The organism is Shewanella sp. LZH-2 (assembly GCF_016859145.1).
Taxonomy (GTDB): Bacteria; Pseudomonadota; Gammaproteobacteria; order Enterobacterales; family Shewanellaceae; genus Shewanella; species Shewanella xiamenensis.
Map to the genome: position 1 here is coordinate 3,263,844 of NZ_CP069350.1, position 57,671 is coordinate 3,321,514.

Sequence of the window (57,671 nt, forward strand, 5' to 3'; positions counted from 1 at the left end):
AATGCCTGCGTAGAAGGGGAACTGAATCACAATGCCCGCGCCGCCTTTAATCGCTTCGTTAAGACTCAGCAATAAACTGCGTGGCGTTTGATGCAGCACTATGGCGAGGAATAAAAATAAAAAGTTGACTAGGTTTAGGTTTAAGCTGCCGCCCTGCACAGCAAAGTAATAGCCTAAATATACCAGCCCTGCCCCACCCACACTCCAGCCCAGTAAACGGCTGTTTTCTAATGTATCTGCGGGACGAGTAATAGCGTTTGGCGCATGTCCTGTGTTGCTCTCTTCACTACTCACATCTTCAAGCGCCTTAGGGTCGATATAAATGCTGTCTTTTTCTTCTGGCAACATAAAACGGTTTACCAGTGGCATCACCACAAATAAAACCAACACTAACAGCAAGTTAAAACTGGCAAAAATGGTCTCACTGGTAGGGATAATGCCAATTTGTGATTCTGAGAAATGCCCCGCAGTGGCAATGGTTAACGGAATAGACCCCGCCAAGCCGCCGTGCCAAACCACAAAACCCGAGTACGCACTGGCAACCAATAAACGGTAATCCACTCGTACCTTACGGGCCAACGCCTTGGCAAATAACGCGCCGACTACCAAACCAAAGCCCCAGTTAATCCAACTGGCAGCCAGAGAAACCAGCGTCACTAAGATAATCGCCTGCGGCGCAGACTTAGCGAGTCCGGCGATGGCATCGAGCAATTTTTTTATCGGTGGTGAGCTGGCGAGCATAAATCCCGCCACCAGCACTAACAGCATCTGCATCGAAAAACTCAGCAGTGCCCAAAAGCCATCGCCCCAGTAACTGATAACGTCCATGGGTGTTTTTTGCTCGGCGACCACGGCCGAAATCATCACGACTAACGTGAGAAGTAAGACAAAAATATAGGGATCGGGTAAATAACGGTCGACAAGCTTGACCAACGGTTTTGCGGCTTTGGTTAACATAGGACTATCCTTGTTTATTCTTCTTATCTGTTTTTATTGAGTTTTTATAGAGTCTAATGCCACAGGTTAAGCGATATCTAAAGCTGGATAAAGCCTTCGGATGCTTTTAAAGCGTGAGAAAATGTAACGCGAATCATCCACGGCTACGCGCACGAACATCGCTAGCCTCTCACGCTAAAAAACTGATAACATAGCCAAAATTGACTAAGGTGTTCCTTAAAATGAAAATGTTACTTGCCGTTGTTGTGATTGCTGGGGTGATTTTTTACTTCTTTACCTCGATGAATAACCAAAAAGCGGCCCAAGAAAATATCCGTTTAGGTAATGAATTTTTAGCACAAAATAAGACCAAAGAAGGTGTACTCAGCACAGCCTCAGGTTTGCAATATCAGGTGTTAAATCAAGGCTCAGGCACTGTTCATCCCAAGGCGAGCGATACAGTGACCGTGCATTACCATGGCACTTTGATCGACGGTACCGTATTTGATAGCTCGGTCGAGCGCGGTGAGCCCATTGCCTTCCCGTTGGATCGGGTGATTAAAGGTTGGACCGAAGGCGTGCAACTGATGGTCGAAGGCGATAAATATCGCTTCTTTATTCCAAGTGAGCTTGCCTACGGCAATCGTAGCACAGGCAAAATTGGCGGTGGTTCGGTACTGATTTTTGATGTTGAACTGTTGAAGATAAATTAATTTCTGCATTAAAAACAAAGCCCTGCATTGCAGGGCTTTGTTTATTGCTATATCCGCTGTTTACGAATCAGCTTTATCCGAAAAATCCCTTGCCAAGATCACTGATAAACCACGGCAAACCAAGGTTTCCATATCATCGACGCGATTAATCTTCATTTCGGCTAATGGCGCACTCAAGGCCATGCGTCTTAAACTGTCCAGACATCCTTTATAGTAAGGCGCACTGTTCATCATGCCGCCCGCTAACCAGATCCGATTAGGATTAAAGAGATTTACCGCCCATGCGAGTCCCATACCAAGATAAGTACCTGCACGGTATACATCATCGGCAGTAGAAATCTTCCGACTACGGATAGAATCACCACTGGCAAGCTGCTCTAAAGTGAACTCCCCCGATTCTGTCATCACTCGGCAATGCCCTAACTCACCAGCGACGCCAGTTGCACCGGTGTACGCTTTGCCGTTAAAGGCAATCGACATACCGATACCGGTGCCACACATGACTAACAACTCACAGGCATATTTTTCGTCACAGGTTGCCTGCATGCCCGCATCGATATCATTACAGATAAACTTAAGCTGACCTTGGGTTTTCAAGGTATCAAAACTCAACCCATTTAAACCGGGCAAGGATTTACAAGATACCAAACGATTCTGTTGTACAAGCCCTGGTACAGCGATCGCTAAATGGTAATGCTGTAAATCATAATCCCGTTCCAACGCCGCGATTTGATTATTTAAGTCTTCAATTTTAAAGCCTTCACCCGTGGGGATTTTATATTGTTCTGTATGCCCCTTGAGTTGAAGTTCGAACAGGGCTTTGCTACCGCCCACGTCTATTGTTAATGTTTGCATCGCCAACTCCACTGATACATGTGCTCCCCTCTGACCCCGAGCGGAGATGGCGAATGTTAGCATAATGGGTCAATATTAGCGATTGAATAAAACTTAAGTAGCTAATTTGTAAGAATTAGTCATGATTCCAGAGTGATTCAGATAACAATTCAATTTGATTATTAGCGAGAGATCACAGCCATTTTCATCACAAAATGTTGCCTAAAAAACAAAATTGTATACAAAATCCTTTATTCCATACCTTGCAACTTCGTTGCTGAGCTTGCGATAATCGCAGTCAATTTGCATCCTTTTCGCCAGCATTACCCATGATAATTTGGCAGCCTACCTTTGTAGCCCATGCCATCAATTTGGAGCCCCTATGTCGTTACCTTCGTCGTCACAACCATTGCAATCAAATAAGATTGCCAACCGTCTTGCCGCCATTCGTAGCGAGCTAGCAAACGCCAACTTAGACGCCTTTATTATTCCGCGCGCCGATGAGTATTTAGGCGAATATGTGCCAGAGCACAACGAGCGTCTTTATTGGGCGACGGATTTTACCGGTTCAGCCGGCATGGCCATTGTCCTAAAAGACAAAGCCGCCATTTTTACCGATGGTCGTTATACGGTACAAGTGCGTTTACAGGTCGATGCAAACCTCTTTAGCTATGAAAGCCTGACAGACACTCCGCAAATCGAATGGTTATGCGACACGTTACCCGCAGGTTCACGTGTCGGATTTGATGCCCGTTTACACACCTTAGCCTGGTTTGAAAACGCCAAAGCGACGTTAGCGAAAGCCCAAATCGAACTGGTTGCCGTCGAACAGAATCCGATTGATAAGCACTGGCAAAATCGACCTGCACCGTCGAGCGCAGCTATCACCTTATTTAGTAATGAAAGTGCGGGTAAGACCAGCCTGCAAAAACGGACCGAGATTGGCGCACTAGTCAAAAAAGCCGGCGCCGATGTCGCGCTGATCGCTGCTTTGGATTCTTTCTGCTGGCTGCTCAATATCCGTGGCAACGACGTGCCGCGTCTGCCTGTAGTGCTCGGCTGCGCGCTACTTCACGCCAATGGTGATATGCAGCTGTTTACCGATTTGAGCAAACTCCCTGAAGGCATTGAGGAACACGTTGGAGCGGGTGTGAGCTTTAACAGTGAAGCCGCCCTTGCCGATACCTTGGCAAGTTTGCAGGGCGTGAAACTGCTGGCCGATCCCAACTCTGCTAACGCTTGGGCGCAAAATCTCGCCCGCGATGCTGGCGCCAAATTGATTGCCGGTATCGACCCAGTCTCTCTGCCTAAAGCCCAAAAAAATGCCGCCGAATTAGCAGGTATGCGCGCCAGCCATATCCGTGATGGTGTAGCCGTAAGTCGTTTTCTTGCATGGCTCGATGCCGAAGTCGTGGCTAATCGTCTGCACGATGAAGCCACTCTTGCCGACAAGTTAGAGAGTTTCCGTCTCGAAGATCCCAAGTATCGCGAGCCAAGCTTCGACACTATCTCCGCCGCTGGCGCCAATGCGGCCATGTGTCACTATAACCATAACAATGGCACGCCTGCGATGATGACGATGAACAGCATCTACTTAGTGGATTCTGGCGCTCAATATCTGGACGGCACCACGGATGTCACCCGCACCATCGCCATTGGCGAAGTAAGTGATGAACAGAAAAAGATGGTGACACTGGTACTTAAAGGCCATATCGCCTTAGATCAAGCCCGCTACCCTAAAGGCACGACAGGCCAACAACTCGATGCTTTTGCCCGCCAACATCTGTGGCAACATGGGTTTGATTACGACCACGGCACAGGCCATGGCGTCGGCCATTTCCTGAGTGTGCATGAAGGCCCACAGCGCATCGGTAAAAATCTTAATGCTATCGCCTTAATGCCTGGCATGGTGTTATCAAATGAGCCAGGTTATTACCGCGCCGACAGTTTTGGTATTCGCCTCGAAAATCTAGTGGTAGTGCAGCATTGCGAAGCCTTAAAGGGCGCCGAGCGTGAAATGTATGAATTCGATGCCCTAACGCTGATCCCAATTGATGCTCGCCTTATCGATAAGAGCCTGTTAACCCAAGGCGAAATCGACTGGTTTAATGCTTACCATCAGAAAGTGTTTAATACCCTGTCGCCTTTGATGTCTGGCACTGAACTAGAGTGGCTCACACAGGCGACAAAAGCTATTTAATGACTCATCGTTAAAACCCCTCGTAACTAGATAAACCCAAGACACACTGTCTTGGGTTTATTGTTTTAGAGTATTGAAGCTACACCATTTTAGGTTTGTGCGTCAGTAAACCGCAGATCATCATGTAATACCAACAACATTAGATATCTCATCAATTCGGACTATCACTGGTATTTCAATCCAAGGTGCATTGACGCGACTTCCTTTTAAGTCAATGCACCATGTGGGCACAATGCCTGTGAGGCTCACAAAGGACGACGAATATTCACTATATAAAGCGCTTTATGCACTGACGTTGGCTTGTATAAACCCTCTCCCTATTGCTTCAAAACAACCTTATTAACCTGACAAAAACCGCTAATACTAAAGTAGATATCACACTAAATATGCCGATGAACAGGATAAACACTCGTTTAAATAGCAATAAAAAACTAATATTTTTAAAAAGTTAGAAAAATAAAAATGCATTACTTTTCTTATGGATAATGCTAAAAACCACTCTCCAATATCCACACAAAAATGATACCATTATCACATAATTAGCCAGCTCCCATGAGAGTCGGCACAAGCTTTAGCATTACATTTACCCTAATCATAATATCGGCCCAGAATGGACACACGAAATGAGCCAGAGTAACCCTAGTCACAATAAAATCAGTAACAACCATCATCACGCACAAGAGATCCGCCTCACTCCTCAAGACGAATTGATATCCACCACAGATACCCGCGGGATTATTACTTATGTTAATCAACGATTTGCCGAAGTATCAGGATACAGTGCCGAAGAATTAATTGGGCATCAGCATAACAAAGTACGTCATCCCGATATGCCTAGTGCCGCTTTTAAAGAGATGTGGCAAAAACTAAAATCCGGCCAATCTTGGCGTGGCATAGTTAAAAATCGCTGTAAAAATGGCGATTTTTATTGGGTTGATGCCTTTGTTTCTCCCGTGTTTGAGAATGGCACAATTGTTGGTTATCAGTCGGTTCGTCTGCAACCGCAGGCAGCCTATGTCACTAGAGCAACAGCTATTTACCGCAGGTTATTGGACAATAAATCCATTACTAAGCCACTTAGTTTAATGCAAAAACGTGTTGTCTCTGCTGTAGTTGCATCGACAGGATTATTAATTGCGGGTTACCTTTGGGGTTGGGGAGTGATTATCGCTGGCGCGATTTTAATGGGCCTTAACTTAGCTATCTTCTACGATGAAGCCTTTCGTATTCCGGCCAAGTTGATTGATATGCAAACAAAATACGATTCTATAAGTCGCTACATCTACTCGGGAGCTGACACCTCATCGATTCTCGATTTTCAATTGATTTTATCACAAGCCAAGATGAATGGCGTACTCGGCCGCACTCAAGATCAAGCCAATCAATTGCATGCGATAGCCGATCAACTTGTGGTTACCACTGAACAAACCTATGCCAGCCTAGATCAAGAGAAAAATCAGCTCGAGCAACTAGCAAGTGCAATGGAAGAAATGAGTTCGACGATTACCGAAGTTGCTCAAAACACTCAACGAACCTCAACCAGCATTAATACCGCCTATGATCTCTGCCTAAAAAGCAGCGCGAATATGAAGGCTAATACCCAAAAGGTCGAACAGCTGGCTAAATCCGTCGCCGATGCCGCTAATAATGCCAATCTGCTTAATCAAGAAGCTGAACGAGTTGCCAGTGCCATGGGTGAGATTGATTCTATTGCTGAGCAAACTAACCTGCTCGCCCTCAATGCCGCCATTGAAGCCGCGAGAGCGGGTGAACAAGGGCGCGGCTTTGCGGTGGTGGCCGATGAAGTGCGCGCCCTATCGAGCCGCACTCAGTTATCGACCAACAGTATTTCGCAGAGTGTCGATAAGATGTTCAGCATGTTAAATGCGTGGGCAAAAGAAATGGAGCAAAGCCGCCAACATGCAGAGCAATGCGCTAACGACATTCAAATCTCCGCCGAAAACGTCAACACCATTTACCAAGAAGTCAGCGAGATCCACACCTTTGCACAGCAAAATGCGGTGGCCGCCGATCAGCAGCGCCAAGTGGTGCATGAAATCACCAACAATATTCATTTCATCACCCAAAGCAGCAGTGAAAACCTCGCGGCAACGCATCAGATTGGTGATGCCGCCAATCATTTAAAACACAGCGCTGAAAAAGCACTTGGCCTACGCCGCGCCTTTGGCTAGCTGTAATGCCGCGCGATTGTCGACACACAATAGCGCGGCATCCTTTATCCAAGCCAATCCACGCATTAAGTTAATCCTCTGATTATCAGCAAAACAGCAGCAATATCGTTATAAACGGCCAAAGGGTTAAAAAGTACAGGTTTTAACCGAAAATTTTGCTATACTCCGCGCCCGCCATTTTTCTAACCGCTAAGCGTTAGAAAGGCACAAACAAGTGCGTTAACGTTCGCCCATGGCAGAATACTTTGCTGTAAAAGTGTCTGTAATAGGGTGAGGCGCTTGAATGATTGAATGAGTGAATGACAGGAATCCAAAATGAGATTTGAATCTTTTAGTTTTTGCCCCGAGATTTTACGCGCTATCTCAGATTGCGGTTATCAAAAAATGACACCGATTCAGCAGCAAGCGATCCCAGCCATCCGCCGCGGCCAAGATGTGCTCGCCAGCGCGCAAACCGGCACAGGTAAAACCGCCGCCTTCGCACTGCCGATCCTACAAAAAATGGTTGAAAACCCAAGTGAAACCTTAAAATCTAACACGCGGGTATTAATCCTCACTCCGACTCGCGAACTTGCCGCCCAAGTAGCAGAAAACGTTGAAGCCTACAGCAAGTATTTAAATTTCAGCGTATTAACGATCTACGGTGGCGTAAAAGTTGAGACTCAAGCCCAAAAGTTAAAACGCGGTGCCGATATTATTGTCGCGACCCCTGGCCGTTTACTTGAGCACCTTACCGCCTGTAACTTAAGTCTGTCCAGCGTTGACTTTTTAGTGCTCGATGAAGCCGATCGCATGCTGGATATGGGCTTTAGTGCCGACATTCAAAAAATCCTTCAAGCGGTCAACAAGAAGCGTCAAAACCTACTGTTTTCAGCCACCTTCTCCAGCGCAGTGAAAAAACTGGCTAACGAGATGATGGTCAAACCCCAAGTGATCAGCGCCGATAAACAAAACACCACCGCCGATACCGTTAGCCAAGTGGTGTATCCGGTAGAGCAGCGTCGTAAACGCGAGCTATTATCGGAGTTGATTGGTAAGAAAAACTGGCAACAAGTGTTAGTGTTTACCGCGACCCGCGATGCAGCGGATACTCTGGTTAAAGAATTAAATTTAGATGGTATTCCCTCTGAAGTTGTCCACGGTGAAAAAGCCCAAGGTAGCCGTCGCCGTGCGCTGCGCGAATTTGTATCCGGTAAAGTACGTGTGCTAGTGGCGACCGAAGTGGCCGCCCGCGGTTTAGATATTCCCAGCCTTGAGTATGTGGTCAACTTCGACTTACCTTTCCTTGCCGAAGACTATGTTCACCGTATCGGCCGTACTGGCCGTGCAGGTAAATCTGGGGTTGCTATTTCATTTGTGAGCCGTGAAGAAGAGCGCACCCTAGCGGATATTGAAAAGCTAATCGGCCAAAAAATTCGCCGCATTACCGTGCCAGGATATGAGGTCGGTAGCCGTGAGTTGTTGTTAAAACAGCTGCAAACCCGTCGCAGTTTTGCCAAAAAACAACAGCGACTCGACAACGTCAGCGAGCAGATCATCGCCGAAAAAAGCATGCAGGGCCGCCGCGTGAAAATGAAAGTTGGTCAAGCCCCAAGCAAAGGCAAAAAACTCAAATAATGTTGTGTTGATAACTATCTTAACGCGCTAATTTAATACACTAATAATAATGTCAAAGCGTCCTTAAACGGACGCTTTTTTATTACCATTTAAAACCTATCTGACTCAGAGTGATTTTCGGGCATCGTGTTCTTATTGCAATATCCGAGTGATAGCACTGATTAACAAACCCAATAAATAACGACAAATACTGCAATAAATTTCGCATCTCGCCGTTCTTATTTCTACGTTTACTACCCATGCTCAGTCCACCCAAGCACACAGGCTAATAACGGTTTACCGTTAACAGCAGAATATTTAATTGAAACAAAAACTAATGACAAGGAGATATGCTCTAATGCAGTCCACACTACAGCGCTTTTTACTGACCATCAGCCTACTGCTCGGCAGTTTTAGCACGCTCGCTCAACCTATCGCCAAAGATGAATATTCGGTTAGCCCACTACTCAATGGCGAGCAAATCCCCGCAATCACTTTGCAAGACATGAATGGCCAAAATGTTGATTTAGCCAAATTAACGGCACAAAAACCAACGATTTTCTTCTTTTACCGTGGCGGCTGGTGCCCGTTTTGCAACAACCAAATGGGACAATTAAAAGCGATCGAGCCAAAACTCATTGAAATGGGTTTTCAATTAGTGGGTATATCACCCGATACGCCAGCACTGTTAAAAGCCTCTGCGGCGAAAAATGAGCTGAAATACTTATTACTTTCAGATGAAAAAATGCTTGCATCGCAAGCCTTTGGGCTTGCCTTTTATACCAGCAAGCAAGTTACTGAGACTTACCTGAGCCGCTTAAAACTGGATAATCCACTTTGGACAACGCCCGAAGGCGATAAAAGATTAGTCCTGCCAGTACCGGCAATTTATATTGCTGATACTCAAGGATTAATCCATTTCCAATATGTGAATCCCAACTACAAGGTGAGACCTGCGCCTAAGTTGATTCTGACGGCGGCTAGCCTCGTCGGTGCGCCATAATAATCCATATCCCACCCAAGCAGCCGCTAAGAATCGTTATCGATTTAGCGACTGCTTTGCTAAACTAGCTCCGCCGCAATAAATATCGCCCCAATTTAATCAGATCAATCCCTTTAGCCCGCGGCGGAGCCACAATGAATTCTCAAACCTATAATCAAGCCATACTCGAACTCGCACTGGCGGGGCTTACCGATTTAACCACTTCAGCTCAAGCCAAAAAAGCCCAACGCACACCCGCACAGGAAAGCCATTTTTTATGCAACTGGATGGTTGAGGCCCTGAAGGAAAAACGCTTTTCAAAATTGGTTGCCGAGGATCTGACCACGTGGATCCGTATGGCTCGCAGCCAAGGTGCTGGCGCCGAACTTAAGCGGTTATTGGAAAGAATTGTTCATCAATATCAGAGCGTTGAAAACTCGCACGTGGAGTTAGGTACGGCGTTAAACGCTATGATTGCCGAGTTGACTGAGCGCGAGTGGTTAGTGTTTACCGATACAGAAATTAATACGAAACTGAAGCTAGACGGCGATGGCCAATCGAGCTTAGTCATTGATGTAAAAGAATTTACCCAGCATATTCAAGATAATCAGCTCATCAAACCCATCAACTTATATGTCCGTGCCGATGAGCAACAGTTGACTCAAATCGCCCTCTCCCATGGTTTGTTGATAAGCCAGGGCAATAAGAAAACGAGTCTTATCAAACACCATAAGACCTATCGAATTTATCCTCACAATCAGCAACCTGCATTGTGCCAACTGTTGGCTTAACGGCTGAAAACTGCTTGAATAGGTAAACTGCGCCACAGATAACCATTTTTTCACAACGAAAGAATACAATGTAGCGTAGTAACCACTAAGCTCGATCAACCAAGGAGTGAAGGACTCGATGGGTAAAGGAAGTATTCTCTATCGTTGCCTCGTTAAAGGCGTTTTATTACTGATTTTGTTTGCCCCTCAGTCCTATGCAGAACAACTCAAGTACAACATTACTGGCTCATATTCTTGGTATCCGTATTTTATTGCCAATCAACCCGATGCTCCGGGAATAATTTCTGAATTAATTCCGCAGATTTTATCCTTAGCGAATATTGAGGGAGAAAATCTGTCCTTGCCGCCCAAACGGACGAACAACGCCCTTGAAACGGGTCAATTAGATTTTGATGTGGTTAGCCCCAGTTGGTTTGAAAACCAAGATTTTGGTCCCTTATTCGTGAAATCCGATCCCATCATGCCTATCACTGAGTACGTAGTGACCAGACCCGAAAATGTTGAATCCTTTAAAGAAATCACTGGAATTAAAGGCAAGCAAATCGGTACCGTCAGGGGATATTTGTACCATGACGACAAGGAGTTTATCCGTGTCGATTTTACCTCTGAACAAGAGTTGATTAAGGCATTAGATAAACACCGCATCACGGCCATTATCTCGGGTAACTATCCCGCCTTATATTGGTCAAACAAGCTTAAGATCCCCGTTGGATTAGCCGCGGTGCATTCTGATGGCGTACTGGTGCTAAGGCTACGGAAAGAGCATGCTGCTCTACTACCTGCGCTCAATCACGCAATAGCGCAGCTAAAAGCCAATGGAAAAGTAGAGCAGATTATCAACAAATATACCCAAGCCTTCGCAAGCTAAATCGATAAAAGCTCATGTTTCCAAGTACTCACAAGAAAATGGCTCTGCAATAACGCGGCAAGTATGCAGCAACTTTAGTCTTTTCAAATCGCAAAGATGCAATGGATATTCAAGAGGATTTCGCGTTTAGTGCAACCTTAGGTTTTAACACCAAACGCTGCCCCTGATTAAGATGGGTTGTGCAGGCGACCCGCAATAAAGAAGCAAAGTTAGCCACTTCTCCGTGGCGAGTTAACACCTCTCGGTAAATACGGGTTAAAAATACCGCGACACTCAGCTCGGCATCTTCGGCAATCTCTTCAATAATCTGCCAAAAAATCGCTTCTAGCCGAACGCTCGTCACCACACCATCGATGCGAATGGAGCGGGTTTTGAGTTCAAACAGTTCGGGTTCGGCACCGGAATAGATTTCACACACAATATTACTCCCCAAGCAGCTATTGCGCTTTGCTCCAGCCATTGCGCCTTGCTTAAGTCCCCAGCGAATACTCAACTTAAGCCTCTACCCGAACTGTTATGCCATAAATTACACAGGATGAGTATCGTTAATTCAATAACTTGTTAAACTGCGCCAACCATGCAGGATGCGCTGGCCATGCGGGCGCGGTAACTAATTTGCCATCGGTAATTGCCGCAGTGACTTCAATATCACAATATTCAGCGCCAGCTTGTTTCACCTCGGGCGCGCAAGCGGGATAGGCTGACACTTTTTTACCGCGAACCACATTGGCCGCCGTGAGTAACTGCGCGCCATGGCAAATAGCCGCAATCGGTTTATCTTGGGCGGCAAATTCTGCCACGAGGGCAATCACCGCAGGGTTTAGGCGTAAATACTCTGGCGCCCTACCACCTGGAAGCAACAGCGCATCAAAATCACTCGCGTTCGAACCAGCAAAATTGCCATTTAAGGCAAATAAGTGTCCTGGTTTTTCGGTATAGGTTTGGTCGCCTTCAAAGTCATGAATTGCCGTTTTAATGGTTTGCCCCGCCACTTTATCGGGACAAACAACCGTGACACTGTGACCCACCATTTGCAGGGCTTGGAACGGTACCATTAACTCGTAATCTTCAACAAAATCACCGGCGATAATCAAAATATTGGCCATGAGAAACTCCTTTTATTCGATAAGGGAAAACGCAACAGCGGATTTCACTCTACTCCGACCATTAAATTTAGGGTAATAGTGGAATACTACAAATCGATACAGCCGTTTCAGGCATAAAAAAGCGCCCGTAGGCGCTTTAGTCTTTGGTGATTGACCACTCTTAATTATTTATCTTTGGTTCAATCATGGCCTGTTGCTGACTATAACCATTCAGCCCTGTGTTGGCCGATTTCACCACATTTAAGGCCTCGGTCGTCAGTGCATTATTGCCATTGAGCAGATCGTTCAAAGTGCCAGAATCCGCTTGGACTAAGCCTAATTCACGTAGCATGGCATCAACAACTGGCGCATTGGCGCGATAGTTTAAGGCTGCGCTAGTCACTTGTTCAGCGATACCACCTTGGTTGATCGCGGAACCATCACCACCCGTAGCAAATTGATGACCAACACCATAACCTTGAAGAATTTTAATACCTTCGATGTTTTCCAATGGTTTAACCGCTTGAGCAACAATTTCTGGCAAGGCTTTTAAGATCGCAAGGGATTTTTGCAGCGCAATCTGCTCATCACGTAGCACGTTTTCGGCTTCGTACAGAGCTTGTTTACCAGCCGCTTCAACGGCATAGACTTTTTCATCCGCCTCGGCTTGCAGTTTTTTCGCATCGGCACTGGCACGCGCTTCAATCAAAATCGCACTCGATCTGTCTTCCGCGGCACGTTTCTCGGCTTCAGCTTGCACTGTCACACCAACAGCATCACGCTCAGCTTCCTTACGGGCATCAATCACTTCAATTTCTTTGCGACGATTGGCTTCTGCCACTTGGCGCGCTGTAATTACGGCTTCTTCTTTCTCCACTTTCAATTTTTCCGCTTCTGCTGCGCGGGCACGGGCGGCCGACTCTTCTTCCGATTTAGCGGCTACCGCGATGTGTTTTTCCTGCTCGGCGACTTCGATATCACGTTGCTGTTGAATACGCGCCTGTTCGATAGATTTACGTTTTTCAATCTCGCGGGTTTCAATATCTTTGGTCTTTTCAATTTCCGCGGTTTCGATAGCACGTTCTTTGGCAATTTCGGCTTCACGTTCTTCACGGGCCTTGTTTTCTTTTTGCTTAATAATTTCAGCTTTTTGCTCGGCGCGCTTAAATTCGAGTGACTGTTGCTGGATAAGACGTGCTTCTTCTTCCGACTTTTCAATCTCCAGCGATTCTTTTTCAGCCTCTAAGTTACGCTGCTCAATCTTAATGCGGTTTTCCTGCTGAATATCGTTCGTTTCTTTACGCTTTTCTTCAATGATTTTAGCTAGACGCGCGCGACCTTCTGCGTCGAATGCGTTGTTTTCATTGAAAAACTGCAAGTCGGTTTGGTCAAATCCCGTCAAGGAAACGGATTCAAGTTCTAAACCGTTTTTCTCTAAATCGTTAGCAACGTTGTTCTGCACCCGTTGTACAAAATCGGCTCGCTGCTCATGCATCTCAGTCATGGTCATTTCAGCCGCAACGGCACGCAACACGTCGACAAACTTAGATTCCATCAGCTTTTTCAGCTCTTCCACCCGCGTGGTACGGGTACCTAAGGTTTGTGCCGCCATCGAAATGCCATCAGCATTGGGTGCCACCCGCAAATAAAAGTCTGCTTTAACATCAACCCGCATACGATCTTTGGTGATCAGTGCATCTTTTTGAGTTTTTTCCACTTCGATACGCAGGGTATTCATGTTCACTGCAATGGTTTCATGCAGCACGGGCAAGACGATTGCGCCGCCGTCTTTAATGATTTTTTCACCACCAAAACCAGTACGCACAAAGGCCATTTCCTTCGTTGCCCGTTTGTATAACTTGGCGAAAATCAGACCAATCACAATCAGGCCAATCAATACCATTGCGGCAACCAACAACACAAAATTGCTCGAACTGGTGACTTCGTTTAACACATCCATTTGCTTTCCTTATTCGTTAATAGCTTTGGAAAATTAATTATCAAAGCGAGTCGCAGACCAGACTCTTCCCTCTCTTTTAAGCAGCACCACTTGAGTACCACTAGCAAACTCGATACCTGAAGTTTCAGGCTCGACTAATACATAATGTTTTTGTTGATGTTTATCGCGAACAACCGCTTCCGATGGCATGCCTTTAATGGCGCAGCCTAAGGTGATAGTGCCGACATAACCGCTTAAGTCATCAAGGGAGATGGCGGTAGATTCATTTTTGGGGAGCAAATCGGCCAGTACTCGGCCAAGATAGCGACAAGACAATGCACTGCCAACTACAGCGATAGGTAAGGTAAATAGCTGCGGCAGCAAGGTAGCCGAGACCATTAAGCTAATGTAATTAACGAGATAGCCTGCAATGGCAAAACTGGTTAGTGCCAGCACAAACCAGATAAGCAGCGGCAAACGATTGAGACAAAGCCAGCCAGCAATCCCTGTGAGTCCGCTACCACCAATATCAGCATCATACTCAACATCAGCAGGCACCCACTGGTCTAAGGCGCTCATCATACTTAATCCTATGACGAGTGATAAGGCTTCAAAAACACCAAGGACAAGCACACAGGCGAAGGCAATAGTGTAAGGTAGGTTAGGCTGTTCAACTAAAAACGCCCACATAGTCATCTCCTTGAACGATACAGCAGTCCATTTACTTCACTGTAATTATCAACTTACGAGTGACAGCATAGCAAGGCAAGCTTAGTTTCCAAACAAAAATTTATCCTAAAGCAGATTTGAATAACTCCCCATTACGCCATAATGGCGTGAGCCGTTATGGTCAATAATGTTCACGTCCTCCCTTTAGGGGTCTAGTGTGCTTTTGACTGCATGATATTATCATGCTGTTATTGTTATTTTTCGTGCTAATAGATAACGACCGCACCTTAAGATTAAGTCTATGGATACCGCTATGAACACCAAACAACCTACGCCAAGTTACGATAAACTTACGGCGCATTTCCAGAAAATTTCACATTTTGAACATTTTAGTGCGCTAGGTGATTGGGATCAGGCAGCAATGATGCCCTTGGGCGGCGGCAGTGAGCGTGGCGATGCCATGGCCGAACTCGCATTGCATATCCATACCCTTAAAACGTCCCCTCACCTTGCTGAAAATCTCGCTCTTGCCGCGCAAGAAGCGCTTACCTCAGAACAACAAGCCAACCTAAGGGAAATGCAATATCAGTATCAACAGGCGACTCTAGTGCCTGGTGAGCTGGTTCAAGCCAAAACCAAGATGGCCTATCAGTGTGAAAATGCCTGGCGTGAGCAACGCAAAAACAATGATTGGCAAGGCTTTAAACCTAATCTTAAGGCGATAATCGCCCTTGCGAGGGAAGAAGCTTTAATCCGCGCCCAAGCGCAAAATATTTCCCCCTATGATGCCCTGCTCGATAAATTTGAGCCTGGCATGACTACCGCAAAGCTTGAGCAAACCTTTGGTAATTTAAAAACTTGGCTCCCCACGCTCATCCAAAATGTACTCGAAAAACAAGCCGGTGAGCCAACACTTAAGCTTAATGGCCCCTTCGATATCAAGGCGCAGCAAGCCCTTGGCCTCGATGTGATGGCCTATTTAGGGTTTGATTTTAACCATGGCAGGCTCGATATCAGTAGCCACCCATTCTGCGGCGGTGTACCGAGTGATGTGCGCATCACGACGCGTTATAACCAAGCCGATTTTAGTAGTGCTATCATGGGCATAGTGCATGAAACTGGCCACGCCCGTTATGAACAGGGTTTACCGAAACAATGGCGCGGTCAGCCCGCAGGACTGGCTCGTGCCATGGGCGTCCATGAGAGCCAAAGCTTATTTTGTGAAATGCAGCTCGGTGCCAATCCCGCGTTTTTACGGCAATTGCAGCCACTGATTAAACAGCACTTAGGCTGCGATTTCAGCGCCCGAGACTTGGCAAGACACTACACCCGCGTCAATCCAGGGCTTATCCGCGTCGATGCCGATGAAGTCACCTATCCTTGCCATATTTTATTGCGCTTTGAGGCCGAAAAAGCCTTTATCGACGGTAGCTTGAGTGTGGATGATCTACCCGACTTTTGGTCAAGCCAGATGCAACAACTGCTCGGGATCAATACCGATGGTAACTATCGCGATGGGTGTATGCAGGATATCCATTGGGCAGTCGGTGAACTTGGCTATTTCCCTAGCTATACCCTAGGCGCCATGTATGCTGCTCAGTGCCGTTTTGCAATGGAGCGAAGTTTAGGCCCTATTGAAAACCTTATCGATAACGGTCAGTTATCCCAAGTATTTGACTGGCTTGGCAAGCATATTTGGTCCAAAGGCTCATTACTGACAACGGATGAACTCATCATTCAAGCCACGGGTGAGCCGTTAAACAGTCAATATCTGGCTAAGCATTTAACTCAACGCTATTTGGGCTAAATGCAGTAGCGCTAGGTCATAAAGTGTTGGCAATAACACTCTAGCGCTTAGACTTGGCGCAATCGCATCACTATCGGAGTTTCAAAGCTTTTGCTGCGATTTGGGTATATAATCCCGGACTTATTTATTCAAACTGCTTTTGGACGGAAAAAGGTCGACCATGTTACTGCGTGCAATCACCCCACAGGATTGGGATGCTATTTTACAGATCCAGGAAGAATGTTATTCTCAACTGGATCCTGAACCCCTGCATGTATTGCAAAGCAAGTGGCACGTCTCACCTCAATCCTGCTTTGTATTTGAGGTAAATGACTCAGTGGTGGGCTATTGTCTTGCTCATCCTTGGACCACCAATATGCCTCCCGCACTTTATGAGCCAATCACCCATTTACCTAAGGCCGATACTTTGTATCTGCACGATATTGCGATATCGGCAAAGGCTCAAGGTTTAGGCGCTGGGTCTAAAGCCTTAATGCGTCTAAAGCAGCTTGCCGATCGCTTTAACTTGAGCTCCCTCTCCTTAGTGGCGGTGCAAGGCGCTGATAGCTATTGGCGCAAAATGGGCTTTAAACCTAAAGCCATAGAGAAATGCCTTGGTAGCTACACTGATGATGCCATGTACATGATTTATAAACTTAATCATCGAGAAGAATGATGAATCCAACCCTAACGACTATTGGTTTACTCTGTCTTAGCAATATTTTTATGACCTTTGCTTGGTACGGACATTTAAAGTCCTTAGGCTCAAAGCCTTGGATTATCGCCGCCTTGGTCAGTTGGGGCATCGCCCTGTTTGAATACCTACTGCAAGTGCCGGCTAACCGTATCGGCTACACAGTGATGAATGTCGGACAATTAAAAATCCTACAGGAAGTCATTACCTTAAGCTTGTTTGTGCCCTTCGCCTACTTCTACATGAAGGAACCACTGAAACTCGATTATCTCTGGGCGGGTCTGTGCATCCTCGGTGCGGTGTATTTTATTTTTAGAAGCGAATTTAATTAATTTCAGAACCATTTCGAGACCATTTCAGGAGATATCCATGGCGCGTCAAGTGACTTACACCTTCAAAGGTGAGACGAAAACCATTGCCTTTAGTTATGCTAAACACCACGATTTATACGAGGCCGTAGCGGAGGCCGAAGGTATAGACTTAACCAAGTTTCTGGCGATGGAGCAACAAATTGCCATGACCTCACGCAAAGGCGCCAAGGCTGAAAAAGATTATCGCAAAGTCGAATTTGCTCGCTTTGGGTTTAGCAATATCCACTTTGTACGTGATGAAGAACCAGAAGCTTAAACCTTATCGTCATTTATCCATTTAGAATTAGGATCGCCGATGTTAAATGCTGAACATGCCAACTTTCCCCGCGCCGGATTCTTTCGCCGCCTAGGGGCAATGATCTATGACCTACTGCTAGCGGTAGCCGTATATATGTTTTCGGGCGCTATTGGCTTTGGTATTTTTTTTGGACTCACAGCCTCTGGCCTCGTTAGCATGAATGGCTTCGAGCATGTGTCCGACGCCCTCAATGGCACACCGATTTACCATGGGATTTATCAACTTTGGTTAGCGCTCTGCGTAGGTACTTTTTATGCGCTATTTTGGAGTAAAGGTGGCCAAACCCTCGGAATGCGCGCTTGGCGCCTTAAGATCCAACATCCCAATGGCCAAAACTTAAGCCTTATCACCGCCTATGCACGCATCGTCTGGTCATTACTCGGCATTGGTAATCTGTGGGTACTGATCAACGACGATAAACTCGCACTGCAGGATATGATGACCCGTTCTGAAGTAGTCGTGTTATCCAAAGAAGCTAACCAAATGCGTAATTGGCATGGCGCTTAAATTTAGCTTTTAGTCGCTTATAAAATTGTCCCAATAAAAAACGACGCCATTGCGTCGTTTTTTATTACCCGCGTTTATCACCGCCGGATAAAGTAAAAGGCAATACCCGTAAATAGTAGACTTGGCGCCATCGCCCCGACATACGCAGGTAGTTCATAAACAATACTCATGGGGCCAAATATCTCATTACTGATATAGAAACTAAATCCAGCAACCACCCCGAGTAACACCCGCGCCCCCATAGTCACTGTCCGCAACGGTCCAAATACAAAAGATAACGCCACCAGCATCATCACCCCTACGGTAACAGGCTGCATTACCTTGCGCCAAAGGGCTAATTCGTAACGACTTGGGTCTTGGCTATTGCTATTAAGATACTCTAAGTATCCCATTAAGCCGCGTATCGATAAGGCCTCAGGCTTAACCGATACCACACTGAGCTTGTCAGGCGTTAAACTTGAGCGCCAAATATCTTCATCTAAATGCTCAAGTTTCACTTCGTCATAGCTTAAATCGGTACGCTTAACATCCGAGAGATGCCAGCTGTCTTTACTGAACAATGCACTTTTAGCATGCACTACATTGGTGAGTTTTAACTCACTGTTAAACTTATATAAAGTGATATTGTTGAGCTTATCGATATCCGCAACTTCACCAATATTCACGAACAAATCACCATCTTTTGCCCAAATACCTCGGTGAGATTTAATCAAACTGCCACCGGAGAGTTTGATGGCCTGAAGTTCATTAGCCTTTTGCTCCGCAATTGGGGCGCCCCACTCACCCAATGCCATGACCATCAGCATCAGCGGCACGGCGGTTTTCATCGCCGATAGCGTGATCTGCAAACGCGACATGCCCGATGCTTGCATGACGACAAGCTCCGAATTAGAGGCTAACATCCCCATACCGATCAAGGCACCTAACAGCACAGCCATCGGGAAAAACATTTCAATATCGCGGGGCACAAGGAATAGCACATAAATCCCCGCATCCATCATAGTGTAAGTGCCGCGGCCCACTAAGCGCAGTTGGTCCACCCACTTAATAATGCCCGACAAACCTGTCAGCACCAGTAAACATAACGCCGAGGTGCTTAATAAAACTCGGGCGATATAAAGGTCTAAAATCTTCATGCAGCCACCTTTTTACGCGCCATTGCCGCTGATAAACGGGCAAATAGGGGCCTGTCTTTACCGAGCAGTAAAATCCCCATAATCAGTGCCGACAAATGGATCCACCACATGCCTAAATACTGTGGAATAACGCCATCTTGGAGCGCTTTACGACCCGCAACCATCAGACCAAAATAACCTAGGTACAAGAGAACAGCGGGGAGCATTTTGGCGAACTTGCCTTGTCGCACATTGACCCGAGCCAAAGGCACTGCAATTAAGGTCATAATAGGAATCGCCAACGGAATTGCTAGACGCCAATGAAACTCAGCTACGGCTTCAGAACCTTCCACTTTCATCAAGTCTGCCAGCGGTAAAGCTGAAAGTTTACGGCGACGTTCATCAACCTGTTGTTCTTTGATTTGCATCTTATAGCCACCAAATTCAATCATTTGGTAGTCTTTTTGTTGTGGGCTGCCCTGATAACGCACCCCATCATTGAGTTGTAACTGCTGTGAGCCATTTTGATCTTCATTAACGCGTCCCCCCTTGGCAACAACGACGTTAGTCAAGCCAATTTCGTCATTTGGATCGGGGAGTTGGGCCACGAATACTTTTTCAAGCTCATTATCCTTGCCAATGCGTTCGACAAACAGTACCGCACGGCCATTGGGGCTGGCCTGAAAACGCCCTTGCACGAGCGCGGCAAGGCCTGCTTCAGATTGTGCTTTCTCCAGCACTTGGTTTTGTTGCTCCTCCGCCCAAGGCGCAACATAAAGGGATAAATATCCAGTAAACAACATGTTAATAACGGCGAGGATCAAAGTTACTCGAGTAACATACCATTCACTCACACCAACACCGTGCAGAATGACCATTTCATTCTCGGCATACATGCGACCATGGGCCATTAATATCCCAAGGAATAAGCTTAAAGGTAAAACCAGAACAACCAGATAGGGTAAATTAAGGCCTATCAAGGTGGCGATGAGAGAAGCGGGAAATTCACCGTCTGAGGCGTCGGCTAATATGCGCACGAAATGCTGGCTAATAAAAATAGTTAACAGTACAAAAAGTACCGCAATTTGCGCCTTTAAAACTTCTCGAATAAGGTATCTAAATACAATCACAGGTAGGATCCGGTCTCTAAACTTATCTTTTTGCTGGTAACAGACTAACTTTCATGTAAACTGTTTACTTTTGGTAGTTTTCTGACCAACTTCAGGGGTTCCTGGCTTACATTAAATGTCACGGCTTTTTCACAAAAACGTGACTCAAGTGCCGAGAATAAATCACCTTTGGAGTAATAACTTAGGCCCTTTTCGGGACAAGCAGACATTATCCAATAAATATAAAAATTTGTCTTTAAGAATCTAGGAGTGCTCATGGAGTTTAGCGTAAAGAGCGGTAGCCCCGAAAAACAACGCTCAGCCTGCATCGTTGTCGGTGTTTATGAACCCCGCCGTCTATCCGGTATCGCCGAACAATTAGACAAGATTAGCGAAGGTTATATCAGTAATCTACTGCGTCGCGGCGATTTAGAAGGTAAGCCTGGGCAGATGTTATTACTGCACCACGTTCCTAATGTATTGAGTGAACGAGTGCTGTTAGTCGGTTGCGGCAAAGAACGAGAACTAGACGAGCGCCAGTACAAGCAGATCATCACTAAAACCATCAACACCTTAAATGAAACCGGTTCAATGGAAGCGGTATGCTTCTTAACCGAGTTACACGTTAAAGGTCGCGATACCTATTGGAAAGTTCGCCAAGCGGTCGAAACCACCAATAGCAGTTTATACAGCTTTGATGCGCTCAAAACCCGTAAAGGTGAGACCCGTCGTCCGCTGCGTAAATTAGTATTTAATGTGCCAACACGTCGCGAATTGACCTTAGGTGAACGCGCGATTGAGCACGGCATGGCCGTTTCTGCCGGTATGCATTTATGCCGCGATGTGGCTAACATGCCGCCAAACATCTGCAATCCAGCCTATTTAGCCTCTCAAGCTCGCCAATTGGCCGAAGTCCACGAAAACCTACATGTATCAACTGTAGGTGAAGAGCAAATGGCAAAACTCGGCATGAACTCTTACCTTGCCGTAGGTCGCGCCAGCGCCAATGAATCCATTATGACAGTGATGGAATACAAGGGTGCCGTCGACAGCACGGAAAAACCTATCGTATTGATAGGTAAAGGCTTAACCTTCGATTCAGGCGGTATTTCATTAAAACCGGGCGAAGCCATGGATGAAATGAAATACGACATGGGTGGCGCTGCTGGTGTGATCGGCACCATGAAAGCCATTTGTGAAATGAAGCTACCAATCAACGTCGTCGGTATTCTCGCAGGTTGTGAAAACATGCCATCGGGCAACGCTTACCGCCCAGGTGACATTTTAACCACCATGTCAGGGCAAACTGTTGAAGTTCTGAACACCGACGCCGAAGGCCGTCTAGTATTGTGTGACGTGTTAACCTATGTTGAACGTTTCGATCCTGAATTAGTGATTGACACTGCTACGCTCACTGGCGCCTGCGTGATTGCCTTAGGTAAACATGCATCGGGTCTGTTCTCATCACATAATCCACTTGCGCACGAGCTACTCAATGCAGGTGAGCAAAGTGGTGACCGCGCATGGCGTATGCCACTGTGGGATGAGTACCAAGATATGCTCGATAGCCCATTTGCCGATATGACCAACTTAGGTGGTCGTCCAGCGGGCGCGATTACTGCGGCTTGTTTCCTCTCGCGTTTCGCGAAAAAGTACAACTGGGCTCACCTAGATGTCGCAGGTACGGCGTGGAACAGCGGTGCCAATAAAGGTTCAACCGGCCGCCCAGTACCGATTTTGACTCAGTTCCTGATCAACCGTGCTGGCGTCGAATTAGGCGAATAATCCCTAACAAGACCAAAAGGCGAAGAAACATTTCTTCGCCTTTTTTATGCCGCAAAGAAAGCGAAATGCCACTGAGACTAATACGATTAACTATCTGTTCATTCAATTTGATTGCGTGAGAAGAGTTAACAACAACCTAGATGTGAAAGAATACTGCTATTGAATATTTTTTGATTGACAGCCACGCCCTCGCCCTTTAGTTTTAGTCACTATGAAAACAAATACCTTAGCGTTTTTTACTTTCTTTTTTACACCCCCACTCTAGGAGGCGGATTTACTGTGTAAAAACGAAAGTAAAAATCCAAAGCCTCCCACTGGGAGGCTTTTTCGTCTTAAACGCTTGAGAATCCGGCGGCAAATGAGGTCAGAATGCAAAAACCACAGCCTTTAAATCACACTCGAGAGCAAATAACCCAGCTCGACAATGAGCTTCTCTCGTTACTCGCCGAACGTCGCCGCTTAAGTCTTGAAGTGGCCCGCAGTAAAGAAGTGGATGTGAGACCCATTCGCGACACCCAAAGGGAAAAAGAACTGCTGGCAAGATTAGTGACGGCAGGGCGAGAAAAAGGCTTAGATGCGCATTATGTTATCTCGCTGTATCAAAGCATTATTGAAGACTCGGTACTGAATCAACAGGCTTATCTTTACGGCCGCGCGAACCCTGAAACGCAAAAACAACAATACTGTATCGCCTACCTTGGCGCCCGCGGCTCCTACTCTTACCTCGCCGCATCTCGCTATTGCCAACGTCGTCAGGTTGAGATGCTCGACTTAGGCTGCCAAAGTTTCGATGAGATAGTCCAAGCCGTTGAGTCAGGTCACGCCGACTATGGCTTTTTGCCGATAGAAAATACTTCGTCCGGCTCAATCAACGAAGTGTATGACGTACTGCAACATACCAGTCTTTCCATCGTGGGCGAGACGACTATCGAAGTAAGCCATTGTCTATTGGGCAAACCGGGCAGCAAACTGAGCGATATCAAAACGGTTTATGCTCACCCGCAGCCCATCAGTCAGTGCAGCCGCTATCTTAGCCAGCACAAAGGCTTAAGACTGGAATATTGCTCAAGTAGCGCCGAAGCCATGGAGAAGGTCAACCAGTCTACCGACAATAGCGCCGCTGCGATTGGTAGCACAGAAGGTGGCGCGCTGTACCAACTCGAGTCAATTGAGTCTGGACTTGCCAATCAAAAGATTAACCAAAGCCGCTTTATTGTTGTAGCACGAAAAGCCGTAGCCGTACCGGAGCAATTGCCCGCAAAAACTACCCTGATTATGGCCACAGGCCAAAAGGCGGGTGCGTTGGTTGAAGCCCTATTGGTGCTCAAGGCGCATCAACTGAATATGAGCAAACTCGAATCACGCCCTATTCCTGGCACGCCGTGGGAAGAAATGTTCTATCTGGATATCGATGCCAATATTTCCAGCGAAGCCATGCAGCAAGGGCTCAAACAGCTCGAGAGGATCACGCGGTTTATCAAAGTATTGGGGTGTTACCCTTGCGAAACCGTAAAACCGACACAACTCAGCAATAGCCAATTGTTGATTGAACCTAATACCTCTAAAGCCGAAGTATTCAGTGAAGTAAGCACTAAGTTATCTCCCTATCGTTACACTAAGGCTTATAAGGCGCAGGCGAGTGAAATTCACTGCGGCCCCTTTACCATTGGCGCAGGCCATCTTGGTGCTATTGCCAAAATCACGCTGAGCAAAAGCCTGCTGTTAGAGTCGTCACCAGCCGTCTTATCCGCCTTTGAGCGCAGAGTGAAACAGCTAAAAGAAGCGGGTTTCCAAGCGGTGATTTTAGACGGATGCCACTCGCTTGCCTCAGCAGAAGCCATCATCCCTAAGCTGCACCAAACCCTGCATCAGTATGATTTGCTTTGTGTTATTGCCATCGAACAGGCGACGGATATGCAGTTGGCGACAGGCCATGCGGATATGTTGTTCTTAACGGGTAAACAAATGTTTAATCAGGCCTTGCTGACTCAGGCAGGCACCCTGCCGATTCCGCTATTCCTCGAACGTAACGATATGGCAAGTTATGAGGAGTTTATGGCGGCAACGGAGACGATTTTAAGTCAAGGTAACCAACAGCTTATCCTATGTGACTCGGGCATTCGTACCTATAACAATGCCAACTTACCTACTTTGGATTTAGCAAGCCTCATCCAAATCAAGGCCAACAGTCATCTCCCTATAGTGATTAATCCTTGTTATGCCATCAGCGAAGATGCGCTGCTACTGCAAACTCAAGGGATTAAACAGCTCAAAGCCGATGGTCTAGTGCTGAATTGCTCCCTCGAAGAAGATAAAGCACATGACACACTGGCGCTGATGGTCGAGGTCGTCAGGGAGTTATATCGCTAATTTGCGCGAATAACGATACCAAAGAACATACAGCCACGAATATCGTGGCTGTATGGTTTAAGGCTTTTAGGATTTTAGGCCTCAAGCTTAAACGCAGCAGGGCTAGGTTCGCTCAGGCGCAATCTGGCTATTGGTATCTGTTGCCACCGCATTACTGCGGCGAATTAACCCCGTCATACTCGATCCCTGCACTAGGATTGAAAACACTACCACGGCATAGGTCATTACGAGCAGTAGCTCTCGCAGCTCGACACCACTTTGTGAATCGATAATCACACCCTCAGGTAAACTCATCGCCATCGCTAATGCCAGCCCGCCCCTCAAGCCACCCCAAATAAGGATCGACTCAGCATAGGGATTGTAGGACTTGACTAACCTAAACCCGATATACGGCAAAAACACACTCACCGCCCGCGCCGTTAACACCAATGGAATAGCCACTAACATAAACCACCATAATGGCGCCTTAAAGGTGACGAGCAGGAGTAATAATCCCAGCAGTAGGAACAGCAACGCATTAAAGAAGGACTCTATCAGTGACCAAAAAGTATAGAGTTTTACCCGCTCATGGCGCACAAAATATTTAGGCACGCTGTAGTTGCCGATAATCATCCCCGCACTCACCATCGCCAGCGGTCCCGACACCCCTAATACTTCGGCGATAACATAACCCGCCGTCGGGATCAGTAAAGTCACCAGCATTAATTGGGTTTCTTCCTCACAGTAGCGAAAGAAATGGTGCAACAATACCCCCAGCACTGCGCCATAAACGACGCCCCCAAGCGCCTCTTGAACAAACAATAACGAGATTTGCGTGAAGGTCAGCGGCTCAGTTGAAAAGGCTAGATGGGAGATGGCCACAAAAATCACCAGCCCAATGCCATCGTTAAAGAGCGACTCCCCTTCTACCTGAATCGCAATATCTTCGGGCGCGCCCATCTTCTTCAAAATGGCTAATACAGCTATCGGATCTGTGGGTGAAATTAAGGCGCCAAAGAGCAAACAATGGCTTAAGGCCAAGGGCAATCCCAACATGGGAGCTATGTAGTAAAGCAAACCACCGACGATAAAAGTCGAGAGCAAGGTACTGACAAAGGCAAGGATGAGGATTTCCCATTTCTGATGCCTTAAGATTTTTAAGCGGATCTGTAATGCCCCAGCAAACAACAGGAAACCTAACATGCCATTGAGCAATAGCGCCTGAAAGTCGAGTTTCTCCAGCCCTGCCACAAAGTAACCATAAACATTACCGCCAAGTGCTTTACCCCCCAACAATAGCAACAGACTCATGCCCAAGGCTAATGCGGTAATGGCGACGGTTTCTTGCAGCTTATGCAAACGCGAAGATGCCACAGACGTGACTAAGGCTAACGCACAGAGAATACACAGAATTTGATAACTAGACATTAGAGCCTCTTATCTCGTTAAGATGAAAAGACTCTAGCACAAGTTTTAGACTTCTAAACCATCCAATAGACTTAACCAGCCTTTAATTATCCGATGACAAAACCAAATAATACCAAAGAGATAAATCGAAAGACTAAGCCAAGTAATCGGCAAGCAATAACCTAATATTAAGAGTCCTAAAAAAATCATATTAGAATGGCGTTGCCAACGCAGGTGCGAAGCCAGTACCGCATTGCCTTGAGAGTGTCGCTGAGACAAGTTAATAAACAAGCTCAGCAGCACAGGAAGCAGTAACAACGGAAAGCCGGACATTAAGGCGTAAAGTAAATGGCCTAAGCTGCGATCTTCAATTTTTGCGGCATAAGTGGTTGTCGTTGTCATTGAGAGACTCCAGCCGGACGATGGGACTGGGCGTGAACTCCGCCCTTGTCTTTAACCTTACGTTCTCAGCGATATAATCGCAACTACGCTACAAAAATATTTCCGTTAAGGATGGCTCAAACAACTCAATATTAGCCCAACGACAGCGTTACATCCGACTTAAGCTTAGTTGAACAGGCTAACACATATCCGGCTTCGATATCAGCTGGCGTCAATGTCATACTACTAGTTGACTCAGTCTCCCCTTCGAGCACTTGGCATTTACACGCGCCGCATACGCCCGATCGGCAAGCCGCAATAATCGGTAAACCTTCAGCTTCAATCCCCTCAAGTAACGTTTGCTCTGCCGTTAAGGCCCGCTTTTTATCCCCAATAGATAACATAAAGCTTGCGCTGGCATTAACTTGATTTGCTGATTGCATTTCAGCTTGCTTGACTCGGCTTTGCGCTTCTTTCACTGCGGTAGCAAAACTCTCGTGATGCAGCTTACTCATATCAAAGTTAAGCTCAGTCAGAATCATTTTCACGGCCTGCATATAAGGCTCTGGCCCGCACAAAAACACGGTTCGCTCGGCAAAATCAGGCACTAAATCTCGTAGATTATTGGCACTTAAACGGCCGATATCGTGTAATGTTTCCTCAGTATGCCAAACCGTATCAGTGGTGACATTCTCCACAATATAACGCAGTTTAAAATCTCGATGGCGCGTAGCCATGGTCTCTAATGAAGTTTTAAAAATAATATCGGCTTGAGTTCGCGCGCTGTGTACAAAAGCGATGTCGGCATTCATTTGGGTATCGGTCAAATAACGCGACATCGAATACATAGGTGTTATACCGCAACCTGCGCTCAAAAAGAGGTATTTTTGGGCTGAAATATCAAACAGATTGAATTGCCCTGTTGGCGGCAGGACTCGTACCATTTGTCCTGGCTGTAGATGATCAATCAGATAATTCGATACGAGTCCTCCCTCAACCCGCTTAATGGTCACCATTAACGAGTAAGGTCGGGACGGCGTCGAAGATAAGGTATAACTGCGGCAAGCCTGTTCACCGTTGATGTCTAGCACTAAGGTCATAAATTGACCCGGCTTATAATCAAACTTCATCGGCTCACCCGCTTGAAAGCGAAAACTCACCACATCAGCGGTTTCGTTCCAACGTTCCACACACACTAACTGACTGAAACTGTCTTGACGCGCAGGCGTGGAGGATAAAGTGATATCGGGTAGAATATTGATATTCATAATCTTTGTATCCATAACACTGCGGCCTTATCGTCAAGCCGCAGTGATTCTATGCTATCAATCGACCTAGGCTACGTTTAACATGGTCTTAAGATCGGCTTCCACTGTGGTGGTATTACGCAAGCCAAATTTTTCTTCCAAAATCTTGGCCAAGTTTGCAGTTAAAAATGCCGGCGGCGTTGGGCCAGTACGGATGTTTTTCACCCCGAGTGACAACAGCGTCAGCAGCACGACAATGGCTTTTTGCTCAAACCATGAAAGCACGAGATTCAATGGTAATTCATTGATATCGCATTCAAAGATTTGTGATAGCGCGATAGCTAGCTGGATTGCCGAATAGGCATCGTTACACTGGCCAATATCGAGTAAACGCGGAATGCCATTGATATCACCAAATTCCAACTTGTTGAATTTGTACTTACCACAACCTAAGGTCAGGATAACGGAATCCTTTGGCGCCGATTTCGCTAAATCGGTGAAATAACTCCGCTCCGACTTATCACCATCACAACCTCCGACTAAGAAGAAGTGTTTGATAGAACCGTTTTTGACGTTTTCCACCACAGTCGGCGCTGCGGCCATTAAAGCATTTCGGGCAAAACCGATGGTGATATTGTGTGGAATTTCATCGTATTGGAAACCATCAAGTGAGAGAGCCTTGTCGATCACAACTGAAAAATCATCCCCAATTACATGAGTCACACCAGGCCAACCGACGATACTGCGGGTAAAGATACGGTCGCTGTATTGGCCCACATTCGGGTCGATAATACAGTTTGAGGTCATCACTACGGCGCCAGGGAAATTAGCGAATTCTTTTTGCTGGTTCTGCCATGCACTGCCGTAGTTACCTACTAAATGGGCATATTTTTTAAAGGCGGGATACGCAAGCGCAGGCAGCATTTCACCATGGGTATAAACATTAATGCCTTTGCCCGCCGTTTGCTCGAGGATAAGCTCTAAGTCTTTCATATCATGGCCAGAAACCAGAATCGCTTTGCCTTTTACCGGTTTAGTGTTGACGACTGTCGGTTCAGGATGACCAAAGGCTTCAGTCTCGCCCGCATCAAGCAAAGCCATAATGCGGTAGTTTAATTGGCCAATTTCCATCGCAGTGGAGAATAATTTATCTGCATCAACACTCGGTTCACCGAGAAACGCCATGATCTCATGGAAATCCGCAGCAATCTCAGCATCGGTTTTACCTAGTACACGCGCATGCTCCATATAAGCGGCCGCACCTTTAAGGCCGTATAAACAGAGTAATCTAAGTCCCAAAATATCTTCATGAATGTGGTTTTTGTCTTTATTAAGCGACGCGATAGGTGCTTGAGACAGCATTTCAAGCTTGCTTGTGCCTAACACTAACTGCGCGACTGGCGGCATCTGCTCTGCCGTTTTCCCGCTCTTTTCACAAGCGGCTTCATAGGCTGTTTTTAGATTTTCACGGTGTGTTGCAGCTTGCTGTACATAAGCAATGATCCGCTCATCATCGAAGTTGACGTTGGTTAAGGTTGAGAAAAAAGCTTTAGGAACAAAAGTATCGACTTCAGAATCTACAATGCCTAACTCGCGCGCTTTTACCGCATAAACGGAAACACCCTGCAACATGTAGATTAATAAGTCTTGCAGATCCGAGGTTGCCGCTAATTTGCCACACATACCTTGGGAATAACTACAACCATTGCCAGCGGGTGTACGAATGGTTTGCTCACACTGAATACAGAACATGGATAGACTCCTAATTTAAATTCATGCTTTATTTATGCATGTTTAAAATTAGTCTACCTAAACCGAAAATAAGCGACAGTGTTTTCTTACCTTGAATGCCAAATCTTAGAGAATGATCACCTTAAGCAGTTACTAATTTACACAATAAAAGTGACTCAAAACCCATAAAAAATGCCCATCAAAGATGGGCATTTTTTAGGGCTAACTCGTTCATTATCAGTTCGTTTTCATATCACTTACCGATTGCAGCATCATGCGGCTTTCGCGCTGAAACTGCGGCGCAAAATCACCAAACCACTTAGCAACCGTTTGGAACTGGTTGATAAACGCTTCCCTATCGCCCCGCTTTAATAGCTCTAATGCCTCGCGATAGTTATCCAAATAATCGCCAATCGCATGCTGGCTGTCCTGCTGGGCAAAAATAATATCGGCATAAAGCTCTGGGCTTTGGGCAAACAAGCGCCCTACCATGGCGAGTTCTAAGCGATAGATGGGCGAGCTAAATTGCAGCAGAGTTTCGATATCTGCTTCTTCTTTGCAAAGGTTTAAGCCATACACAAAGGTTGAGAAGTGGCGCATCGCCTGTACCAACTGCATCGCATTATCGTGGCGTTCAGGCTCGGCTTCGACAATTCGTGCGCCCCAAATCGTAATTTGCTCGAGTAACCATTGGTATTTATCCGCTTCGCGTCCATGACACACCACCACAACCTGCTTAGCTAAACTGCCGACATCTGGGCCAAACATAGGATGAAAGCCAACAACGGGTCCCTTGTGGGCAGCTAACATGGCATTCATCGGTTCAGTCTTGATGGAGGTTAAGTCGGCTAAAATACAGTCCTGTGGTAATTGGGTTAGTTTTGCACGGATAAGGTCGCAGGTGATGGCGATAGGCACAGTTACCAGTACCAATCCGGCATTAGCAAATAAGGTTTCCGCTTGCTGCCAGTCGTCTTTATCAAGCACTTTGACCTGGTAACCCGAGAGCGACAGCATCTGTTGAAACAGTCCACCAAGCTGGCCTTTCCCGCCCACAATCACAACTGAACCTAAGTCATTTTTCACTTGCTTAAAGCCAACATCCTTCTCGTTGAGATAGGACTCACGCATCAAGCGGCGCAAAATATCTTCAATCAGTTGCGGCGCAATACCCATGGTTTTGGCTTCTTCGCGGCGTTTTGCCAGCATTGCGGCTTCACGTTGCGGCGCATAAATCGGCAGGCCTGCGGCATGCTTAACTGTGCCCACCTGCGCGACTAAATCTAGCCGTTTACGCAGTAAATGCAGCAATTGCTGGTCGACGCCGTCGATAAGGCCGCGAAGGTGTTCTAATTCAGTTGTGGTTTTTTCGTTCATGTTATCGGTCCACTACCCACCTAAAAGGAAGGTGTTTAAACGTTAGGCACTTAAGATTTGCTCTCAAGCATTGGCCACTTTGAGCATATCAAAACGCGTTGGCAATACCGAAGATAACTTCGATGCGCCCGCACGTAAAACGCTTTCGGTTTTTTCCCAATTAATACAGGAGTCTGTCACAGAAACCCCGTAGGCCAATTCGCTTAATGGTTTATCACAACTTTGATTACCTTCGTTTAAATGACTTTCTAGCATTACGCCAATAATGGACTTATTGCCGTTGTAGATCTGGGCAAATACATCTTCACACACAGGGACTTGCCTGGTGTAATCCTTAGAGGAATTGCCATGACTGCAATCGATAATAAGGCGCGCATTGAGTTTGGCCTTATGTAGCTGCGCTTCACATTCAGCCACACTGGCCGCATCGTAGTTTGGTGTTACGCCGCCGCGCAGGATCACATGCCCATCGGGGTTTCCCGCCGTTTGCAACAGAGCGACTTGACCCTGTTGGTTAATCCCCATAAATCTGTGGCTGCTGGCCGCCGATTTAAGGGCATTAATTGCCACATCGAGCTTTCCATCTGTACCATTTTTAAAGCCAACGGGCATAGACAAACCCGACGCCATTTCCCTGTGGGTTTGCGATTCAGTCGTACGAGCACCAATGGCCGACCAAGTCACTAGCTCCGAAATATATTGCGGACTGATAGGATCGAGCGCTTCGGTGGCGACGGGTAGCTCAAGCTCTGCAAGCCAAATCATCAGCTCGCGCGCCATCTTTAAACCCTTCTCAACATCGAAGGACTCGTCCATATCAGGATCGTTAATCATCCCCTTCCAACCCACTGTGGTACGTGGCTTCTCAAAGTAGACTCGCATTAAGATGTAGAACTCATCGCTGAGTTCATCGTGTAACTTTTTAAGCTTTAAAGCGTATTCCTTGGCGGCATCGATATCATGGATAGAACAAGGTCCAGTGACGATAAGCACGCGGTGATCGCGCTTATGGACAATATCCGCCACGGTTTTGCGTGCATTGAGGATATAACGATACGCGTGCTCAGAGAGTGGCAGAGTCGCTTTTAACTCCTGCGGTGTAATAAGGACTTTCTCTGAACTGATGTGTACGTTATTGATCGTATCCTGTTGCATGCTTACCACCTAAAACTGAAGTCATATCCCCAGGTTATCAGGAGTCTGGATCTCAAACCGCTGCGGGGAAGAATTAAATAGCCGAGGCTATAATGTAACATTGTAATGATACACCATTACAATAGGCGACCAATATGCCTATTAATTGGCAGAAGATCAAGGAAGAATTTAACAAATTCGGCATTTATACCAATCGTATTAAATATCTGTTCATTCAGCGGGAGTTCAACGCGCTTTAGATAAGGCAAAGGCTTGAAGGCATAGTGGCTCTCTGTCGAAAGCCGTATTAACCCGAAACGCACTCAATACGGCTAAAAAGAAAAACGTCAGCCAACAAAAAACCGCCACTAGGGCGGTTTTTTGTGCGAACACTACGTCTTGTTTTCTGTAGCGGGTACTATTACTTAGTAGCCAGCTTTTCACGGATACGTGCAGATTTACCTGAACGATCACGTAAGTAGTACAGTTTGGCGCGACGAACGCGGCCACGACGCTTAACTTCAATGCTAGCGATCAGAGGGCTGTGCGTTTGGAATGCACGCTCAACACCTTCGCCATTAGAGATTTTACGTACTGTGAATGCAGAGTGCAGGCCACGGTTACGTTTAGCAATTACAACGCCTTCGAAAGCCTGTAAACGCTCTTTATCACCTTCTTTAACACGAACCTGAACTACTACTGTATCACCAGCACCAAACGCAGGTACGTCTTGTTTCATTTGCTCATCGTTGAGCATTTTAATGATGTTGTTCATAACTTACTCCGTTCTAGAATTAACTGAGCTACGACTAAGCATGCTTGTCCATTGCTTCAACGAACTGCGCTAAAAGAGTCGATTGTTCGTCAGTCAGAGCTAGATTTTCAAATAATTCTGGCCGTCTTAGAAAAGTCCTACCAAGGCTTTGCTGCAAACGCCAGAGTCTAATTTGTTCGTGGTTGCCACTTAGCAGTACTGCAGGTACATCGAGTCCATCCAGACTTTCAGGGCGCGTGTAATGAGGACAGTCCAGTAAACCGTCGGAGAAAGAATCTTGCTCCGCCGAAGCTTGTTTTCCTAGCACGCCAGGAACCAATCTCGATACTGCATCTATCAAGGTCATTGCGGGTAATTCGCCGCCCGAAAGCACGTAATCCCCAACCGACCATTCTTCATCCACTTCCGTTTGAATGATGCGTTCATCAATACCTTCGTACCGACCACACACCAAAATCAACCGGGATGATTTAGCCAACTCAGTAACGCCTTGCTGATCCAGCTTGCGTCCTTGAGGTGACAAGTAAATCACCTTTGCCTCTTCGCCTGCTGCTGCTTTCGCAGCATGAATGGCATCGCGTAAAGGTTGCACCATCATCAACATACCAGGACCACCGCCGTAAGGCCTGTCATCCACAGTACTGTGTCTATCATGGGTGAAATCGCGAGGATTCCACGTGTGCAACTCAAGCAGACCGTTTTTCACGGCACGACCCGTAACCCCAAAGTCTGTTACGGCACGAAACATGTCTGGGAACAGGGTAATTACCCCTAACCACATATGTTGTACCTCGACTTAAAAGTCAGGATCCCAATCCACTAAAATCTGTTTACCTTGGACATCCACCTTTAAGATGAATTGCCCTGGGACAAAGGGAACCATACGTTCCACTTTGCCGAAACTATCTTTAGCGTTGGCCTTAACAAGTAGGACATCGTTCGAACCGGTTTCCACGATTTGATCGACAATCCCCATGTTATAGCCGGTAGTATTAATCACTTCACAACCGATAAGATCACGCCAATAGAACTCGTCTTCTGGCAATGATTGCATCTGCTGCGGCAGGATACCAATTTCGCAATTGGTGAGCATTTGTGCTCGCTCCCGCGTGGTGACACCTTCAAGTTCGGCCACAACGGCCTTGCCTTGGTAACGCCACTGAGTAACTTTTACTTCACGCCATTCGCCATTTTCTTTAATAAGCCAAGGCGAATAATCAAAGATACCTTCAACAGAATCGGTATAGGCGGTGATTTTCAGCCAACCCTTAATGCCATGACAGGAGCCTAATTTCCCCAGTACGACTGGCTGTTGGTTACTGCTCATCAATCTATACCTTAACGCTATTAAGCAGCAGCTTTAGCGTCTTTAATCAATTTTGCAACGCGATCAGTTGTCGCAGCGCCGTTCGCAACCCAGTGCTCAACGCGAGCTAGGTCTAAACGTAAAGTTTCTTCTTGGCCACGGGCCAATGGGTTGAAGAAACCAACACGCTCAATGAAACGACCGTCACGAGCGTTACGGCTGTCAGCAACAACGATGTTGTAAAATGGACGCTTTTTAGCGCCACCACGAGCTAAACGAATGGTAACCATGCGTTTTCAATCCTCTAATGATTTGCTTGAAGCAAAAATAAAAACTGGAACCCCGTGTTCGCGAAGAGTCCCAGATAGAAAGCCGGAAGATTTTACCTGACTTTTCAACGAATGCAACCCAATCTGGCGATTATTAAACCTGCCATAGAATTGCCCGCCTCATTCCAAATACAATCAACCAACTGATAAGACATCAACTTTGATGAAAATCGTTGAGATTAGCGCCCAGGAAATTTCATTCCGCCAGGCATCATACCGCGCATTCCACGCATCATCTTTTGCATGCCGCCCTTAGCCGACATTTTTTTCATCATTTTTTGCATTTGGGTAAACTGTTTCAATAAACGGTTTACATCTTGAATCTCAGTCCCCGAACCCGCAGCAATACGACGCTTACGTGAGCCCTTGATTAAATCAGGGTTTTTACGCTCTTTCGCCGTCATTGAGTTAATGATGGCTTCCATTTGGCGGGTCATTTTACCATCTTGGATTTGCGCTAAAGCATCCGGCGGCAACTGACCAACACCGGGCAGCTTTTCAATCATGCTCATCATACCGCCCATGTTTTTCATTTGCTGCAGCTGTTCACGGAAGTCTTCGAGATCGAAACTACCGCCCTGCTTCACTTTGGAAGCCAGCTTCATCGCCTTTTCTTTATCGACGCCACGCTCCACTTCTTCGATAAGCGATAATACGTCGCCCATACCGAGAATACGTGAGGCGATACGGTCTGGATGGAAAGGTTCTAAGGCATCGGTCTTTTCACCCACACCCAAAAATTTAATTGGCTTGCCTGTGATATGGCGAATCGATAATGCCGCACCGCCGCGTGCATCACCATCAACCTTAGTTAAAATCACACCAGTGAGCGGCAGCGCTTCGTTAAAGGCTTTGGCCGTGTTTGCCGCGTCTTGACCCGTCATGGCATCGACCACAAACAGTGTCTCAATCGGCTTAACCGCCGCGTGCAGTGCCTTGATCTCATCCATCATGGCTTCATCGACGTGCAGACGACCCGCGGTGTCGAGAATTACTACATCGATAAATTTAAGTTTAGCGTGGGCAATGGCCGCCTTAGCGATATCGATTGGCTTTTGGCTCACGTCCGATGGGAAGAACTCCACATCGACTTCGGTCGCTAAGGTCTCAAGCTGTTTAATCGCCGCTGGACGATAAACGTCAGCACTAACGACTAATACCGATTTTTTATGGCGCGTACGCAGCAGCTTACCCAGTTTGGCAACGCTGGTTGTTTTACCCGCACCTTGAAGACCCGCCATCATCACCACGGCTGGCGGCTGAGTGGCTAAATCCAGAGCTTGGTTTGCCTCGCCCATGGATTTTTCAAGTTCACTTTGAACAATCTTAATAAAGGCTTGGCCAGGGCTTAGGCTTTTCGCCACTTCTTGGCCAACGGCACGTTCTTTTACATTGTTAACGAATTCACGCACCACAGGCAGGGCAACATCGGCCTCCAGCAGCGCCATACGCACTTCGCGCAGGGTTTCCTTAACGTTTTCTTCGGTTAAGCGACCACGGCCACTGATATTTTTCAGCGTGCGTGACAGTCTGTCGGTTAGATTCTCAAACATCGTCCTGCTCTATACCTTTAAGGATCTCGATTAATGGGCAGTATTATAACCATGCGTGCGTATTATGCTACTGCTACGCCCCGGTTGCGTTAACTTAGGCATTTAATCTGCTACCACACTTATTTTGCGACTTGACGGCGACTATTTACACCTAACAATAAGAATCTGCTAAATTTTGCAACTTATGTCACTGCCCATTTGCCGATAGCTCATGCTATTCTAGGCAAAATATTGATCTGTATGCCCAGTTAAAACTCAAACAATCTGAAAATACGAGTTTCAAGTAGTTTGGGGATATAAGGCACCTTTAACAACACAAATAGGTTAATTACCCATGGTCATTTTTTCTGCCTCAGCCATGTTTTTTTATTGCATCGCATTGGTATTAGTGACAAGCCGGCTCTTCCATCCTGAAGGCCCTAATCGTAAAGCCGTTGCAGGTATCGCAGCGATTGCGGTGATTCTACACGCAGCCGCCCTCTCACAAGCGATATTTACCCCTGACGGACAAAACTTCAGCCTCACTAATGTGATCTCGTTAGTGAACTGGATCATCGCCTTCACCTTTACCGTGATGATGTTTAGGCTAAAAGTGATTGTGGTTGTGCCCGTGGTTTATGCCTGTTCCGTGCTCTCTGTAGCCCTGCTCTGGTTATTGCCGCCTAAGTTTATTACTCACTTTGAATTGTATCCTGAGGTCTTAGCGCACGTTGTGCTCTCTCTCATGGCATACAGCGCCCTGATGATCGCCGCCCTGTACGCGATTCAACTGGCGATGATCCAAAACAAGCTCAAAAAGAAACAACTCATGTTAAGCCCTAGCATTCCACCACTGATGACGGTAGAAAAGCAGCTCTATCATCTTGTTATTATTGGGGTCATTTTACTGAGCTTATCCCTAGCCACAGGCTTTATCTTCCTCGATGACATGTTTGCCGATGGCAAAGGCCATAAGGCGATTTTGTCAATTATCGCTTGGTTCGTGTATATCGCTATGCTGTGGCAGCAGTATTGGGTTGGCTGTAAAATTCGCACCGCAGTCATTTACACTTTAACTGGTGCAACCTTGTTATCCTTAGCTTATTTTGGCGCTCGCATTGTCAAAGAATTAATTCTTAGTTAATAATTTCAAGTCAGCTTAGGTGCTTACTCGCTAAGCTGACTTGACACCCCGTTTATTTCTCGGTATCAACTTAACCCTATCGGCCTAATTGGAGCCTATTTTTGGACGCTATATCGACAAGCGCACTCCTCATTTTCTTATTGGTGCTTATCCTTTTCTCTGCCTATTTTTCAGGTTCTGAAACCGCCATGATGACTCTTAATCGCTATCGATTAAGGCATCTCGCCTCAAATGGTCACAAAGGTGCCATTCGTGCCCTCAAGTTACTTGAACGTCCAGACCGCTTAATTGGCTTGATTTTGATTGGTAACAACCTGGTTAATATTCTTGCTTCAGCCATCGCCACGATTATCGGAATGCGTCTGTGGGGCGATTTAGGGGTCGCGATTGCAACAGGGGTACTGACATTGGTCGTGCTCGTCTTTGGTGAAGTCACACCTAAAACCATTGCCGCACTCAATCCTGAACGTATCGCCTTTCCATCAAGCTATTTACTTATCGCCCTATCGAAAGTATTTTCCTATGTCGTCACTAGCGTCAATTTTATCACCACGGGCATACTGCGCTTAGTGGGGATAAAGTCTATCAACAGCAGCGATGCATTAAGCAAGGAAGAACTTCGCACAGTCGTTCATGAAGCTGGCGCATTGATCCCCCAACGCCACCAAGAAATGTTGTTATCGATCCTAGACTTAGAAAAAGTCACTGTTGAAGATATCATGGTGCCACGCTCGGATATCTATGCAATTAACGTCAATGATGACTTTAAGTATATCAATCGCCAAGTGATCCAAAGCCCACATACTCGCGTGTTGGTTTACCGCGATACCATTGACGATGCTGTCGGCTTTATTCATCTGCGTGATGCGCTGCGCTTGCAATCAAAAGAGCAGTTCAGTAAATCCTCATTGCTGCGCGCCGTCAAAGAGCTCTACTTTATTCCTGAAGGCACACCACTCAATGTGCAATTAGCCAATTTTCAGCACAACAAAGAACGTATTGGCCTCGTCGTGGATGAATACGGTGACATCCAAGGACTGGTAACACTCGAAGATATCCTCGAAGAAATTGTCGGTGACTTCACCACTTCAATGTTACCAACCGCGAGTGAAGAGATTAACCAACAACAGGATGGCAGTTATTTGATTGATGCCAGTATCACCATCCGAGACTTGAACAAAGAGATGAAATGGGATTTTCCAACCGATGGTCCTAAAACCCTCAATGGCCTGATTTTAGAGTATTTGGAGGACATCCCCTCCGAAAACACGAGCCTACGCCTTGCAGGCTACCCGCTAGAAGTCATTGAAGTCGCTGACAATATGGTCAAAACAGTGCGAATTATCCCACAGCATTATCAACCACCCCGCTAACTTTACTACAGATAAAAAAATAGGCCGAATCCAAATGGAATTCAGCCTATTTCCCTCTCCCCCAAGAGATTATTTAACGCTTTGCGTCTTCAGCCGCGCTTCGAGTGCACGGCGTTTCTCAATCGCAATAGGTGTAATTTGGGCATCTAAATCTTTTTCTAGCCCCAGGATAAAATACACTTCGGCCATTAAGAAAAACGGGCCAATTAACAGTTGGTTTAAATCATCAATAAAGGCAGGCTTTGCCTTCTCGTATTGATGGCCAATCAGCTGAAAAACCCAACCGACGATAAATACCGATATAGCCAACCAGAAGGCGTTGGGAGAGGAGGCCACTAACTCTGTTGAATACACGACGGGGGCGATAAACAAGGCCAGACCAATCGCTAACCTTGCATGCAAACGAAAATAATAAACCAGCACGCCAGCCCCTAAAATCACACCTAAACTCACATCGCCAGCACTACCAAGTGGAATACGGATTGTCGCTAATAATAGAAAAGCCGACCATATAATTAATGGAATACCAATAAAATGAGTTCGAATATTTCGCGGATTTAAATGCACACTCTTATAGGTTGATAGCTGCTCTACGGCGGATTTCATCTTGGGCTCCTTTTGCTGTGTCCCTGCAAATTAGTTTATAGATAAAACTTTTGACCTAACCTAGCCCAAAAATGCCAAACTGAACAGTAAAAAGTAACAAAAATGTTGCCGAGTGTTTTGAGTAATAAAAAGGGAGCTTAAAGCTCCCTTTTTCGTACAAGGTAAGAGACTAGCGAGACTCGAGGATCACTGTCGCAATGGCATAGGATTTTTCATCTGCGATTGAAATGTGCCCAATCACACCATTGAGCAAAGCTAAACGTTGCAGCGCACCTTCAGTAAAATCAATTGTCGGCGCACCATCAGTCGTATTGCCAATGTGGATATGCTGAAAAGATACGCCACGACCAATCCCCGTCCCCAAAGCTTTAGCGGCGGCTTCTTTGGCGGCAAAGCGTTTAGCTAAATAGCGGCTCGGTTGGCTATGCTGTTGATAGATATCGAACTCAGCCTCTGTCAGTACGCGTTTAGCCAGCTTATCGCCGGAACGTGCCACATGAGCCGTGATACGCTCGATTTCAACTATGTCAGTGCCAAGCCCAACGATTGCCATTATTCGCCTCGACGACCTTCTAACATCAGCGCTTTCATATCTTTAACCGCTGTCGCTAAGCCATCAATGGCCGCACGCGCGACAATGGCATGGCCGATGTTGAGCTCATACAGCTCAGGGATTGCCGCAATCGGCTTAACATTGTGATAATGCAGCCCGTGGCCCGCATTCACCACCAACCCTTTGCCGTGGGCGTATTTTGCCATTTCGCTGATACGCGCAAGCTCTTTGGCCTCATCCTCAGCCGTTTTGGCATCGGCATAGCAACCGGTATGGATTTCGATAAGTGGCGCGCCAGAGGCGACTGCTGCATCGATTTGAGTCTTATCGGCATCGATAAACAGTGACACTTGAATACCATTGGCGGCTAAGCGGCTTACCGCAGCAGTGATTTTATCTAATTGACCAGCCACATCTAAACCGCCTTCAGTCGTCACTTCTTGACGCTTTTCAGGGACTAAACAAACGTAGGTTGGTTTGACTTCGCAGGCGATGTTGAGCATTTCTTCTGTCACGGCACACTCAAAGTTCATCCGCGTCTTTAAGGTTTTTGCCAGCAGATACACATCGCGGTCGATAATATGGCGTCTGTCTTCCCGTAAATGAATGGTGATACCGTCGGCACCCGCATGCTCGGCAACCGCCGCCGCATGGACAGGATCGGGATAACTGGTGCCGCGAGCCTGACGCAGGGTCGCAATATGGTCGATATTAACACCCAATAAGATACGGCTCATCGGGAACTCCTTTATGTTGTTAAGGCGAGAATTAACGCTGATTTGCGCCCTATTGTACTGGGACAGACTGTAAAAAACAGGAGCTAGGGCTAATTATTCCCATTCATCTTTGGTGCTGTCGCTTGCATAAACAACTGCCGACTCACCAGTGGCTTATCTCCGAGCAATGGTTGCAGCATAGACCGCATCAGTCGTTTAGCTGCTAAAAACTGCTCTTGCAACAGCTCATTATCGTTAAGTGCGGTTAACATCGCGCCTTGATAGGTGTGCTTTGCTCGGCTGTTTAGCACAAATTGAAACCCGAGTTCAGGCACAAGCTGGTAGTAATGTTCAGGGATCAGCGGCTCGCCTTGTGTATCGCGGATAAGGGATGGCATAGCCCCGAGTTCCCGCAAAAGCGCCAGTTCAAGGTAACGCAGTTTCGACTCACAAAACTGCGCCGCAAGCCCTACTAAGGCTTGGTGGTAGATGAGAAATAACGCCTCGGCATTATGGTGAACAGACAGGGTTCGCATCAGCAACTCATTGATATACATGCCGGCATACAGGCTATAACCCGATAAGGGCACGGCTGGCGCGGCCGCTTCAATTTGGCTGATGTTTTTGAGTTCTGATTTACCGCTAAATTCAAAAATCAGCGGCTGAAAGGGCTGGAGGATACTTTTGATGGAGCGTTTACCGCTCCCGACACGCGCGACGGCATCGACACGCCCAATCCCGTCGACCAAGAGATTCACCAGCGCGCTAGACTCCCGATAGGGGCGATGATGCAAAACATAACCCCGTTTCATCAATCTGCGCGCTCGTTCATAGTCAGGCTAGGCCTATCATCAGTAACAATTAATCGTCACCGTAACCTAAGCTTCGCAGGGCACGTTCATCATCAGCCCAACCGGATTTGACCTTCACCCAGACTTCGAGGAACACTTTGTTATCAAACAAGGTTTCCATATCGAGGCGCGCTTGTGTGGCGATGGTACGGATGCGTTCACCTTTGCTACCAATCACCATCCGCTTTTGGCCTTCGCGCTCTACGAGGATCAAGGCATTAATTTGGTAAACGCCATTTTCCATCATCTTAAATTGCTCGATTTCAACCGTGGCATCATAAGGCAATTCATCACCTAAAAAGCGCATCAGTTTTTCGCGGACAATTTCAGAGGCCATAAAACGCTGCGAACGGTCGGTCACATAATCTTCGGGGAAGAAGAATGGATTCTCTGGCAGAGACTCTGCCGCCAGCTCTAAAATACGTTTAACGTTGGTGCCCTTACTGGCAGAAATCGGCAGGATCTCATCGAAGGGATACTTCTTGGCCACTTCTTCCAAATAAGGGAAAAGGGCTTCTTTGTCTTTTATATTATCGACTTTGTTGATGGCTAAAACAGTTTTACGCTCTTCACCGCCGCGGCGAAGTTTGCTTAACACCATCTCATCATCGGCGGTCCATGTCATACCATCGACCACAAAAATCACCATAGACACATCGGCAAGCGAGCTCGCCGCCGCGCGGTTCATCAGACGGTTAATCGCACGCTGCTCTTCAATATGCAGACCGGGCGTGTCGATAAACACGATTTGGCGTGGACCATCGGTATGGATACCCATGATGCGATGACGCGTCGTTTGCGGCTTTTTCGAGGTAATACTGATCTTTTGCCCAAGCAAACGGTTCAGCAGGGTCGATTTCCCCACGTTAGGCCGGCCAATAATGGCCACCATGCCACAGTAGGTCACATCATAGTGAACAGACGGCGCCGCTGCGCTCGCTGCATTCATCCTTGCCAGTAATTCATCTAAGCTCGGCTCATTGCTCGCGTTAACGGCATCGACAGCTGGCAAGTCTGTTTTTTTGGTCATTTCTTCAGTAACTCCAATACTTGAGCCGCGGCAATCTGCTCGGCTTTGCGGCGTGAGCTCGCAACGCCAATCACGCTTTCGCTCAAGTCATCTATACGACATTCAACGGTGAATGTTTGATCGTGGGCATCGCCTTCTATGTTGATTACTTGGTAATCGGGTAGCGGCTTCTTTAACCCTTGTAAATATTCTTGCAGTAAGGTTTTAGCGTCTTTTTGATTCACACCGGGTTGAATCTCAGATAAACGCTCGGCATACCATTTAAGCAACAGCTCACGGCACACTTCGAGGTCCGAATCTAAGTAAATCGCACCAATAATCGCCTCAACCGCATCGGCCAGAATCGACTCGCGTCGAAAACCGCCACTCTTTAATTCGCCAGGACCGAGGAATAAATAATCCCCAAGTTTAAAGGCTTGAGCAATCAAGGTCAGCGTATCGCCACGCACTAAAGTGGCGCGCATCCGGCTTAAATCGCCCTCAGTCGCCTTAGGAAACTGATGATATAAGGCATCCGAAATGACTATCGATAAAATCGAATCACCTAAAAATTCTAAACGCTCATTGTGCTTATTTGCCGCACTTCTATGAGTCAACGCTTGGGTTAGAAGGTCAATATTCTTGAACTCATAGCCCAATGTACGACACAAACGCGGCAAATTTTTAATCGGTTCCATACTAGTGAATTCCACCTACACGTTCAAAGCGCACACCGCTTGGTACCCAGGTTGGCAGGAAGTCGGCTTTTGAACGGTCAAACTCAAAACTGATCCAGATAGCCACCGCTTTACCGACAAGATTTTCTTCAGGGACAAAGCCCCAGAAACGGCTGTCGGTACTGTTATCGCGGTTATCACCCATCGCAAAGTAATGGCCTTCGGGAACAAGAAATTCACCCGCGGGTAAATTGCCATCACGCTTGAAATAACCCAACATATCAGGACGGCTTGGATTAATTAAAATATCGTGTGCCACTTCACCGAGTTGCTCTTTATAACGCAGTAAAGGCACACCATCTTGGCTGTAATCACCACGGCTGATTTCGGTACGCGCCACCAGTTCTGGCTCAGGGCAATTGGTTTGCTCCGCGCCACAGGCCTTTTGGATCATCAACTGTTTGTTGCGGTAGATAATCCTATCGCCCGGTAAACCTACAACACGCTTAATGTAATCAACCTGAGGATTCTCTGGGTACTTAAAGACGATCACATCACCACGTTTGGGCTCGCCCGTTTCAATAAGTTTAGTGCGCCATACGGGATCTTTTAGGCCATAACTAAACTTTTCAACCAGAATAAAATCGCCCACTAATAGCGTTGGCATCATAGAACCCGATGGAATTTGAAATGGCTCATAAATAAACGAGCGCAGGATCAGCACAAAGGCAATCACCGGGAAGATGGAGTGCGCAGTCTCAACCACAGTGGGTTCACGGATAATATTGTATTCGGCTTCCTCAGTTAAATTGGCCTGAGAAGCCTTGGCCAAGGCTAAGCTTTCACGGCGTTTAGGCGCAAATACCAGCACATCGACTAACCAGATCACCCCTGAAATCAGAGTGACTAGCACTAAAATAATGGAAAAATAGGCTGCCATTACGTATTGAACTCCTGCCTTGAAATGTAAAGATCTAAACTCAGCGACTATTGTATTTCGACTCGCGAACTTTAGTTAACTTACCGCATTTATAAAAAAACACCACAAAACATACGATAAGCTAAGTAAAGCGCCGCAAACTGCGGCGCAATAATAGCTAAATTGTGTTATCTCGAGTGTTACTCGTTTAGCTTAAGTACCGCTAAGAACGCCTCTTGTGGCACCTCAACGTTACCAACTTGTTTCATCCGTTTCTTACCCTCTTTTTGTTTATTTAAGAGTTTCTTCTTACGGGAAACGTCACCACCATAACACTTAGCTGTTACGTCTTTGCGTAACGCTTTTACGGTAGAACGGGCAATAATCTGGCTACCGACCGCGGCTTGAATCGCGATATCAAACATCTGCCGCGGAATAAGCTCTTTCATCTTCTCAACCAACGCCAAACCACGGTGACGAATATTCGAACGGTGAATAATCATCGCCAGCGCATCCACGCGGTCGCCGTTGATCAGAATATCTAAGCGCACCATGTCCGCCGGATCGAAGCGGATAAAGTTGTACTCTAATGACGCATAACCACGGCTAGTTGATTTTAAGCGGTCAAAGAAGTCCATCACCACTTCCGCCATTGGCAGATGGTAAGTCACGGCCACTTGATTACCGTGGTAAACCATATTCACTTGAGTACCGCGTTTTTCGATACACAGCGTAATTACGTTACCTAAGTATTCTTTTGGTACCAGAATATTGGCTTCAACAATCGGTTCACGCATCTCTTCGATGTTGTTAATTGCAGGCAAATCTGCTGGATTATCAACATAGATAGTCTCACCACTGGTCATCAGCACTTCATAGACTACCGTAGGTGCGGTCGTGATGAGGTCAAGATCGTATTCGCGCTCTAAACGTTCTTGAATGATTTCCATGTGGAGCAGGCCTAAATAGCCAATACGGAAACCAAAGCCTAACGCAGATGAACTTTCAGGCTCAAAGAACAATGAGGCATCGTTCAGGCTGAGTTTGTTCAGTGCATCACGGAAGTTTTCATATTCATCGGTAGAAATCGGGAACACACCAGCATAAACCTGAGGCTTCACTTTTTTAAAGCCGGGTAATGGCTTATCGGCACCATTTTTAGCCAGTGTTAAGGTATCACCCACTGGCGCACCGTGAATTTCTTTAATACCTGCGATAACGAAACCAACTTCACCAGTTTTTAGCTCAGTTTTATCGGTTTGTTTTGGCGTGAAAATACCGACACGATCTGCGGTATGGTTTTGCCCTGTAGACATCACCTTGAACTTATCACCCTTCTTGAGCACGCCATGTTTAATACGCACTAAAGAAACAACGCCTAAGTAGCTGTCAAACCACGAGTCAATAATGAGGGCTTGCAACGGCGCATCTGGATTGCCTTCTGGCGGTGGAATTTGCTCGACGATAACCTCTAATACATCATCAATACCCACACCGGTTTTTGCAGAACAACGCACCGCGTTCATCGCATCAATACCGACGATGTCTTCAATCTCGGCGGCAACACGCTCAGGATCAGCTTGAGGTAAGTCGATTTTGTTCAGGATAGGTACCACGTCCAGATTCATATCCAGCGCGGTGTAACAGTTTGCCAGCGTTTGAGCTTCAACGCCTTGGCCTGCATCCACCACAAGCAGCGCACCCTCACAGGCGGCTAATGAACGAGATACTTCATAGGAAAAGTCGACGTGACCAGGGGTGTCAATAAAGTTGAGTTGGTAGGTTTCGCCATTTTTGGCTGTATATTCCAACGTAACGCTCTGCGCCTTAATGGTAATACCGCGCTCACGTTCTAAATCCATAGAATCAAGAACTTGCGCATCCATTTCACGGTCGCTTAAACCGCCACAAACCTGAATAAGACGATCTGACAGCGTCGATTTACCATGGTCGATATGGGCAATAATTGAGAAGTTTCTAATGTGTTTCATTATGCTGCTATGACTAATACTGAAAAATGGATACGGTTCAAAGGGGGGAAATTGTACCTGATTGCGGATTCAATACCAATCAGATTCACTCATAGTTGTCTTTATGTCGAAAAATGCCGCCCTCAGCAAAAGTTTATTGTCTAATTGAAATCAATAACAACATGAAATCAAACAGATAATTTATCTAAACTGATCACTGTACCTAAATAAGCTAAAATCACAGGTTGCGAATCTACTTCAAGCTGTTTTGCCTTACGTTTTCCAAAGAACCAAGCGGCTAACGCGCCTAAAGCAGCAAAGGCTATCGAACAGAGATCAGAATTGATTACTAACAAACTAGCAAAAAACTGCCCTAATAATGCACCCACAAATAAGCCGAAGAGTGGCGTCAAATAAACCAAGGCAGCCGCTTTCAAGATGACACTCTCAGGTAGCCCCAGCTTTAGCAGTTCACCAACCTCACAGGCACGTTCACTCTGAATAGAGAATTGCTGTGTCTTTGCAGAAAAAGCCTGTGCAACAGCAGACGTCCCGCAGGACTCACTGCTACTGCAACTCTTGCAGGTGCTTTTAAGCTCGACCTCAACGGTGAGCCAACCTTGATTATCACAGGCGACAACCCGCGCCACTTCTTCCATCATGATGAACCGCTCTATTTTAACATCAAACTTTTCGCGATACGGGCTAAGGTCTCAGTTGGCACTTTACCCACAGCCACCACTTCAGCATTACCGACTTTTTCTGACACTAAAGATAAGCCATTACGCGTAATTAACTCTTCAGGCAATGGCGTTGATCCAGCTCGAGCAACATAAATAGAAATATTGGCTAAGCCATCAGTCAAGGCAATATATTCAACCGCCTCGTGGCTACCAATCAAACGGTGATGATCACGCACTACTACGCTAAATCCAGCGGGGAGCCAAGAAAACTGCCAATTTTGTCCATCTTGACGTTCAGCCTGATCGATCACAGCAGGCCATTCTTGCTTGTAGGCTTCCTGTAGAATCGATGGTGGCTCGCTAAATTCAATTAATTCAATCACCATTAGTTGTTCAAGCAATTGCTTATCTTGAGTCAACATGTCATATCTGAGTGGCAAATAGGTGTCGATATCTAACCAGATTTGGAAACCATATCGGTATTCATCATTAGGCAACAAGCGGATCATTTGTCCTGGGCGCCCAGCAATGCGAGTGCGGCCACCTAATACAAATTGATAACCCACTTCTAAATCGCTCATTTTTGATGAGAAAGCCGCTGGCCACACGCCCTGAATATGATTAGAGATGATACTGTACGCGGGTTGATCATGTTCGATAAAGGTGACTCGATTTCCCACTCTTACCGCATTTTTGGGAGGACCGTTGAGGTACTCAAGAAAGGCAACTTCTTGATTATTCACCTTACCGTGAAGATAAACCAAAGGCCGAATATGGTCGGCCTGAAGTTGTATAATCGATGCTTTAAATTCTTTCTCTTTTAAAGCCTGGCTCATTTTCTCAAGCCAGACTTTGGCAGGCATATCTTCCTGCGCCACCGCAGGAAATACCAAGGCTAACAAAGCCAACAGGATTAGACGCAAGCTAACTCCTTACTACTGATTGACAGGAACGGGAATAACCTCGCTATTGTCTTCTACAACAGCACCCGTATTCAATCGTTGTTGTAACATATGATCCTGTATATACGTATTAATTCGGCGCCGTTGCTCGTTCATTTGGTCATTAGTGTAGCTCTGATTTTGTTGGACAGGCCCTGTCTGTAAGCTCACTGGCGACGCACTACCCACCAGAGGACGAGTAACAAGCACAGGTGATGGCGACGCGGCATCATCAGCTGTTTGGTTAACGTTCTGTACGCCGACGATGGCAAACATGGCCACAGTAGCGGCAATCGCATACTGACCAAACTGCTTAAATAGTGGCACTACGCGGTTTTTATCCGTTGTAACTTGTTCAGTAACGCCTATCGGAGCCTTGGCTTGGGGCGAGACAATGGCAGGCTCAAGCTCAATTGCAGCAGCAATACTTGCACTAAGGTCTAACGCCATAGTCTGGGGTAATTCACCCCGCATAGCATCACCTATCAAATGATAGTTACGCCATTTATTATGTGAATGCGTATCGGCAGCAAGTTCTGCCATCGTCTGCACATCTGTCTCTCCATCGACAGCGGCTGATACCCATTCTTGACCTAATTTATCCATTGTTCACCTGTCTAAATTTAAGGGTTTCTTAAAATAAGAATTTAGGCTTCCAGCAAAGGCTGAAGCTTTTTATCGATTGCCTCACGGGCACGGAAGATTCGCGATCTTACCGTTCCAACAGGGCAATCCATGATGATGGCGATATCTTCGTAACTCATCCCATCGAGTTCACGCAATGAAATCGCCATACGTAATTCTTCAGGCAATGTTTCTAATGTTTCGAAAACCACTTTCTTGATTTCATCCGATAACATTAGTCGCTCTGGGGAGGCAAACTCCTTTAGCGCATCACTACCTTCATAATATTCGGCATCCTCGGCATCAACATCATTTGCAGGCGCTCTGCGCCCCTGTGATACGAGGTAATTCTTAGCCGTATTAACGGCTATGCGGTACAACCAGGTATAAAACGCACTTTCACCACGAAAGTTTGGCAAAGCTCGATAAGCTTTAATAAACGCTTCCTGTGCTACATCAGCAACGTCGGCTTGGTTACGCACGTAGCGCGAAATCAAGCTAATCACTTTACTCTGATATTTAAGCACTAACAGGTTAAAAGCGTTTTTATCTCCCCGTTGTACGCGCTCAACTAATTGTTGATCACTTATTTGTCCACTCATCCGAGCCGACTTCTCCCAAATCTAAAATGCTGATTTCTCAGTCGCTCGAATCATATTCACTTATGTAGACTCGCGTGCTTTGAAAAAGTTCTAAGAATTATACAAAAAAAGTAAGGTTAAAAGGAAAGTACCCATAATTCGTCAGTTGGTTTACCATAGATGGTACTCTCAGTCATAGCATGATACCCGATGAAACAAGTAGTTGAACACCAATCTGACATATTAGTCATAGGTAGCGGTGCCGCAGGTCTGACACTAGCTTTGCATCTTGCTGAAAAAGCAAACGTAATTCTGCTTTCAAAAGGCCCTCTCTCGGAAGGGTCGACATACTACGCGCAGGGCGGTATCGCCTCCGTCTTCGATGAAAGTGATACTATCGAATCCCATGTAGCCGATACATTAGTCGCTGGTGCTGGTTTGTGCGATAAAGAGGTGGTGACTTTTACCGCCGAAAACGCCAAGAGTGCAATGCAATGGCTAATCGAATGTGGCGTGGCTTTCGATAAAGAAGAAGCCACGGGGAACAATGCTAAAGATGCCCCTTATCACCTTACCCGCGAAGGCGGCCATAGCCATAGACGCATTCTACATGCTGCGGATGCAACGGGCAAAGAGGTGCAGACTACACTGCAAGAACGTGCCCTCGCCCATCCAAACATTCAAGTTTTAGAACGCTATAACGCCATCGACCTTATTACCACCCGCAAATTAAATCGCCCCGGTAATCGCGTGTTAGGTGCCTATGTGTGGAACCGAAATGCCGAGCAAGTTGAAACCATCAAGGCTAAGTTTGTCGCTTTAGCCACTGGCGGTAGTTCTAAGGTTTACCAATATACTTCAAATCCCGATGTGGCTAGTGGTGATGGTATTGCGATGGCATGGCGTGCAGGTTGCCGCGTTGCCAACATGGAATTCAATCAATTTCATCCAACCTGCTTATACCACGCTGATGCCCGTAACTTTTTACTAACCGAAGCTCTACGTGGTGAAGGTGCCTACTTGCGTCGCCCTGATGGCAGCCGCTTTATGCCAGACTTTGATGAACGTGCAGAGTTAGCTCCCCGTGACATCGTTGCCCGCGCCATTGACTATGAGATGAAACGTCTCGGTGCCGATTGCGTGTATCTGGATATCAGCCATAAAGATGCTGACTTTGTAATGAAGCATTTCCCGACGATTTACAGTCGCTGCTTAGAACTCGGTATTGATATTACAAAGGACGCTATTCCGGTCGTCCCGGCAGCCCACTATACCTGTGGTGGGGTGATGACAGACTTACATGGTCAAACCGATCTCAATGGTCTCTATGCCATTGGTGAAGTCGCTTATACAGGCTTGCATGGCGCCAACCGCTTGGCAAGTAACTCGCTGCTTGAGTGCTTGGTATTTGCCCGGGCAGCCTCCCAAGATATTGAGAGTCAACTGCATAAAATCCCCTTACCAGGCCCAATTCCCGCATGGGATGAAAGTAAAGTTTCTAATTCTGATGAAGAAGTCGTTATCGCCCACAACTGGCACGAACTGCGCCTGTTTATGTGGGACTATGTGGGTATCGTACGCTCAGATAAACGCTTAGAGCGCGCACTGCGCCGCTGCTTGATGTTGCAGCAGGAAATCCAAGAGTATTACAGCAACTTCAGAGTCAGCAATAACCTGCTTGAACTGCGTAACTTAGTGCAAGTGGCAGAACTCATTATTCGCTGCGCGATGGAACGTAAAGAAAGTCGTGGGCTGCACTACAATATTGACCATCCTGAAAAGTCAGCTTCTCCGCTACCGACCATTTTGCAACCTGAAAAATAAGCGGATAGCTTAACTTAAACGCTTTTAACGGGCTAAATCTTAATAAGGATTTAGCCCGTTTGTTATTTAGACGGTGTGAAAGTCTCATCACTCATAGTTCAGATTCAGATTCAGATTAAAGTAGTTCGTGTTGGCTCATCGCCTGAGTTTTAACTTTAAGTAATAGCCGGCACAAGTGGCGATAATCTGTATCACTAAACATATCCGCCCATAGAGGTAAGAGATGCAACCTTTCGGCAGATTGATAGTAAACCAAGCAGATAAACGGCGTTACCCAAGTTCTGGGCAATACATGAAACGCCTCCCCCGTTGATAGCCAGCCGTCTCCTTGACCATTAAGCTCAAAACGGCAATGCCATTTCCTCAGTTGCCATAACTGAGAGCACAAGAATCCCAATATTAAGACGGCGAATATAGCCCTCAGTCCATGTAGTACTGCGGTATCCGTTTCTGGCCAGAGAAGTAAAGAAGTGCTACAGACACAAACAAATACGACCAACGAGAGACGTTGGTCAAAGGAGGCTTTTACACTAAAACTATGGCGCAGCTCGGCCACGGACTTGCACTACCATGCGGGCAAGCTCAGGATCAGGGCAAACTTCATGACCCATAAACCATGCAAATAATTCAGGATCTTCACACTCGAGCAAACGAATAAACAGGGCTTTATCTTCATCAGACAAATCCTGATAAACATTCTCAACGAAGGGCTGGAACAAAACGTCTAATTCGAGCATTCCGCGGCGACATGCCCAACGGACCCGTGCAATGTTCATTAACTCCAAGTTAATCTCTCCCAAAACAAAATTCGCCTTAGTCTACCAGTTCAGTCCATGGAGTGTCGATGCAAGCGTTGTTGAAACACAAGTTTAATACTGCTTAACTTGAGTATCTAATCCGGCAAATAAATCACTAAAATCCGTTTCTAGGAGGCGTTTAACCGCAGGATGCTGGATCATCCGTTCGGCAAACATCACATGGTACTCTTCTTTCACATCTAAGGTTTCACCGAGTAAATGCATGCCATGGGAAATCACTTCTTGGGGATAAATCGATGGCATGACAAAGATACCGCGCTTAAGGTAACCAAAAGCCTTCATCATGGCCGCATCATCAAACTCACCTAAAATACTCACCTTAAGATTTTGCTCATCAAACCAACGATATAGTTGCTGACCGAGCGAAGTTCTACGACCGGGGATCAATAGCGGCCCTTGCTCTAAACAGGCAGGGAAATCCGCACTGTAAGCTTCAGCAGAAAAGAAACTCACACCACACTCACCCAGTTTTTTCGATAGAATTTCGGGATATTTAAGTGACTCGCCCGCACAGTCTGAAAGGATCATATCGAGTTTATGCTCGCGTAAGCGAGACATTAAGCTTTCATGGGTCGCCTCATAACAGGCAAGGTGCATAGAGCCATCATTAGGAACAACCGAGAGCAACACTCTACTTGATAAGGCTTTCGATAAAGCATCAGCAATCCCAACCTCAAATAGAATAGCGTCATCTTTTTGATAGTTAAGTAAATCGATCATCTCATAACTGAGAGAAAACATTCTATCGGCATAACGAAAGACGAGCTCTCCGAGCTCTGTCGCTTCTAGATTTCTGCCGACACGTTTAAATAAGCTACCGTTTAGCCTGTCTTCTAAGGCGCGGATTTGCCCAGTAATCGTTTGTGGAGCTAAATAAAGGGCTTCTGCAGCTTTTGCCACAGAGCCCTTTTTCTTAATCATCCAAAAATAGTAAAGATGGTTGTAATTGAGATGGAGCATCGCCAATGAGCTTCCTATTAGGGATGCCACAGCATCTATGCTGTGGCATATCGGGTAGCAATGACCCAGCTTAACAAATAATGAGTCAATATCGCTATTTTAAACGCTGGCAATCCAATAAGTTAACAACGATTCCTTGAAGTTGCTCTAAATCTGCGGCAGTACCAGTGCTAACCGCTTCAGTCACCCCAGAGACTAAACTATCACGATCAGGAATTCGACTAGCACAATAAGTACGGTTTGCTTCTTGGAAACGTTTACCGCCACGGTATTTTAATGCTCTAGACTCGTAACCATTGGTTTCAAGCCTCGCGCCTAATGCCTCAGGTTTAAACATTAATGCCCCATCAACTATCCCCTCAAGATAGCTTTGGCAGGTTTGTGATGCGACATCTTTGTTGCAGGCATCAATTTGCGAAGCCATGGCACTTGAAGATAATGCTAACAATGCAGCAACTCCCACTAATTTCATATTTATCATAGTTATACTCCTTTTTTTGGTAACACTTTTGATAACCAGAAATACCCGATCAAGGCTGCGAGAATTGAGCCAATCAAGGTGCCAAGGCGTGCTAAATCGCCGAACATAGGGTCTGCCTGCTCAAATGCCAACGAAGCAATAAACATCGACATGGTAAAACCAATCCCGCACATCGCCGCCACGGGTGCGATCTGTTTCCAACCGATACCATCAGGCAACTGTGCCAACTTAAGCTTGACAGCAACAAAGCTAAACAGCATCACCCCTATCGGTTTACCTAACATTAATCCCAACGCAATCCCCACTGGCACAGGGGAAATAAGCGTATCTAAACTCATGTTTCCTAAAGCGACCCCAGCATTAGAAAAGGCAAATACAGGCAGAATTAGGAAGGTGCTCCATGGGTGTAAACTATGCTCTAAATGCTCAGAAGGCGAACTACCATCTTTTGCCCGAAGAGGAATACAGAAGGCAATAATGACACCCGCTAATGTGGCATGAACACCTGACTTGAGCACTGCGACCCACAGGATAAGCCCTAATACGCCATAGGGTGCTAATGAAGTCACTCCTTTACGGTTTAAAGCAACTAAACCAACAATCGCAATACTGGCAATGATTAAACTAATGGTTGATAAATCGGTACTGTAGAAGAGGGCGATAATCACAATAACGCCTAAATCATCAATAATGGCTAATGCCAGCAGAAAGACCTTTAAAGCAACGGGTACGCGGCTACCTAGCAACGCCATGATCCCCAAAGCAAAAGCAATATCCGTCGCAGCAGGAATTGCCCAACCCGCTTGAGTGATAGGATCACCATAGTTAAATAAAAGATAAATTCCCGCAGGCACTAACATGCCACCAATGGCAGCAAAAGTTGGCAGAGAAGCCTGTGCCACACTCGATAATGCGCCTTCGAGTAGCTCGCGCTTAACTTCTAAACCAATCAGCAAGAAAAACAGCGCCATTAGACCGTCGTTAATCCACAGCAACAATGGCTTATGCAGATCGAGTGCACCGACACGCACCTGTACTTCAGTACCGAGAAAACCTTGATAGAGTCCCGCGAGAGGAGAATTGGCCATCAACATGGCAAAGGCAACGGCAATCAATAAAAGGATGCCGCCTGCAGACTCTTGGCTTAAAAAATTTCTAATCGCTTTTTCCATCTTGCACTCCCAAAAATCATAATAGATTGAGTGTAGACGAAGAAAATGAACAAGTATAATCGTTAGTTTCGACAAAACACCTCGGCTATTCCGAGGTGTTGGTCGATTAATTCGCCATTAAACGGCAACAGGCGCTTTGATATGTGGATGTGGATCGTAGTGGGTCAGTTCGAAGTCTTCGAATTGATAATCGAAAATAGAGGCAGGTTTACGCAAAATTGTCATGGTGGGTAAAGGTCTTGGCTCACGGGTCAACTGCAACGCAGTTTGCTCCATATGGTTGGAGTATAAATGTGTATCGCCACCCGTCCAAACAAAGTCACCTAAGGCTAAATCACATTGTTGCGCAACCATCATCGTCAGCAACGCATAGCTGGCGATATTGAATGGTAAACCTAAAAATACATCACAACTGCGTTGGTACAACTGGCAGGATAATTTGCCGTCGGCGACATAAAACTGGAAAAACGCATGGCATGGCGCCAGTGCCATTTTATCCAGCTCGCCCACGTTCCATGCAGAGACAATCAAACGGCGCGAGTCGGGTTGGGATTTAATTTGCGCAATGACCTGCGAAATTTGATCGATAGCCTCACCACCTTGGGTCGGCCAACTGCGCCACTGCGCGCCGTACACAGGGCCTAAATCGCCGTTTTCATCTGCCCATTCATCCCAAATACTGACCTTATTGTCACGCAGATAAGCAATATTGGTCTCCCCTTTCAGGAACCACAACAGCTCATGGATAATCGAGCGCATATGGCACTTTTTCGTTGTGACTAAAGGAAACCCCTTACTCAAATCGAAACGCATTTGATAGCCAAACACCGAGCGAGTGCCTGTACCTGTACGGTCTGATTTATCCACACCTTCGGCTAAAATGTGTTTCATCAAGTCTAAATACTGCTGCATTACTGCTTACCCTCTGGACGAAGAATTAAATATAAACCGAAGAGGATCATCGGCACTGAGAGGATCTGCCCCATTGTCATAAAGCCCCAATAGAGGCCTAACTGTGCATCAGGTTGCCTTACCGTTTCGACAATCACGCGGAAAATACCGTAGCCTAGTAAGAACATACCCGATACTGCGCCGACTTTCTTAGTACGTTTACTGAACCAATAAAGGAGCAAGAATAATGCAACACCTTCAAGAGCAAATTGATAGAGCTGCGAGGGATGGCGTGGTTCTGGTCCACCGCTTGGGAACACCATAGCCCAAGGCACATCAGTCACGCGGCCCCATAACTCACCATTAATAAAGTTACCGATACGGCCGGCCCCAAGACCAATAGGCACCACGGGCGCCACCATATCCGCCACGGCAAAGAAGGTACGCTTTTGCTTCCAAGTGATATAAATCATGGCGGTAATCACCCCAATCAAACCACCGTGAAAGGACATGCCGCCTTCTGAAATTTTAAATAAATACATTGGACTAGCGAGAAAATAATCAAAATGATAGAAGAGCACATAGCCAATACGACCGCCTAATATCACCCCTAGGAAGCCATAAAACAGTAAATCGGAAACCTGCTCTCTCGTCCATAAACCATTGGAACGATCAGCCTGGCGATTGAGTAACCACATCGCCGCCACAAAACCCACTAAGTAAGTAAATCCATACCAACGCAGCGCAGGTTCAAAGGTTTGTCCAAAAATATCAAAGGGACCAAACTTCACGATCACAGGATCGATATTGGGAAAATTCAATGCCATAACTTATCCATCAACAGCCTCAAATTGAGGGCTAAAAACTAAAAATCAGCTCAGAATTAATTTGAGACCGACACAAAGGAGTAAAAGTGCAAATATTTTTTTAAGGACTGGGGTGGGCCAAGTGCTTGCAGCCTTCACACCAACCGGAGCCATTAAAATTGAGGTTATGATTAAGCCAAATAACGCCGGTAAATAGATATAGCCTAAGGTACCATAGGGCAATTCAGGGGCATTCATGCCCGCAATAATATAGCCGAAACTGCCAGAAAGAGAGATTAAAAAGCCCATCGCAGCAGAAAAACCCACGGCTTGACGCATCTGTAAACCATAAAAAGTCAAAAATGGCACTATCAGTATACCGCCACCTATTCCTGTCAAACCGGCCAAAACCGCAATCAAAGCCGATACAATAAAAAGCACGACTGAATTAGGTAATTGGCGATTTGATTCGGCTTTTACGGGATAAGCCATTTGAATTGTCATTAAAATCACAAAGATGGCAAAACCTTTCTGTAAAGCATCAGCAGGAATACGCTCAGCAATAAAACCTGAAGCCAGCGCGCCTATAATCAGGCCCGGTAACATTGATTTGAACAATTCCCAAGGCACATTACCGCGCTTATGGTGGGCACGTGCCGATGAAATAGAGGTAAGAATAATGGCGGCTAGCGAAGTGGCAATCGCAATATGGGGTAGCTGAGTAGAGCTAATACCGACCGATGGCAAAATATAAAGCAATGCAGGCACGACAATCAAGCCGCCGCCGATACCTAATAATCCTGCCATAAAACCGACAAACGCACCTAACGCCAAGCAAATAAAGAACACCAACAACAAACTATCCACACGAATACCTACAGCGTGATTAAGTGAAGCCTTAGCTTAAAGCAAAAGGCACGATTAGTTAATTAAGAATTGTGGCTAATCCTTGCTGAGTAAAATATTCTTTAACCAGCTCACGCACTTGGAAACCGTTAGATAGACTTAACGCCTGCGCGAGTAACTGTGCTAAATCATCACCAGAGACTCGGCGCAGCAGATAGTTAATTCGCGCTAAACTGCCTTGGTTCATACTCAATTGGTTGTATCCCATCGCCACAAGCAAGATCGCGCCCATGGGCTCGCCAGCCAACTCACCACAGATACTGATATCAAGATGATGATATTCACAATCTATTCTTGCCTGATGTAAGGCCCGCAAAATCCCCGGATGATAACTGTCAAATAATGAACTGACCCTCGGGTTATTGCGATCGACTGCGAGTAAATATTGGGTTAAATCGTTACTCCCAACTGACACAAAATCCACTCTCTTTGCCACTTCATCTAACTGATATAGCATTGCAGGCACTTCGAGCATTATGCCAATACGCGGCATTTCGATATTGCTGTTGACATCATTTTTGAGTTCAATATAAGCCTGCTCTAAGTAGGCTAACGCTTGATCGATTTCATCTAAATTACTGACCATGGGTAACAAAATGCTTAACTGCTTGCCTTCTGCGCCAGCCTGTAACATGGCCCTTAACTGCACAAGAAACAGCTCAGGGTGATCCAGTGATAGTCGAATACCACGCCAACCGAGGAAAGGATTGTCTTCTTTAATCGGGAAATACGGCAAAGGCTTATCGCCGCCAACGTCTAAGGTTCTCATCACTACAGGGCGACCCGAAGCCGCTGAGAGTACCTGTTGATAAACCTTTACCTGCTCGGATTCACTCGGAAAACGCTGCTGCAACATAAAGGGGATTTCAGTGCGATATAACCCAATACCATCTGCCCCTTCGGCAATTTCCGAGGCGACACCACTGAGTAATCCCGCATTGAGATAGAGTCTAATTCGCGTGCCATCAAGCATCACAGAAGGCAGCGCTAACTCCTGTGCGTATTGGCGCTGCAACGCTTTTTGCGCTGAGATAAGGCTGCGATATTCGCTAACAATAGCAGGCGATGGCGACACCATAAGCTGCCCACGACTGGCATTGACGACTAACAGCTTTTGATCAATATCGG

At 46.3% G+C, this 57,671-nt stretch carries 58 protein-coding genes and 1 other annotated feature (2 of these 59 cut by a window edge); of the genes, 17 read left to right on the plus strand and 41 right to left on the minus strand.

Annotated features, from left to right (window positions below; genetic code table 11):
• A protein-coding gene (locus JM642_RS14365) for a short-chain fatty acid transporter (protein ID WP_203432051.1) crosses the window boundary here: on the minus strand, positions 1–957 show its 5' portion. The gene continues 375 nt to the left of window position 1, outside the view; 957 of the gene's 1,332 nt are visible here — the first part of the coding sequence; it begins with the start codon at positions 955–957; the stop codon falls past the left edge of the window.
• A 221-nt stretch (positions 958–1,178) separates the two neighbouring features.
• Here JM642_RS14365 and JM642_RS14370 point away from each other — a divergent pair, with 221 nt between their 5' ends.
• The gene (locus JM642_RS14370) at positions 1,179–1,649 is read left to right on the plus strand and encodes an FKBP-type peptidyl-prolyl cis-trans isomerase (RefSeq protein WP_037415735.1); all 471 of its coding nucleotides are present in this window, start codon (positions 1,179–1,181) and stop codon (positions 1,647–1,649) included.
• A gap of 60 nt (positions 1,650–1,709) precedes the next feature.
• On the opposite strand, the gene JM642_RS14375 is transcribed toward JM642_RS14370, so the two are convergent.
• Positions 1,710–2,504: an ROK family protein gene (locus JM642_RS14375; protein ID WP_037415724.1), complete on the minus strand. Its 795-nt coding sequence runs from the start codon at positions 2,502–2,504 to the stop codon at positions 1,710–1,712.
• A 361-nt stretch (positions 2,505–2,865) separates the two neighbouring features.
• Here JM642_RS14375 and JM642_RS14380 point away from each other — a divergent pair, with 361 nt between their 5' ends.
• From JM642_RS14380 to JM642_RS14405, 6 genes are all read left to right on the plus strand, one after another.
• A complete protein-coding gene (locus tag JM642_RS14380) occupies positions 2,866–4,683 on the plus strand; it encodes an aminopeptidase P family protein (protein WP_203432052.1) in 1,818 nt (605 codons plus the stop codon).
• 623 nt (positions 4,684–5,306) lie between these two features.
• A complete protein-coding gene (locus JM642_RS14385; RefSeq protein WP_203432053.1) occupies positions 5,307–6,875 on the plus strand; it encodes a PAS domain-containing methyl-accepting chemotaxis protein in 1,569 nt (522 codons plus the stop codon).
• A 315-nt stretch (positions 6,876–7,190) separates the two neighbouring features.
• Complete coding sequence (locus JM642_RS14390) at positions 7,191–8,492, plus strand: DEAD/DEAH box helicase (protein WP_037415712.1); 1,302 nt, start codon at positions 7,191–7,193, stop codon at positions 8,490–8,492.
• 337 nt (positions 8,493–8,829) lie between these two features.
• The gene (locus JM642_RS14395) at positions 8,830–9,474 is read left to right on the plus strand and encodes a peroxiredoxin-like family protein (protein ID WP_037415710.1); all 645 of its coding nucleotides are present in this window, start codon (positions 8,830–8,832) and stop codon (positions 9,472–9,474) included.
• A 134-nt stretch (positions 9,475–9,608) separates the two neighbouring features.
• Positions 9,609–10,244, plus strand: coding sequence for a DUF2913 family protein (locus JM642_RS14400; protein ID WP_037425436.1), 636 nt, complete (start codon positions 9,609–9,611; stop codon positions 10,242–10,244).
• Between the two features lie 118 nt (positions 10,245–10,362).
• On the plus strand, positions 10,363–11,112 hold the full coding sequence (locus tag JM642_RS14405; RefSeq protein ID WP_037415702.1) for a transporter substrate-binding domain-containing protein: 750 nt from the start codon (positions 10,363–10,365) through the stop codon (positions 11,110–11,112).
• Positions 11,113–11,221: 109 nt separating this feature from the next.
• Here the strand turns inward: JM642_RS14405 and JM642_RS14410 are convergent, their stop codons facing one another.
• The 4 genes from JM642_RS14410 to JM642_RS14425 all read right to left on the minus strand — a co-directional run bounded on the left by JM642_RS14410 (position 11,222) and on the right by JM642_RS14425 (position 14,826).
• Complete coding sequence (locus JM642_RS14410; protein ID WP_037416089.1) at positions 11,222–11,530, minus strand: ribbon-helix-helix domain-containing protein; 309 nt, start codon at positions 11,528–11,530, stop codon at positions 11,222–11,224.
• A 127-nt stretch (positions 11,531–11,657) separates the two neighbouring features.
• Positions 11,658–12,218 carry a DJ-1/PfpI family protein gene (locus JM642_RS14415; RefSeq protein ID WP_037415686.1) on the minus strand — a complete coding sequence of 187 codons (561 nt, stop codon included), beginning with the start codon at positions 12,216–12,218 and terminating at the stop codon, positions 11,658–11,660.
• Positions 12,219–12,378: 160 nt separating this feature from the next.
• On the minus strand, positions 12,379–14,157 hold the full coding sequence (locus tag JM642_RS14420) for a flotillin domain-containing protein (RefSeq protein ID WP_203432054.1): 1,779 nt from the start codon (positions 14,155–14,157) through the stop codon (positions 12,379–12,381).
• 33 nt (positions 14,158–14,190) lie between these two features.
• Positions 14,191–14,826, minus strand: a complete 636-nt coding sequence (locus JM642_RS14425) for a YqiJ family protein (RefSeq protein ID WP_037425429.1) — start codon at positions 14,824–14,826, stop codon at positions 14,191–14,193.
• A 280-nt stretch (positions 14,827–15,106) separates the two neighbouring features.
• Here JM642_RS14425 and JM642_RS14430 point away from each other — a divergent pair, with 280 nt between their 5' ends.
• The 5 genes from JM642_RS14430 (at position 15,107) to JM642_RS14450 (ending at position 18,461) form a co-directional block, all read left to right on the plus strand.
• The gene (locus tag JM642_RS14430) at positions 15,107–16,612 is read left to right on the plus strand and encodes a carboxypeptidase M32 (protein ID WP_203432055.1); all 1,506 of its coding nucleotides are present in this window, start codon (positions 15,107–15,109) and stop codon (positions 16,610–16,612) included.
• Positions 16,613–16,772: 160 nt separating this feature from the next.
• On the plus strand, positions 16,773–17,267 hold the full coding sequence (locus JM642_RS14435; RefSeq protein ID WP_037415676.1) for a GNAT family N-acetyltransferase: 495 nt from the start codon (positions 16,773–16,775) through the stop codon (positions 17,265–17,267).
• Positions 17,267–17,617 carry a DMT family protein gene (locus JM642_RS14440; RefSeq protein ID WP_037415674.1) on the plus strand — a complete coding sequence of 117 codons (351 nt, stop codon included), beginning with the start codon at positions 17,267–17,269 and terminating at the stop codon, positions 17,615–17,617. Before JM642_RS14435 ends, JM642_RS14440 begins: the two co-directional genes overlap by 1 nt.
• Positions 17,618–17,654: 37 nt before the next feature.
• Positions 17,655–17,912 (plus strand): DUF2960 domain-containing protein, encoded by a 258-nt coding sequence (locus tag JM642_RS14445; RefSeq protein WP_011071581.1) that lies wholly within the window; start codon positions 17,655–17,657, stop codon positions 17,910–17,912.
• 39 nt (positions 17,913–17,951) lie between these two features.
• Positions 17,952–18,461 (plus strand): RDD family protein, encoded by a 510-nt coding sequence (locus JM642_RS14450; RefSeq protein ID WP_069454493.1) that lies wholly within the window; start codon positions 17,952–17,954, stop codon positions 18,459–18,461.
• A 77-nt stretch (positions 18,462–18,538) separates the two neighbouring features.
• On the opposite strand, the gene lptG is transcribed toward JM642_RS14450, so the two are convergent.
• Both lptG and lptF read right to left on the minus strand, forming a co-directional pair.
• Positions 18,539–19,597 (minus strand): LPS export ABC transporter permease LptG, encoded by a 1,059-nt coding sequence (gene lptG / locus JM642_RS14455; RefSeq protein ID WP_037425424.1) that lies wholly within the window; start codon positions 19,595–19,597, stop codon positions 18,539–18,541.
• On the minus strand, positions 19,594–20,706 hold the full coding sequence (gene lptF, locus JM642_RS14460; protein ID WP_037415652.1) for an LPS export ABC transporter permease LptF: 1,113 nt from the start codon (positions 20,704–20,706) through the stop codon (positions 19,594–19,596). Before lptF ends, lptG begins: the two co-directional genes overlap by 4 nt.
• Positions 20,707–20,961: 255 nt before the next feature.
• On the opposite strand from lptF, the gene pepA reads away from it, so the two are divergent.
• Positions 20,962–22,470 (plus strand): leucyl aminopeptidase, encoded by a 1,509-nt coding sequence (gene pepA / locus JM642_RS14465; protein WP_047538030.1) that lies wholly within the window; start codon positions 20,962–20,964, stop codon positions 22,468–22,470.
• Between the two features lie 213 nt (positions 22,471–22,683).
• Positions 22,684–22,802 (plus strand) — a sequence feature (Phe leader region).
• Between the two features lie 37 nt (positions 22,803–22,839).
• The gene (locus JM642_RS14470; protein WP_203432056.1) at positions 22,840–24,840 is read left to right on the plus strand and encodes a chorismate mutase; all 2,001 of its coding nucleotides are present in this window, start codon (positions 22,840–22,842) and stop codon (positions 24,838–24,840) included.
• A 102-nt stretch (positions 24,841–24,942) separates the two neighbouring features.
• Here the strand turns inward: JM642_RS14470 and JM642_RS14475 are convergent, their stop codons facing one another.
• From JM642_RS14475 to ffh, 12 genes are all read right to left on the minus strand, one after another.
• Positions 24,943–26,247, minus strand: a complete 1,305-nt coding sequence (locus tag JM642_RS14475) for a sodium:proton antiporter (protein ID WP_203432057.1) — start codon at positions 26,245–26,247, stop codon at positions 24,943–24,945.
• Between the two features lie 45 nt (positions 26,248–26,292).
• Positions 26,293–26,628 (minus strand): hypothetical protein, encoded by a 336-nt coding sequence (locus JM642_RS14480; RefSeq protein ID WP_037425417.1) that lies wholly within the window; start codon positions 26,626–26,628, stop codon positions 26,293–26,295.
• A 131-nt stretch (positions 26,629–26,759) separates the two neighbouring features.
• Complete coding sequence (locus JM642_RS14485; RefSeq protein ID WP_082389618.1) at positions 26,760–27,890, minus strand: hybrid-cluster NAD(P)-dependent oxidoreductase; 1,131 nt, start codon at positions 27,888–27,890, stop codon at positions 26,760–26,762.
• Positions 27,891–27,941: 51 nt separating this feature from the next.
• On the minus strand, positions 27,942–29,606 hold the full coding sequence (hcp, locus tag JM642_RS14490) for a hydroxylamine reductase (protein WP_203432058.1): 1,665 nt from the start codon (positions 29,604–29,606) through the stop codon (positions 27,942–27,944).
• 216 nt (positions 29,607–29,822) lie between these two features.
• The gene (gene tyrA / locus JM642_RS14495; protein ID WP_144375355.1) at positions 29,823–30,962 is read right to left on the minus strand and encodes a bifunctional chorismate mutase/prephenate dehydrogenase; all 1,140 of its coding nucleotides are present in this window, start codon (positions 30,960–30,962) and stop codon (positions 29,823–29,825) included.
• A gap of 63 nt (positions 30,963–31,025) precedes the next feature.
• On the minus strand, positions 31,026–32,117 hold the full coding sequence (locus JM642_RS14500) for a 3-deoxy-7-phosphoheptulonate synthase (protein ID WP_037415636.1): 1,092 nt from the start codon (positions 32,115–32,117) through the stop codon (positions 31,026–31,028).
• A gap of 116 nt (positions 32,118–32,233) precedes the next feature.
• Complete coding sequence (locus JM642_RS20395) at positions 32,234–32,419, minus strand: hypothetical protein (RefSeq protein WP_144375353.1); 186 nt, start codon at positions 32,417–32,419, stop codon at positions 32,234–32,236.
• Between the two features lie 98 nt (positions 32,420–32,517).
• On the minus strand, positions 32,518–32,871 hold the full coding sequence (gene rplS, locus JM642_RS14505; protein WP_006080791.1) for a 50S ribosomal protein L19: 354 nt from the start codon (positions 32,869–32,871) through the stop codon (positions 32,518–32,520).
• Between the two features lie 34 nt (positions 32,872–32,905).
• Entirely contained in the window at positions 32,906–33,652 is a 747-nt protein-coding gene (gene trmD / locus JM642_RS14510) for a tRNA (guanosine(37)-N1)-methyltransferase TrmD (RefSeq protein ID WP_037415633.1), read from the minus strand.
• A gap of 15 nt (positions 33,653–33,667) precedes the next feature.
• On the minus strand, positions 33,668–34,198 hold the full coding sequence (gene rimM / locus JM642_RS14515) for a ribosome maturation factor RimM (protein WP_037415631.1): 531 nt from the start codon (positions 34,196–34,198) through the stop codon (positions 33,668–33,670).
• Between the two features lie 20 nt (positions 34,199–34,218).
• Complete coding sequence (gene rpsP / locus JM642_RS14520) at positions 34,219–34,467, minus strand: 30S ribosomal protein S16 (protein WP_011071566.1); 249 nt, start codon at positions 34,465–34,467, stop codon at positions 34,219–34,221.
• A gap of 218 nt (positions 34,468–34,685) precedes the next feature.
• Entirely contained in the window at positions 34,686–36,059 is a 1,374-nt protein-coding gene (ffh, locus tag JM642_RS14525) for a signal recognition particle protein (protein WP_037415628.1), read from the minus strand.
• A 334-nt stretch (positions 36,060–36,393) separates the two neighbouring features.
• On the opposite strand from ffh, the gene ccsA reads away from it, so the two are divergent.
• Positions 36,394–37,182 (plus strand): cytochrome c biogenesis protein CcsA, encoded by a 789-nt coding sequence (gene ccsA / locus JM642_RS14530; RefSeq protein ID WP_037415626.1) that lies wholly within the window; start codon positions 36,394–36,396, stop codon positions 37,180–37,182.
• A gap of 101 nt (positions 37,183–37,283) precedes the next feature.
• Positions 37,284–38,555 (plus strand): CNNM domain-containing protein, encoded by a 1,272-nt coding sequence (locus tag JM642_RS14535; RefSeq protein WP_037415623.1) that lies wholly within the window; start codon positions 37,284–37,286, stop codon positions 38,553–38,555.
• 69 nt (positions 38,556–38,624) lie between these two features.
• Here JM642_RS14535 and JM642_RS14540 read toward each other — a convergent pair whose 3' ends face one another.
• From JM642_RS14540 to rpoE, 12 genes are all read right to left on the minus strand, one after another.
• The gene (locus JM642_RS14540; RefSeq protein ID WP_037415621.1) at positions 38,625–39,161 is read right to left on the minus strand and encodes an Mpo1-like protein; all 537 of its coding nucleotides are present in this window, start codon (positions 39,159–39,161) and stop codon (positions 38,625–38,627) included.
• A 169-nt stretch (positions 39,162–39,330) separates the two neighbouring features.
• Positions 39,331–39,714 (minus strand): holo-ACP synthase, encoded by a 384-nt coding sequence (gene acpS, locus JM642_RS14545; protein WP_037415612.1) that lies wholly within the window; start codon positions 39,712–39,714, stop codon positions 39,331–39,333.
• Positions 39,714–40,451: a pyridoxine 5'-phosphate synthase gene (gene pdxJ / locus JM642_RS14550; protein WP_037415609.1), complete on the minus strand. Its 738-nt coding sequence runs from the start codon at positions 40,449–40,451 to the stop codon at positions 39,714–39,716. The genes acpS and pdxJ overlap by 1 nt, the downstream gene beginning before the upstream one ends.
• Before the next feature lie 89 nt (positions 40,452–40,540).
• Positions 40,541–41,242 carry a DNA repair protein RecO gene (gene recO / locus JM642_RS14555; RefSeq protein ID WP_037415604.1) on the minus strand — a complete coding sequence of 234 codons (702 nt, stop codon included), beginning with the start codon at positions 41,240–41,242 and terminating at the stop codon, positions 40,541–40,543.
• A gap of 49 nt (positions 41,243–41,291) precedes the next feature.
• Positions 41,292–42,311: a GTPase Era gene (gene era, locus JM642_RS14560; protein WP_144345784.1), complete on the minus strand. Its 1,020-nt coding sequence runs from the start codon at positions 42,309–42,311 to the stop codon at positions 41,292–41,294.
• Positions 42,308–42,988, minus strand: coding sequence for a ribonuclease III (rnc, locus tag JM642_RS14565; RefSeq protein ID WP_037427576.1), 681 nt, complete (start codon positions 42,986–42,988; stop codon positions 42,308–42,310). The genes era and rnc overlap by 4 nt, the downstream gene beginning before the upstream one ends.
• Position 42,989: 1 nt before the next feature.
• Positions 42,990–43,907 carry a signal peptidase I gene (lepB, locus tag JM642_RS14570; protein WP_088585905.1) on the minus strand — a complete coding sequence of 306 codons (918 nt, stop codon included), beginning with the start codon at positions 43,905–43,907 and terminating at the stop codon, positions 42,990–42,992.
• Positions 43,908–44,086: 179 nt separating this feature from the next.
• A complete protein-coding gene (lepA, locus tag JM642_RS14575; RefSeq protein WP_037415595.1) occupies positions 44,087–45,877 on the minus strand; it encodes a translation elongation factor 4 in 1,791 nt (596 codons plus the stop codon).
• Between the two features lie 167 nt (positions 45,878–46,044).
• The gene (locus tag JM642_RS14580; RefSeq protein WP_203432059.1) at positions 46,045–46,518 is read right to left on the minus strand and encodes a SoxR reducing system RseC family protein; all 474 of its coding nucleotides are present in this window, start codon (positions 46,516–46,518) and stop codon (positions 46,045–46,047) included.
• Positions 46,519–46,529: 11 nt separating this feature from the next.
• Positions 46,530–47,462, minus strand: a complete 933-nt coding sequence (locus JM642_RS14585) for a MucB/RseB C-terminal domain-containing protein (RefSeq protein ID WP_203432060.1) — start codon at positions 47,460–47,462, stop codon at positions 46,530–46,532.
• A 12-nt stretch (positions 47,463–47,474) separates the two neighbouring features.
• The gene (locus JM642_RS14590) at positions 47,475–48,086 is read right to left on the minus strand and encodes an RseA family anti-sigma factor (RefSeq protein ID WP_099457695.1); all 612 of its coding nucleotides are present in this window, start codon (positions 48,084–48,086) and stop codon (positions 47,475–47,477) included.
• Positions 48,087–48,127: 41 nt separating this feature from the next.
• On the minus strand, positions 48,128–48,706 hold the full coding sequence (rpoE, locus tag JM642_RS14595) for an RNA polymerase sigma factor RpoE (RefSeq protein WP_037415584.1): 579 nt from the start codon (positions 48,704–48,706) through the stop codon (positions 48,128–48,130).
• Between the two features lie 189 nt (positions 48,707–48,895).
• Between rpoE and nadB the strand changes: the two genes are divergently transcribed.
• The gene (gene nadB / locus JM642_RS14600) at positions 48,896–50,509 is read left to right on the plus strand and encodes an L-aspartate oxidase (protein WP_037415581.1); all 1,614 of its coding nucleotides are present in this window, start codon (positions 48,896–48,898) and stop codon (positions 50,507–50,509) included.
• Positions 50,510–50,624: 115 nt separating this feature from the next.
• On the opposite strand, the gene JM642_RS20400 is transcribed toward nadB, so the two are convergent.
• The 9 genes from JM642_RS20400 to ptsP form a co-directional block, all read right to left on the minus strand.
• Positions 50,625–51,065 (minus strand): protein YgfX, encoded by a 441-nt coding sequence (locus tag JM642_RS20400; protein WP_099457694.1) that lies wholly within the window; start codon positions 51,063–51,065, stop codon positions 50,625–50,627.
• Positions 51,046–51,294 (minus strand): succinate dehydrogenase assembly factor 2, encoded by a 249-nt coding sequence (locus tag JM642_RS14605; protein WP_139122633.1) that lies wholly within the window; start codon positions 51,292–51,294, stop codon positions 51,046–51,048. The genes JM642_RS20400 and JM642_RS14605 overlap by 20 nt, the downstream gene beginning before the upstream one ends.
• 84 nt (positions 51,295–51,378) lie before the next feature.
• The gene (gene nhaR, locus JM642_RS14610) at positions 51,379–52,287 is read right to left on the minus strand and encodes a transcriptional activator NhaR (protein WP_203432061.1); all 909 of its coding nucleotides are present in this window, start codon (positions 52,285–52,287) and stop codon (positions 51,379–51,381) included.
• Positions 52,288–52,381: 94 nt separating this feature from the next.
• Positions 52,382–52,768 (minus strand): hypothetical protein, encoded by a 387-nt coding sequence (locus JM642_RS14615; protein ID WP_037415577.1) that lies wholly within the window; start codon positions 52,766–52,768, stop codon positions 52,382–52,384.
• 2 nt (positions 52,769–52,770) lie between these two features.
• Positions 52,771–53,940, minus strand: a complete 1,170-nt coding sequence (gene nhaA / locus JM642_RS14620) for a Na+/H+ antiporter NhaA (protein ID WP_144375349.1) — start codon at positions 53,938–53,940, stop codon at positions 52,771–52,773.
• A 117-nt stretch (positions 53,941–54,057) separates the two neighbouring features.
• Complete coding sequence (gene thyA / locus JM642_RS14625; RefSeq protein WP_037415574.1) at positions 54,058–54,852, minus strand: thymidylate synthase; 795 nt, start codon at positions 54,850–54,852, stop codon at positions 54,058–54,060.
• Complete coding sequence (lgt, locus tag JM642_RS14630; RefSeq protein ID WP_037415571.1) at positions 54,852–55,658, minus strand: prolipoprotein diacylglyceryl transferase; 807 nt, start codon at positions 55,656–55,658, stop codon at positions 54,852–54,854. Before lgt ends, thyA begins: the two co-directional genes overlap by 1 nt.
• A 45-nt stretch (positions 55,659–55,703) precedes the next feature.
• A complete protein-coding gene (locus JM642_RS14635) occupies positions 55,704–56,504 on the minus strand; it encodes a sulfite exporter TauE/SafE family protein (protein WP_203432062.1) in 801 nt (266 codons plus the stop codon).
• A gap of 58 nt (positions 56,505–56,562) precedes the next feature.
• A protein-coding gene (gene ptsP, locus JM642_RS14640) for a phosphoenolpyruvate--protein phosphotransferase (RefSeq protein WP_144375347.1) crosses the window boundary here: on the minus strand, positions 56,563–57,671 show its end. The gene runs 1,126 nt beyond the window's last position; only the last 1,109 of its 2,235 coding nucleotides appear in the window; its start codon lies beyond the right edge, outside the window; the stop codon is at positions 56,563–56,565.

Coding starts and splice junctions, on each gene's coding strand:
- JM642_RS14370 (WP_037415735.1), top strand. CDS start 1,179: ATGAAAATGTTACTTGCCGTTGTTGTGATTGCTGGGGTGATTTTTTAC.
- JM642_RS14375 (WP_037415724.1), bottom strand. CDS start 2,504: ATGCAAACATTAACAATAGACGTGGGCGGTAGCAAAGCCCTGTTCGAA.
- JM642_RS14380 (WP_203432052.1), top strand. CDS start 2,866: ATGTCGTTACCTTCGTCGTCACAACCATTGCAATCAAATAAGATTGCC.
- JM642_RS14385 (WP_203432053.1), top strand. CDS start 5,307: ATGAGCCAGAGTAACCCTAGTCACAATAAAATCAGTAACAACCATCAT.
- JM642_RS14390 (WP_037415712.1), top strand. CDS start 7,191: ATGAGATTTGAATCTTTTAGTTTTTGCCCCGAGATTTTACGCGCTATC.
- JM642_RS14395 (WP_037415710.1), top strand. CDS start 8,830: ATGCAGTCCACACTACAGCGCTTTTTACTGACCATCAGCCTACTGCTC.
- JM642_RS14400 (WP_037425436.1), top strand. CDS start 9,609: ATGAATTCTCAAACCTATAATCAAGCCATACTCGAACTCGCACTGGCG.
- JM642_RS14405 (WP_037415702.1), top strand. CDS start 10,363: ATGGGTAAAGGAAGTATTCTCTATCGTTGCCTCGTTAAAGGCGTTTTA.
- JM642_RS14415 (WP_037415686.1), bottom strand. CDS start 12,218: ATGGCCAATATTTTGATTATCGCCGGTGATTTTGTTGAAGATTACGAG.
- JM642_RS14420 (WP_203432054.1), bottom strand. CDS start 14,157: ATGGATGTGTTAAACGAAGTCACCAGTTCGAGCAATTTTGTGTTGTTG.
- JM642_RS14425 (WP_037425429.1), bottom strand. CDS start 14,826: ATGTGGGCGTTTTTAGTTGAACAGCCTAACCTACCTTACACTATTGCC.
- JM642_RS14430 (WP_203432055.1), top strand. CDS start 15,107: ATGGATACCGCTATGAACACCAAACAACCTACGCCAAGTTACGATAAA.
- JM642_RS14435 (WP_037415676.1), top strand. CDS start 16,773: ATGTTACTGCGTGCAATCACCCCACAGGATTGGGATGCTATTTTACAG.
- JM642_RS14440 (WP_037415674.1), top strand. CDS start 17,267: ATGAATCCAACCCTAACGACTATTGGTTTACTCTGTCTTAGCAATATT.
- JM642_RS14445 (WP_011071581.1), top strand. CDS start 17,655: ATGGCGCGTCAAGTGACTTACACCTTCAAAGGTGAGACGAAAACCATT.
- JM642_RS14450 (WP_069454493.1), top strand. CDS start 17,952: ATGTTAAATGCTGAACATGCCAACTTTCCCCGCGCCGGATTCTTTCGC.
- lptG (WP_037425424.1), bottom strand. CDS start 19,597: ATGAAGATTTTAGACCTTTATATCGCCCGAGTTTTATTAAGCACCTCG.
- pepA (WP_047538030.1), top strand. CDS start 20,962: ATGGAGTTTAGCGTAAAGAGCGGTAGCCCCGAAAAACAACGCTCAGCC.
- JM642_RS14470 (WP_203432056.1), top strand. CDS start 22,840: ATGCAAAAACCACAGCCTTTAAATCACACTCGAGAGCAAATAACCCAG.
- JM642_RS14475 (WP_203432057.1), bottom strand. CDS start 26,247: ATGTCTAGTTATCAAATTCTGTGTATTCTCTGTGCGTTAGCCTTAGTC.
- JM642_RS14480 (WP_037425417.1), bottom strand. CDS start 26,628: ATGACAACGACAACCACTTATGCCGCAAAAATTGAAGATCGCAGCTTA.
- JM642_RS14485 (WP_082389618.1), bottom strand. CDS start 27,890: ATGGATACAAAGATTATGAATATCAATATTCTACCCGATATCACTTTA.
- hcp (WP_203432058.1), bottom strand. CDS start 29,606: ATGTTCTGTATTCAGTGTGAGCAAACCATTCGTACACCCGCTGGCAAT.
- tyrA (WP_144375355.1), bottom strand. CDS start 30,962: ATGAACGAAAAAACCACAACTGAATTAGAACACCTTCGCGGCCTTATC.
- JM642_RS14500 (WP_037415636.1), bottom strand. CDS start 32,117: ATGCAACAGGATACGATCAATAACGTACACATCAGTTCAGAGAAAGTC.
- rplS (WP_006080791.1), bottom strand. CDS start 32,871: ATGAACAACATCATTAAAATGCTCAACGATGAGCAAATGAAACAAGAC.
- trmD (WP_037415633.1), bottom strand. CDS start 33,652: ATGTGGTTAGGGGTAATTACCCTGTTCCCAGACATGTTTCGTGCCGTA.
- rimM (WP_037415631.1), bottom strand. CDS start 34,198: ATGAGCAGTAACCAACAGCCAGTCGTACTGGGGAAATTAGGCTCCTGT.
- rpsP (WP_011071566.1), bottom strand. CDS start 34,467: ATGGTTACCATTCGTTTAGCTCGTGGTGGCGCTAAAAAGCGTCCATTT.
- ffh (WP_037415628.1), bottom strand. CDS start 36,059: ATGTTTGAGAATCTAACCGACAGACTGTCACGCACGCTGAAAAATATC.
- ccsA (WP_037415626.1), top strand. CDS start 36,394: ATGGTCATTTTTTCTGCCTCAGCCATGTTTTTTTATTGCATCGCATTG.
- JM642_RS14540 (WP_037415621.1), bottom strand. CDS start 39,161: ATGAAATCCGCCGTAGAGCAGCTATCAACCTATAAGAGTGTGCATTTA.
- acpS (WP_037415612.1), bottom strand. CDS start 39,714: ATGGCAATCGTTGGGCTTGGCACTGACATAGTTGAAATCGAGCGTATC.
- pdxJ (WP_037415609.1), bottom strand. CDS start 40,451: ATGAGCCGTATCTTATTGGGTGTTAATATCGACCATATTGCGACCCTG.
- recO (WP_037415604.1), bottom strand. CDS start 41,242: ATGAAACGGGGTTATGTTTTGCATCATCGCCCCTATCGGGAGTCTAGC.
- era (WP_144345784.1), bottom strand. CDS start 42,311: ATGACCAAAAAAACAGACTTGCCAGCTGTCGATGCCGTTAACGCGAGC.
- rnc (WP_037427576.1), bottom strand. CDS start 42,988: ATGGAACCGATTAAAAATTTGCCGCGTTTGTGTCGTACATTGGGCTAT.
- lepB (WP_088585905.1), bottom strand. CDS start 43,907: ATGGCAGCCTATTTTTCCATTATTTTAGTGCTAGTCACTCTGATTTCA.
- lepA (WP_037415595.1), bottom strand. CDS start 45,877: ATGAAACACATTAGAAACTTCTCAATTATTGCCCATATCGACCATGGT.
- JM642_RS14580 (WP_203432059.1), bottom strand. CDS start 46,518: ATGATGGAAGAAGTGGCGCGGGTTGTCGCCTGTGATAATCAAGGTTGG.
- JM642_RS14590 (WP_099457695.1), bottom strand. CDS start 48,086: ATGGATAAATTAGGTCAAGAATGGGTATCAGCCGCTGTCGATGGAGAG.
- rpoE (WP_037415584.1), bottom strand. CDS start 48,706: ATGAGTGGACAAATAAGTGATCAACAATTAGTTGAGCGCGTACAACGG.
- nadB (WP_037415581.1), top strand. CDS start 48,896: ATGAAACAAGTAGTTGAACACCAATCTGACATATTAGTCATAGGTAGC.
- nhaR (WP_203432061.1), bottom strand. CDS start 52,287: ATGCTCCATCTCAATTACAACCATCTTTACTATTTTTGGATGATTAAG.
- JM642_RS14615 (WP_037415577.1), bottom strand. CDS start 52,768: ATGATAAATATGAAATTAGTGGGAGTTGCTGCATTGTTAGCATTATCT.
- nhaA (WP_144375349.1), bottom strand. CDS start 53,940: ATGGAAAAAGCGATTAGAAATTTTTTAAGCCAAGAGTCTGCAGGCGGC.
- thyA (WP_037415574.1), bottom strand. CDS start 54,852: ATGCAGCAGTATTTAGACTTGATGAAACACATTTTAGCCGAAGGTGTG.
- lgt (WP_037415571.1), bottom strand. CDS start 55,658: ATGGCATTGAATTTTCCCAATATCGATCCTGTGATCGTGAAGTTTGGT.